The following is a 57,671-nucleotide window of genomic DNA, read 5'->3' as shown; positions in this document are numbered from 1 at the left end:
TGGCATGTTGCGCCACCATGCCGACCATATGCTGGCGAGGGCGGCGAGCCATGCAAACATTGGCTATATGCAAAGTACGGTATCCACGGCTGCGTTGGAAGATGTTCACCCGTCAGCCCCTGACAACCACTGGTTTCAGTTATATGTACTGAAAGACAGAGAAATCACACTGGATTTACTTAAACGTGCACAGCAGGCTGGTTGCAAAGCATTAGTTGTGTCTGTTGATGCCGTACACTTTGGCAACCGGGAGAGGGATAAACGCCACTATCGCCGCCCAATGAAGCTTTCCTGGCGGGCTTTGGCTGGGGTTGCCATGAAACCTGGCTGGGTGATACGTACACTGCTACCCGGTGGCGTACCCGGCTTTGGTAACCTGCAACCCTATTTACCGCCGGAGCTCCAGAAAGGCGCAGGTGGAGCCAGCTATTTTGCCAACCAAATGGATAAAACCCTCGACTGGGCAACACTGGAATGGTTAAGAGCCCGGTGGCAGGGGCCATTGTTTATCAAAGGAATAATGACTGCACAGGATGCCCGGCAGGCACAAAAAATCGGGGCCGACGGCATTGTGCTTTCCAATCACGGTGGCCGCCAGCTCGACAGTACGCTGAGCCCAATGGATGTTCTCAGTGAGGTGCGCAACCAGGTCGGCCCTGATTTTACCCTGCTCGCAGACAGTGGGTTTCGCCGCGGTACTGATGTGGTTAAAGCGCTGGCACTGGGTGCCAACGCCGTCCTGATTGGTCGCCCTTTGTTATACGCCGTGGCGGCAGGTGGCGAAGCGCTGGTCCAACAAACGCTCACCACCCTGATTCAGGAAATTGACCTGACGCTGGCGCAACTGGGCTGTACCCGCCTGGATGAACTGCACCCGGGCATGTTAAGGCTCAAATAGCGGCGAGGTAACCGCCGTCAATATACAGAACTTGCCCGGTGATATACCGGGCTGCCGGTGAGGCCAGAAACACCACGGCTCCCGCCAGGTCTTCCAGCTCGCCAAAGCGACCAAGAGGAATTTTGGCCTGCATTGCCGCACACCACGCCGGGTCCTGGTAAAACACCCCGGTGAGGTCTGTTTCAAAATACCCGGGACCAATACCATTAACCCGAATGCCGTTGCTGGCCCATTCAGCACTGAGTGCATGAGTTAAGCCAACCAGGCCAGACTTTGAGCTACCGTAAGCGGCGGCACCGGGTACACCAACGCAACTGGTCAGGGAACACAGGTTGATAATCGCCCCGCCCACCCCTGCTGACACCATGCTTTTTGCCGCCGCCTGCGCGCAAAAAAACGCGCCTTTCAGGTTGGTACTGACAATGGTGTCCCACAGTTTTTCGTCTACCTCAAGGGATGCACACACCTGCTCTGTGCCAGCATTGTTAACCAGAATATCCACTGGCCCAATGGCTGAAATCACCCCGGCTATTTGCCTGGTATCAGTGACATCAAGCACACAGCCGGTAATCCCGGCCCCCTCTTCTTCACGCAGTGCAGACACCGCAGCATCCAGGCGGTCTGCATCACGGCCAGTAATCACCACACTGGCACCCGCCTGCATCAGTGCTTTTGCCAGGGCAAAACCGATGCCACGCGTTCCCCCGGTTACCAGGGCGCGCTTACCGCTTAATGAAAACGCCGTCATCACATTCATGGCACAATCACCACTTTTAGCCAGGCATTGTTGCCGGCAATCAGTTGCTGGTAAGCCTCTGGCACAGCGTCCAGAGGCACCGGCGGGGCCATAATCGCCCGCAATTCACTGGCAAGTGATGCCATCAACGCCAGTGCCTGGCGCTGTTCATCCTGGAAGACACTGCAGCCAACCAGGGTTATTTCCCGCTCTACCAGGGCATTAACATCCAGTTGAGCGGTCTGATGAAAAATCCCCACCATAGCAATACGCCCGCCAGAAGTGATGTTATCCACCAGCGTGCTGAGCACGGTTTCTTTGCCGGTGGCTTCAACGGCGTAGGAATAAGGTTGTTGTTCATCAAACGGGATCAGGGAAGACAACAACTGATAACGCTGCGCATTCGGCTCCTGTAAACAGACCCTGCAGTGTTTCAGCCGGTGCAACAATAGTGCCGCCAGGCCGCCAATAGTACCGCCACCGGCGACACGCACATGAGCGCCTTCGGCTACACCAAGCTGGTTAACCACCCGCAGTGCCACACCCAGAGGTTCACTGAGCACTGCAATGTCGTCGGGAACGTCATCGGGTACTGGCAGTACATTTTTGAGCGGCAGAACAACATATTGTGCAAAGCCACCATCAAACACTTCGCCAACAAACCCCAGATGCTCACACAGGTTATACGCTTCACGCTGGCAAGCCGGGCACTCACCACACCACACGCGGGAATCGGCGACAACACGCTGGCCCGGCACTAACACAGAGCCCGGTTCCGGGTTTTCTTCAACTACGCCAAACAACTCATGCCCGGGTGTCACCGGTTCACCCGCGAACCAGCGCCCTTGCTGAAAGTTGTGCAGGTCAGACCCGCAAATACCGGCAGAGATAACCCGGATACGCACCCAGCCGCCAGGTGTGGCGGGCAATTCCGGTTGTTCAACGCGTAATGTGCCTATGCCATGTAACCGCACCGCTTTCATGTTATGCCTCCTGTAACAGACCATTCAGCCACTGGCTGAAAGCGTCATTTCCGCCACTTCCCAGCATGACCGCCACCGCTAACCCCAGAGCACTGCTCACCGGGTTATGCTGGCTGTTTTCGCCACCACGCAGGTTCATCACAAGCGTTGGGCAACAAAACAACCCCAGGCGCACAATGCGTTGCCAGTTGTCCGGCAAACTCCCCCGGGCGCGCAGTGCCGCCAGCAGTGGTTGCCAGTAGTGGTCGCCTTTGCTGGTAAGAAAAGCCGCACGCAGTGGTGTCAGGGACCAGTTGTGGTCAACCACCAGCGTATCGCCATCCACCCGCACTGCAACCTGGTAACGGCGAGCTGCTTCCTGCGGTTCATACAGCCAGCAAGGGTGAGCAAAAATGTTATGAAATGTCGCTTTAATTTCGGCAAGCAAAGCCGGGATGCTGGCCCCCGCAAAAGCCGGGTCGAAACTGACCAGACGGGGAGACAGGCCGGTTGTGTCATACCAGACGTTGGCGTTGTGGGCATCTCCGTGAGCCACCACCACACCATGGTGGGCGAGCGCCGCCGGAGCCAGTACCTGCCCTGCTTCCAAAAACAAGTCGCGCAGGCTGTGGGCATAGTTCACGCCGTTAATGCGCCAGTGCAGGTGGCAGAGCTGGTTCCAGGTTAAGCTCACTTCACCTAACTGGAATGTCTGGTCAACATAGAACTGTGCCACGCGCCCGCCAAGGCCAGTGGGTTTCCCCGGTGACACCAGGCGGTGCCAGAACAACTGATGGATAGCCTCGGCTTCTACATCAGCGGTGGTGCCACTTTGCAAAGTCGGTAAGGTGTGCGCCAGAATAGCGTTGTCGGCTTCCTGCTGCGCCGCCACCACTGCCGCCATCGTGTTATCGCCCCGCCCGGCTTCAATTTCATAACACACATCAGCCAGCCTGCGGTCATCACGCAGGCTGTATAACAGAATTTGCCGGCCAGGTTCACCGCAGGCATACAGTGGCACATCCACGCTAAAACCGTGGTTACGCAATAACGTTGCCCGGTAATATTCGGTGATAGTCTGGTCTTCACCTTCTTCGTGGTGATATTTAAAAAACAGTGACCGGCCATCTGCCAGAGCCACCCGGCCATTCAGGGAGTTCAGGCTGTACTGGTCCTGGTTAATCACGATATCCAGCGCCTGCACGCCGGTTACTTCACTGATTAACTGGCGCAGTTTTTCGCAGGCCGCCTGCCACTCTCCCGCCAGGGTCAGGCGCCTTGCCTCTGCGGCAAGCGGGGGCAGCGTGGCCTCAGCCATTGTTACCTCCCTTGAGTAACGGGCCACGCAATGCAGATACCGCCAGCGCATGGCCGGGGAAACCTTCATATTCGGCAAAACGTTTGGCTTTGGGCGCCAGCTCCTGGTAACCCTCGCTGGTGACATAAGCCACAGAAACCCGCTTCATATAATCTGAAACTGAGAGTGGCCCGGCTGTTTTGGCCGCACTGTTGGTTGGCAATACCGCATTGGGCCCAAGCACGAAGTTACCCAGCGTGATAGGAGAATATTCACCCAGTAAAATTTCACCGGCATTGCGAATTTTCATCATCACAGCCATTGGCTCAGCCGCCAGGATCTCCAGGTGCTCCGGGGCATACTGGTTAACAAAATCAATCGCTGTTGCGAAATCACGGGTAAGCACCACACCACCATGTTCGCCGCACAACACGGATTGCGAGAACCCGGCGCGTTTGTCGCCAATTTTTTCCCAGTAACCGGGTAATGCGGCGATAGCTTCTTCTGCCACGCGGCGGCTGGAGGTAACCAGGTAAGCAGAGGAATCTGGCCCGTGTTCAGACTCTATCAACAAATCCAGTGCTGCCAGCGCACCGTTTACTGTGTCGTCTGCCAGAATCAGGCTTTCGCTCGGGCCTGCCGGAACACCCGGGTCCAGCAGGTGCGTAAGCTGGCGTTTTGCTGCCACCACCCACGGGCTACCCGGCCCAACGATTTTCAGGCATTTCGGTACACTTTGCGTGCCATATGCCACTGCCGCCACACCCTGGGCACCACCGCATTTATACACAGATTTAATACCCACCAGGCGCGCGGCAACCAGCGTGGCATCATCCACGGTGCCATCCGGCCCGGGAGGTGTAATAACCACTGGCAGTGGAACCCCCGCCACTACAGCAGGCACGGCGGTCATGATCAACACACTGGGAAATGACCCCTTGCCACGCGGCACATAGCAGGCCACTGCATCAATAGGCACATGGCGATCACCGGCAAACGCACCCGGGCGCATCTCTTTCCACCACATCTCTTCCGGTTTTTGCGCTTCATGAAACGCGCGCACGTTTTCCACTGAGAAGCGAATAGACTCAATAACTTCCGGGTCTACACGCTCAAAGGCTGCATCAAACTCTTCTTCCTGAACCTGGATTGAGAATGTCTCAGGCTGGACGCCATCAAATTCACGGGCAAAGCGTATCAGCGCCTGGTCGCCTTCGGTGCGCACGGCTTCAATAATCGGCTTCACTTTATCAACGAAAAAAGAGAGGTCCGATTCGGTACGCTTAAACAGCGCTTCAGGCAGAGCATCCGCCCCGGTGAGATCATGAAATGATACAGGCATGGGTTATCAGTTCCTCAATGTTCAATTAGTTAATTGCATGCTGCTGAATACAGCTGAGCACTTCATGCTGAAGGTCGATAAAGCGGGCTGTGCGGTTCACCCCGTCATTGCGCGGGCGTGGCAGGTCAACCGGGAATGTGGTGTCAATGTTCCCCTGTCCCATGACCACAATACGGTCAGAAAGCCAGACTGCTTCTTCGATGTCATGGGTAACAAACATCACTGTCAGGCGGTGTTTTTCCCAGATTTCGATTAAAAGTTGCTGCATTTGGTGGCGTGTCATGGCATCCAGTGCGCCAAAGGGCTCATCCATCAGCAGGATTTTGGGCCGGTAAGACAGCGCCCGGGCAATCGCCACCCGCTGCTTCATGCCCCCGGACAGTTCACCCGGCCAGCGGTCGCCCGCGTGCCCCAGCTTGACCAGCTCCAGGTGCTGCTGCGCAATAGCCGGGCAATCTCGGGCTGGTACACCCGCCGCTTTAAGGGCAAATTCAATATTGCCCCGCGCAGTTAACCAGGGCAGTAATGTGTAAGACTGGAAAACCACTCCGCGGTCAAGCCCCGGCCCTTCAATAGGCTGGTCATCCACCAGCACATCACCGCTGTCGAAGGGTTCAAGACCTGCAGCAATAGAAAGCAAGGTGCTTTTGCCGCACCCGGAAGTGCCCACTACAGAGACAAACTCATTTTCATGCAGCGTCAGATCTATACCTTTCAGCACCCGGTGCCGGTTTTTGCCTGCCGGAAAGCTTTTCTCCAGATTATTCAGCTTGAGTGTCGCCATCAGGAACGCCTCCGGTTATAGCGGAACAGCACCCGTTCGGCTGAGCGCATAAGTTGGTCGGTTATCAGGCCAAGAAAGCCCAGTAGCAGGATGTAACCAATAATGGTGTCTGTCTGGAAATAGCGCTGTGAAACCACAATACGGTAGCCAAGCCCGGAGGTTGACGCCACCAGTTCTGCCAGTACCAGCCAGGTCCACGCCCAGCCAAGGCTAATACGCAATGCATCCCAAATAGCGGGAAAGGCCGAAGGAATAACAATGCGCAGTAATATTTTTCTGTCGGATAACCCCAGTGTTCTCCCCAGGCCGACAAAATCCGTTGGCACACGCTTCACCGCATCAATCATCATCAGCACTTGCTGGAAAAAAGTGCCAATCCAGATAACCAGAAATTTTTGGAAGTCATCAGTGCCGGTCCACAAAATGGTCAGTGGCACAAAAGCCACTACTGGCATATAGCGGATAAAATCGACCAGTGGCTCAACAATCGCCTTGAAAAGCCCATAACACCCGGCCAGCACACCAATCACAATGGACATCACAGACGAAATTGCGAAGGCGATTGCCATGCGGTACAAACTGCTGCCAATATCGCTTTGCAGTGTTCCGTTTTGCGCAAGGGTGACTAAGCGATGCCAGACACTGGGGATCCCCGGTAAAAAAATAGGTTTGATAGCTCCAGAAGCGGTTGCCAGCCACCAGGCCAGCAACAGCAGGATAAACACCAGTGCGGCGATACCCAGAAACTGCCCGCGCGATGGCTCTTTACCTATGGTTAATAACCTGCCGGGCTGGCGCCGTTTTTTCCCCCGCTGGCGGGTGCGTTGCAGTTCTATCGCACTCATGTTTCCTCCGGTCAGTGCAATTTATGCAGCGCCCGTGAATGGCTGTCACGGGCGCAACACAGGTTCCTGGCATCACTATTGTGCGTTAACAAAACTGGCATCAATGGTTTGCGCCGGAGTAACAGGCTGCGTCACAATCCCGGCGGATGTGGCGGCTTTTAAAATATGTGGGAAAGTTTTGGTGGTGAAGTCATGGGACAGATGCGCCTTGTTATCTGCCAGCGAGTAGTACTTAATCCCGTCAAACGCAGTTGCCAGGTCTTCTGGCGAGGCACCCACTGCTTTCGAGATAATCGCCCGCCCTTCGGTGGTGTGCGCATTGTAATAGTCCAGCGCGGCACCCCAGGTTTTGATAAGCGCACTCAACTCTTTCGGGTGCTGTTGAATGAAATCATCACGAACCACCAGCACGTCACTAATCAAACCCGGGTCAGATGCGCCACTGAACAGCACTTTCAGGCTCGGGTCGCCTTTTTTCGCAACCGTCAGGTACGGCTCGTAAGTAACGGCAACGGGTACACGCCCGGCAATAATCGCGCTTCCGGCAGAAGCGGCAGGCATCGGGACAGGTTTAATATCAGAATACGCAAGACCGGCAGAGGCCAGCGCGCTACGCAACAGGATATCGCTGGTTGTTCCTTCTTCGTATGCCACTTCTTTGCCTTTCAGGTCTTTAAGGCTTGTGACATCCTTGGTAGCCAGCATGGCATCAGCGGTATTACTTTGGTCGAGCATCAGCACGATTTTCACGGGTAAACCTGCAGAAATCATGCCCATGGCGGTGTGGGTGGCAATATTGGCAACATCTATCTGCCCACTGGCGAGTGCGGCATTAATATCTTTGTCTTCAGCAAAGTTAATCACATCCACTTTGCTGAGGCCTTCTTGTTTGAACAGGCCCTTGCTGGAAGCAATATGCCACTGCCCGTAGCCCAGCCAGGGTTCTATGCCCATCTTAACAGCGGCGGTATCGGCTGCATAAGCACCTTGTAAAGAGGCGGACATGCCACCGACAACACACAGCGTGATTAGCGTTTTTTTAACTGCATGGAGAAAAGGCATAGCGGTTTCCTTGGGTTAAACGAACAAGCCAATACCGGAAGTCTTCCGGCCATGTATATACAACCCTATGCAATGCCAGTGCCAGGATAAATTCCCAGGGAAAAACAAAGAGAAATATTCAGCCAGCCGCTTTTCGCGCAGTCCGTCTGGTGCGGGACCCCCGCAGCGCTGTGCGTAAAATTTTTATTCTGTAACTAACCACCAATGCGACCGGGCTACCCGCCACACAGCACCTGAGCGTAAAAATTGCACAACGGTGAAGCATTACCATAGTGCAGCGCACCACTGCCCGGCGCAGTGGTGCGCTGATTATTGAGTGCTTAGCCCCAACTGGCTGTAAAACAACGTTTTCAGGAAAAATCCAGGTGCTCAACACCCCATATTGCTAAAACAAATTCCGTTGCGGGCAGCTATGCTTATTAGTCGTAGAACAGCCATTGCTACCTGCATCACGCTGTCTTCAGGGTTTCCCCTATCTTTTCACTGTGCCGCAAGCAAAACCTGGCTCAGTGACCAAACAGGAATGCCTCCCTACTTACATCACTACATGGGATCAATAACGTTATGAAAACTGTCGGATATGCAGCCCATTCTGCGGACTCAGCGCTCAAGCCTTACCACTTCGAACGTCGTGAATTGCGCCAGAACGATGTCGCAATTGAGATTTTGTATTGCGGTGTGTGCCACTCCGATTTACATACCGTCAATGGCGACTGGGGCCCACAACCTTACCCTCTGGTACCAGGCCATGAAATTGTTGGTGTCGTGCGTTCTGTCGGCCCGGATGTGACCAAATATAAAGCCGGTGACCGCGTCGCCGTTGGTTGTATGGTGGACAGCTGCCAGCATTGCGACCAGTGTGAACACGGTGAAGAGCAATACTGCCGCCACGGCATGACGCCCACCTACGGCTCACCAGACCGCATCACTGGTGAAATTACCCAGGGCGGTTATTCGAAACATATCGTGGTGCGTGAAGAATTTGTACTGCGTATTCCTGAAAACATGGATCTCGCCAAAGCCGCGCCAATTCTGTGTGCCGGGATAACCACATTCTCACCTCTGCGTACCTGGAACGTGACCAAAGGCAGCCGCGTGGGTGTTATCGGGCTGGGTGGCTTAGGCCATATGGCAGTGAAACTGGCTCATGCCATGGGTGCAGAAGTCACTGCCATCAGCCGTTCCAAAGCCAAAGAAAAAGAAGCCATTGAACTGGGTGCCAAAGGCATTCTCGCTTCTTCGGATGCTGGGGCAATGGAAGCAGCCACCGCGTCATTTGATCTGATCATTGATACCGCACCAGTGAAGCATGATGTCAGCATTTATGCCCCACTGCTGGATATCGACGGAACGTTAGTGGTTGTTGGCCAGGTAGGCCCGCTCGAAGAGCTAATGACGGTGCCGCTGGTATTTGGCCGCCGCCGTATTGCGGGTTCACTGATTGGTGGTATCGCAGAAACCCAGGAAGTGCTGGATTTCTGTGCCGAGCATGATGTGTACCCGGAATGCGAAATGATCAACATCGACCAAATCAACGATGCATTTGCCCGCTTAGCCAAAGGCGACCTGGCGCACCGTTTTGTGATTGACATGGCGTCATTAACCGCCTGATTACCTGTTTTTTTTGAATCTGAAATAACCAACGGCGAATCCTCAGGGTTCGCCGTTTTTCATCAATGCCACTTACTCTTCGTGTTCAAACCAGTCCGGGTTTTGCTGGTCTACCGGCACCATAGTGTTTCTCAGCAATAGCAAATGAGAGCGGGTTGCGGCCTCTGCTTCATCGGGGTTACCGCTCGCCAGCGCGTCAAAAATACGGTAGTGCTGAATAATCAGCCCCGGAGGCGGTGATACCTCGCGCAACGTCAGAAAACGTACCCGGTCCATCGCTGCTTTAATATTTTCTATGGTTTCCCAGGCCATTGGGCAACCGGCAATTTCGGCGATTTTTTGGTGAAACTGGTCATCCAGCGCAAGAAACTCCACTGCATTTTGATTTTGTGCTGCCAGCTTTTGCTGGTTAAGCAGCTGTTCCAGCGCAGCGAGATCCTCTGGCGTGACATTTTCCGCCGCACGCCGCGCAATGGCGCATTCAATTGCACTGCGAATAAAGCGCCCGTCATTCACCTGACGCACGGAAATACGCCTGACCAGCGTACCGCGCTGAGGGCGAATCACCACCAAACCGCTTTCGGCCAGCTTAATAAATGCCTCGCGCACTGGCTGGCGCGACACCCCAAACCGGCTGGCAGTCTCTTTTTCTGATAACAATGAACCCGGCGGAATAACGCACTCGACGATTTCCTTGCGTAAATGGCGATACACCTGCTGATTTACTGGCAGGTTATTCAGCAAAACTGGTCGGGGTAATGACATGGCGTTCACAATGGACATGGGCATTCAGGCATCAGGGGCGAAGTCAGTAGAGTAACATACTTTATCACGGGCTTTCAGTGAGTAAACTCAGAGTGTTAACACCTGCAGTAATGTTCAATTTGCGCAGATCTGAAGTGTTTTTATGTCGTTTTCTGCTGAATATTTCACCAACCAGGAGACAGTTACGATGGGCTATTGCGCTATAAGGAGTCTGGCAGGATCCCTATTGTTCAGAAGATAAACACACCACCCGGCAAGAAGCCAATTTACCTGTTGATATTGCTGCTCGCCAGGTTGAACACCAGGCCACTGCCGGGAACAGCCTGCGTTCTTCGCAGGCTGTACTCAGCAACCCAGGCCCGCTGTTAGTGTTGTTTCTCTAATGCTTCCCACAAACCCAGCAGGTAAGTGACACCCAGCGCACGGTCATATAAGCCGTAGCCTGGCCGCCCGGTCTCACCCCAAATAAACCGGCCATGATCCGGGCGAATATAACCATCGAACCCGTTGTCATACAGGGCTTTCACCACCTGGAACATATCCAGTGAACCGTATTGCGACGGGTGGGCGGATTCATAAAAATCTTTCCCCTGGGTAATTTTGATATTACGCACATGGGCAAAGTGGATACGCTTACGGCGGGTGAATTCAGCCAGAATTGCGCACACATCATTTTCCGGGTCTTCGGCAATGGAACCGGTGCACAGCGTAATTCCGTTGGCCGGTGAATCCACCGCATTGCATAGCCAGTCCAGGTCGTCGCGGTTTTTAATAATGCGCGGCAGGCCAAAAATTGAGTACGGCGGATCATCAGGATGAATAGCCATTTTCACACCCACTTCCTCGCATACCGGAACCACGGCTTCCAGGAAGTAGACCAGGTTTTCACGCAGTTTGTTATCGTCAACATCCTGATAACGGGCGAACAGTGTTTGTACCTGCGCCAGGCGTTCTGGCTCCCAACCCGGCAGAGCAAAACCATTGGCGTTATCCAGCACTTCACGCACCACTTCTTCCAGCGTTTTATCAATCCCTTTTTTCTCAAACGCCATGGTCAGTGAGCCATCCGGCAACACATACTGCATGTCCGTTTTCATCCAGTCGAACACCGGCATAAAGTTATAGCAAATCACTTTAACGCCAAACTTCGCCAGGCTACGAATGGTTTGCTGATAATTGGCAATCCACTGGTCACGAGAGGAACAGCCAATCTTGATATCATCATGAATATTTACGCTTTCAATGACTTCCATTGAAAGCCCTGCGGCGTGAGCCTGCTCTACCAGAGCGCGAATCTTCTCTTCCGGCCAGACTTCCCCGACCGGTACGTCATACAACGCACCGACCACACCTTCCACTCCTGGCACCTGGCGGAAATACTCCAGCGGGATTTTGTCCTGGTCTGGTCCAAACCAGCGCATCGTCATTTGCATAATTAGCGTCACCTGTTGTCTCTGTTATTGCTATCTACCATACTAGTTAATCATTAAATGTAATCTCCAAATCCATCAAACATTGACAAGCATCACAAAATTAAATCTTCTCATTACCTTTTTACGTTAAATTAACAATCAGAAAAAATAATATAACCGCATGAATAATAGATATTAATTAAATAAATATTAGTTAAAAATCAGTAATCAACCACAGCATTCCCATTGCCAGTTAATTCAAAAATGTGAACCCGGTCAGCAAACAACCCTGATTAGACTTGTATGGTAGTAAGCACAAACCAATGAAACTAACCTGTATCAAAGGAAGCCGTACCATGAGAAGTGTTGTGATAGAAAGCCCTGACCGCCTGGTTATCGAACAACGCCCGTTACCGGAGCCTGCGGAAGGTGAAGTCCGGGTAAAAGTAGCGCTGGCCGGCATTTGTGGTTCTGATGTTCACATCTGGCACGGGCACAATCCGTTTGCAAAATACCCGCGGGTTATTGGGCACGAGTTTTTCGGGACTATTGATGCCACAGGCCCCGGCGTTGATCCGGCACGCCTGGGTGAGCGTGTTTCTGTCGACCCGGTAGTAAGCTGCGGCCATTGCTACCCGTGCTCTGTTGGGCGGCCTAACGTTTGCACGTCACTGCAAGTAATTGGTGTGCATTGTGATGGCGGGTTCAGTGATTATGCCTGCGTCCCCGCCAGGAACGCCTGGCACATCCCCGATGCCATCAGTGACCGCCACGCCACCATGGTGGAACCCTTTACTATTGCCGCCAATATTACGGCGCAACTCAAGCCCACACCGGACGACATCGCCCTGATTTACGGTGCCGGGCCTATGGGGTTAACAGTCATTCAGGCGCTGAAAGGCGTGTACGGCGTTAAACAGGTGATTGTGGCGGACCGCATTGCTGAGCGCCTGGTCATGGCAACCAACAATGGCGCAGACAAAGTGGTGGATAACAGCCACCAGTCACTGGAAGACATTCTGAATAAAGCGGGTATTCGCCCCACACTGATTGTGGATGCCGCCTGCCATCCGTCGATTCTGCAACAGGCTATCAACCTTGCGTCCCCCGCTGCGCGTATCGGCATTATGGGTTTTTCCGGCGAACCCTGCACCATTACCCAACAAAGCCTGACGAGCAAAGAGATTTCGCTGTTTTCGTCACGGCTGAACAGCAACCGCTTCCCCGACGTAATCTCCTGGATGGCACAAGGCAAAGTCGACCCGGAGAAACTGATCACCCACTGCCTGCCCCTGGAGGAGGTTCAGGCCGCATTAACACTTTTCGCCACCGATCAGCGCACCTGCTGCAAGGTGCTGTTGCAAATGCATAACTAATTATGGCTGACTGGTAGTGCAGCCGCACTGCCAGGCTTCTTCTAAAAACCAGGCTTACAGATGTGAGATTATCATGATTAAAAACCTCCGCTGGGTCATCGTATTGCTGCTTTTCCTGGTCTATATGATTAACTATCTTGACCGGGTTGCCTTATCGATTACTGTTCCCATGATAGAAAAAGACCTGATGCTCAATGCTGAGCAGTTTGGTCTGATATTCGGTAGCTTCTTCTTTGGTTACGCGTTGTTTAACTTCGTTGGCGGGCTGGCCGTCGATAAATTCGGCCCTACGCTGGTGATGGGCGGCGCAGTAATTATGTGGTCACTGTTTTGTGGCCTGACAGCGCTGGCAACCGGCTTCTATTCCTTGCTTATTCTGCGCGTACTGTTCGGCATGGCAGAAGGGCCAATCTGTGCTTCGGCCAATAAAATGATCAATGGCTGGTTTCCACAAAAACAAGCTGCCACCGCCGTTGGCTTATTAAGTGCCGGTTCACCGTTAGGAGGTGCCGTGGCCGGGCCTATTATTGGCTACCTGGCATTAGGGTTTGGCTGGCGTCCGGCTTTTGTGATTATTTTTACCATTGGCATTGTCTGGGCGCTGGGCTGGTTCCTGATTGCCGCAGACTCCCCACTGCGCAGCAAACGTGCCACTGAGCAGGAAAAACAGGAAATTGCCTTGTTAAAAAGCCAGGAAACCCACCTGACGCCTGTTGATGACAGCACTGCACCGCCGTTAAGCCATTACCTGAAACAACCCATTATTCTGGTCACGGCGTTTGCTTTCTTTTGCTACAACTACATTCTGTTTTTCTTCCTGAGCTGGTTCCCGGCCTACCTGGTCCAGGCGCATAACCTGGATATAAAATCCATGAGCCTGACCACGATGATCCCCTGGATTGTCGGTTTCATTGGCCTGGCGCTGGGCGGCTATATCTCAGATAAAATATTTAACATCACTGGCAGGCTGTTGCTGTCGCGCAAAATTGTGTTAGTCGTTTGCCTGTTGATGGCCGCTATCTGTGTGGCACTGGCCGGAACAGTGAGCAGTGTCGTGCCAGCTGTGGCGCTGATGTCGGTGTCGATATTCTTCCTCTATATTACCGGGGCAATTTACTGGGCAATTATTCAGGATGTAGTGCACCAGGCGCGCGTGGGTGGTGCCAGTGGGTTTATCCACCTGATCGGCAGTGTTTCTGGTATTGTCGGGCCCATAGTGACAGGCTATATCGTGCAAACCAGCGGCAAGTTTACCAGTGCATTTATTCTGGCAGGCACAGTAGCCGCGCTGGGCGCTTTGCTGGTGTTACTGGTTATCCGCCCGCCACGCCATGAAGCGGCATCGCCAGCACAGGCATAATAATTACCCGGGGGGATACCTCGCCCCCGGGCTTATTTATCCGGCAGCTTCACTCATTGTTGGCGGCCTGCGGGCCACCAACATCACGCTAACCCGCCAGTCAGTGTAACAACCCAGGCTGAATCAGCAGCGCCCTGAGTCAGTGCATTGCACCAGACCAGTTCACTTGCTGTGTGCCCCGGCGGTACATTTCTTCTGCGAGCCTCCCTCTTCCTCCGGGTAGCGAGACGGCCAAATATCCTGCGGCCGGACCCCAAGCGCATCCGCAATCAGGCGCTCACCCTTTGGCCAGCGCCGGATAACTGCGTTTGCCAGTGTCGACGATGACAACCCGGCGGCGCGCGAGACAGCCGCCATGGAGGTTCCTTTTTTACGTAAACCGGCAATAATATCTGCCGGATGCCAGTCTTGTTTGTCCATATCTGGAATTCCTTCTTAAACCTGTGTTTGTTAAGCGCTTCGCAAGCGGTAACGCCTGCCGCATATCACTTTCGGCTTCCCGAACACCACCCGCTCTCATCATTGCTGATTCAGGCAACCGGATATCACCAGCGTTCGCCGGGCCGACCAAAATACCGCACCAAAGAAAACACCTGGCCGATAGTTTTCAGCCCGGGTTGGTGCCAACCACCACCACGCCACCGCACAAGGGTATTCGTAAAACCTGCAAACTATTGACCTGTATTCACCCCTGGGGGTGGCTGCGTTGCTTCCTCCTTCGTTAGTGATGACCAGGGCATGCTTTTTGCATTATTTACCATGGATTAACATTGGAGTTACATACCATGGCAAACCCTGAACAATTTCTGCCGTTCCAGCCTGCGCTGCAAAATTCGCATCAGCTGAAGAATTACCAACAACAGATGCAGAACTGCCGGGGGATATCCCATTTTTATTCATTTACCACGGATGATAACCTGAATAATGCACTGGTCATTCCGGATAATTGTATTGATATTTTATTTGACTGCAATACACACCAACCAACAGCTCGTGTATATGGTACAGTTTCTCGTTACAAGCCCGTCGAACTTATTTCCGGCCACCGTTATTTCGGCATCCGGTTTATGCCGGGTATAATGCCAGACTATATTGACCTAATACCAGAAGATATGCCAGATCATGAATATAATTTTTTAGATATTATTCCTGGGGCCGCATCAGTAATTGAAGATATCGCGTTACGAGAAAACTTTACGCAACAAATTAAAGTGTTCAATGAAAGCATGGCAAATAAAGCACTACGCCAGTCATCGCAAATAACACAATACTTAATTACCGAAGTAATGCGTAATAATGGCAATATAAAAATTGGCGAACTGGAAAAAGATATTGGTTATTCAAGCCGTAACATCTACCGCATCTTCCTGAATGACACAGGTGTCAGCCTGAAATTATTCAGCCGTTTCCTGCGTATGCAAATCGCCATCAACATGATTCGCCACCCAGGCAAACCATCCCTGACCGATATCGCAACTGAATTAGGGTTCAGTGATCAGTCTCATTTCATAAAAGATTTCAAAACTCTGACAGGTGTCAGCCCGCGAAAAATGAAAGTCCAACTCAGCCAGCCTGCTGTGTGCCTGAGCCAGGCCTGATGCCAAAAACACTAAACCACGCAACGTTGCCCCTGCGTGGTTTAGTGTTATAGCGAATGAAGCCCCTATGGCATTCAGGCCCAGGCGCGTTTTTTGTGTTTTAACTTATGTTTAGACCACATATACCCCAGCGGGATAACCAGCGCTATCAGCACAGGGATGATATCCACAGCGCTGGAGTCACTGCCGGTCAGCACTGTCAGGTTATTCATCACCAACAACACCGTTGCTCCCATCGTCAGTAATGATGCCACAGGAATGTACAGTGTATTGAGGCGGCTTTCCTGGTGCTGTGGCTGGCGGCGGAAGTAGAGGATAACCGCCAGCGAAACCCCGGCCTGCAACAGCAAAATGCACAAGGTGGCAATGGCTGAACCGAATGAAAAGACAGCAAGAATAGGATCAAGCCCGGCGGCGCCAATACCAATAATCAGTAGCAACATAATCACACTGTGCGCATGGCAGGCATTGTGCGGGGTGCCATTTTGCTCATGGACTGCGCACAACTCCTGCCAAATCAGCCCGTCGCGCGCTACACTGAAAATGTAACGCGAAATATTGTTATGGAAGGCCAGCGCCGCGGCAAACAGGCTGGTAATTAACAGAACATTCATGACATCCACTGACCACTGGCCAAGATACTGCCGGGCAATAGTGAACACAAAATTGCCCGGGTCCTGGGCGGCAACAGCTTTAATCTCACTGGCCGGGTAAACCTGAGACAGGCACCATGCAGAGAAGCAGAAAAAGAGGGCGATTACCACCAGGGCAATCAGCGTCGCTCGCGGTATGGTTTTTCTTGGCTCCCGGCACTCTTCGCCATAAATCGCGGTGGATTCAAAGCCAATAAACGAGGCAATCGCGAACACAAATGCTATTCCCAGGTTGCCGTCAAGAAACACCGATGGGCTAAAGGCAGCAAAAGAGAGCGGCTGGCGGGTCTGAGCCAGTACCGCGCCGTCCAGCGCCAGTGTTATGGCAATTTCACACAACATCAGCACGCCCAGTAATTTTCCCCCGACTTCAATTTTACGCACACTCATTACCCATACCAGTAATAAGGAAAGCGCACTCAGGATCCACCAGGGAATATCAAGGTGAAAATGTGCCTGTACAAACAGGCTGAGAAAGAAACCCGCCATTGCCACTACCGCCAGTTGCACACAAATATAAGCAAACAAAGCAATAAATGAGGCTGACGAGCCAATATTCTCACCCATCCCTGCCGCAATATAGGCATAAAATGCACCGGTGTTATTCACGTAACGGCTCATCGTAATATACCCGACAGAAAACAGCCCAAGGATAATACTTGCCGCAATATACGTTGTTGCCATCCCTGCACCATTGCCGGATAAAATAGCAATCGGCAACCCGCCCACGATACCTGTTAATGGTGAGGCTGCCGCCACCACAAAAAACACCAGTGCAAACACACCCAGTGTATTTTTCCTCAACCCCTGAACTTCGGTTTCGTTATTCATAATTCACCTTACACGATGATGTAATAATGCAGGCATCCACTGAACTCCGGTTTCAGGCATCAATATGCTGATATCTTGTTACCGGTTGTCTTATATGGGACGATAATTTTAATTTTTCACACTCGCCAAAAAGAAAATAGAAAAATTCAGACAACCACACCGTGCAGCACCTGCGCAGCAGCGGTGCATATCTTTAACAAAATGCTGTAAAAATGTTATTCCAGCCTGTTATGCCCGTCAGTACGTCAGGCAGCAAAGCGGCTGAACTGATATGGCGCCGGGTCCACCACCGGTGTGGTATTGCTGATTAAATCTGCGGCCAGTTGCCCTGCTGCCGGAGAGGTGCCAAAACCATGCCCGGAAAACCCCGTTGCCACAGTCAGCCCCGGCAGTTGCGACACCGGGCCAATGACCGGGTTGGAATCGGGTGTGACATCAATCATCCCGGCCCACGACCAGGCAACCTGCACATGACGAAACGCCGGCCAGGCCGCACTCAGGTTAGCCAGCGCATCCTGGTTTAACTGGTGGTTTACCGGCGGGTCCATAGTGCGTATTTGCTCAAAAGGTGAAAGCTGGTTACTGCGCCAGCGCCGCTTCAGCGCCAGGTCATGGAAAAAATGCCGCCCCAGTGAAATGCGCAGGTTACCGCGGGCAGCACGTAATTGCGGTAAATAGCGGTGCCCGAGTAATAAGTGATCCAGGCTTAACGGTGCGTCCAGCGCTCCACGTTGGGTAATCACAAACCCACCATCCTGGTGGCGGCGGAATGAAAAATCTGGCGCGCCAACAGCGATATCCGTCGGGCCATCCATAGGTTTGGTGCGTAACACGGAACAAATTAATGGCAGGGTTGGTAAAGCGATGCCGTGATTTCCCAGGAAGCGGCGCGACCACAGCCCCCCGGCCAGTAGCACCTGGTCACACTGTACTTCACCTTGTTCCGTAACCACCCCGCTCACTTTGCCTGCTGATGTGGCAAGCGCACGCACGGCACAGTTTTCAACAATCACCACACCTTTCGCTATTGCGGCTTTTGCTATCGCGCTGGCGGCAAGTGTTGGTTCGGCCCGGCCATCAGACGGGGTATACACGCCACCGGCCCATTTCCCCACACCACCGGGCACATGGTCGCTAATTTGCCGGGCACTGAGTAACTGGCTGTCCAGCCCAAGGTGCGCAACAGATGCCAGCCACTGTTCATGCTGGGCCAGTTGTGCCTCATTGCGGGCAATAAACATGATTCCGGCCTGGCGGTATCCCACATCACTACCAACCCTTGCAGACATTTGCGCCCACAGCTTATCTGCTGCGCGGGCCAGAGGCACATCCTCAGCCAGGCGGCTGGTTTTACGTACCCACCCCAGGTTGCGTGAAGACTGCTCTGCTGCCAGCAGGCCTTTTTCAATCACCACCACCGGGATCTGGCGCTCTGCCAGCGTTAATGCGGCACACAGACCGACAATTCCGCCACCAATTACTACCACAGTGGTTTTTTCCGGCAAACGGGTTGCGGTTTGCACCGGCGTTACGGGTGGAACCATAATGTACCTCTTGTTTATCATTCAGGTTGCGCGGGTTAATCCGCTAAATGCAGCCGGTTCGGGCTGCGTTCCCGTAACAGTTTCAGCGTAAGGCCGGGGTTTCCCACAAGTTCAGGCTCACACCAATCCCTTTTTTTACTGCGTTGCGGTACACCACCGTGCCCCAGGCAACATCTTCAACCGGCATCCCGCCTACCGACATAATGATAATTTCCTCATCGTTCTGGCGACCAGGTGCATCACCAGCCACAATACGGCCAATATCTTCCAGTTGGTCTGCCGCCATTTGCCCCTGCGCCACCATATCCATAAAACGCACGCCAATAACCGGAATATAGTGATGGGCAGGTTTGGGGGCTTCTTCAAACCAGGCCTGGTACAAGCCGGTGTTATCCAGCACCTTGCGTACATCGACCTGTTCCATGCCTTCGTCAAGGCGGCAGGCTGCGGGCATGGCTAAAAACGCACCAGGTTTAACCCACTCCCGTTTCACCACCGGATAGGTTGCCGGGTCACCCACTTCGCAGGAACTGCAATAGGTGACAATATCCGCGCCCCGCACCACGTCCTCCAGGCTGTCGACCACCTCAATGGTGGTAATTTGCGGCCAGGTTTCCGTTACCCAGGTAATAAAGTTATCCAGGCTGTGGCGCCCACGGCCTTTCACTTTGATGGTATGAACACTCGGGCATACAGCAAGGAATGCGGCTACAGCAGTTTTTCCCATCACCCCCGGGCCAAGCAGCCCAATCACTTCGGCATCTTTGCGCGCCAGGTGGCGGGCTCCCACCCCAGGGACCGCCCCGGTGCGGTAAGCTGAAAGCAGGTTTGCCGACATATGCGCCAAAGGGGCACCCGTATCAGCGTCACTGAGGGTGAACATCAAAATAGACCGGGGCAGGCCTTTTTCCCGGTTAGCGATATTTGAGCCATACCATTTCACCCCGGCGGTACCAAACTGGCCGCCCAGATAAGCGGGCATCGCCATTAACCGGCGGTCTGCCGTAGGTTTTGGCATGGAAGGGAAAGGTGAATGTTCAGGGAATGTCACCATGGCACCATGCGAATCGTTATTGGCGCCTGCCATCCGGTAATCACCGTGGTACAACAGGCCAAACATGTCTTCCATGGTATCCACACAGGCAGCCATATCGGTAACCCCGGCGCGAATCATGTCCTGTTCACAAAGGTAGAGAAAATCAATGCGCGTATTTTCAGCCATAGTCCTGTTCCTTGTTTGCGATGGTTTGTTGTTATTCGCTGTTGCGATGTCTTACTGTTCCGCCAGCCATTTGCCAGGCAAAGCATTAGCGGTTTCAGGCATCATTCACGAGCAGTAAACAGAAAAATAGAAAAAATCGGACAACGAAAAACAGCGCGGACAGGCACCACGAAAATAGCTGTAAATTATTATTAGTGACACGAAGGCATCCAGGGGATAAGGAAAGTCCAATAAAAACATAATATAACGCACAGCAATAACATTATTCCTCTTGTGATTTGTCACCTTCCCTTTTGGGTACCACTTGAAGACGGGTTAACGCGAACTATGCTAAAAAACAGTTGGTTATTTTCCACATATGGGTAGCGGCAATTAAAATAACAACCCCACTCGTTTTATACGAAAACAGCCAGCCTGCGTAATCACCAATCGGTATTTCTTTGACTATTCACTCTGTGCAGCAAATACCGCGTGCCAGAGGTAAAAGGATCTTTTATGCCTCATGCCCGTTGCTGGTTATTTTTAATATTCGTGTTTGGCGTTTTTCACCCGGCATACAGCGCAGAGCCGCGCCAGTCGCCATTACCGGAAGAAAAAGCTCGCACGCTGATGGTGTTACACCAACCCGTTGTTATGCTCCAGGCCAAAATTGGTTATTCCACACCTGAAGAGCGGGTACGCCGGATACAGTCAGCATTACGCAATTTAAGTGATGAAGATGTTCGCCACCCCGTAGAAGTAAAGGCGATACGCCGGTATAACCAGGATTGCCGCCTGTTTACGATTAATGGTAAGCCTTTTATGTTACTGGCAGACCAGGACCTGGATGAAGGCGATGATTTGTCACTCGACCAGGCGGCGTTACTGGTGCAAAAACGCCTGAACAGCCTGCGCCTGGCGCTGATTCAGCAGTATTCCCCTCACTATTTGTTACTGTCCACCCTTAAAGGCATTGGTGGGCTGGCAATACTTATCTTATTAAACCGCCTGAGTTTTTCTGCCTGGCGCTGGACCAAACGCTATTTTGACAGCCGGATACTGCAACAAAAAGGCATTATCCCCCATGCATGGCGCGGCTTGCTGGGCAACATTGAAGCCCGGGTAGTGGGCACACTGCTCACATTGCTGGGCCTGGTGTTATTTTATATTTGGCTAAGCTGGTTGTTCCGCTTATTCCCCTATACCCGCCTGTGGGGGGAATCACTGGGTGCGTATTCAGTCAATGTGCTGGAGCAAATCGGCCTGGCCATTATCACTGCTATGCCCGGGCTGGTCATTGTTGCCATTATCGTATTAATCACTGTTTTTATTCTGAAACTGTTGCGCATTCTGCTCCACCAGGTGGAAACCGAAAAATTACACCTGCCGGGCATTCACCCTGAAACAGTCAGCGCCACCCGGAAACTCATCTCAGTGGCTATTTGGTTGTTTGCCCTGTCTGCCGCCTACCCGTTTTTACCCGGTGCGAATTCATTAGCGTTTAAAGGCGTGAGCGTGTTTTTTGGGTTACTCCTGACTCTGGGCTCTGCCGGTGTAATGAACCACGCAATGAGCGGGCTGGTGCTGATTTATTCCCGTGCATTACGCCGTGGCGATATGATTCGTATTGGTGAGAACGAAGGCACTGTCAGTGAAATTGGCATGCTGGCGACCAAAATTCTTACCCGGGAAAACCACATAGTGACTGTGCCCAATGCCGTGGCAGTAAGTGGTAAAATCACCAATTTAAGCGCGTTCCGCCGTGATGCCGGGATAACAATCACCACCTCAGTTACTATCGGTTACGACACGCCCTGGCGGCAAGTGCATGCTTTACTGGAGTTGGCCGCGAGCCAGACTCCGGGTATCAACCAGTCTGTTGCGCCTGTTGTACGCCAGTTGAGCCTGAAAGACTGGTATGTCGAGTACGAACTCCAGGTTGCGCTGGAAAAAGGTGCCGTTATGCCCGCGGTAAAAAGTGTTCTGCACGCCCAAATACAGGACGTATTCAACACATTTGGGGTACAAATTATGTCGCCCAACTTTATTGCTCAACCCGAAACACCGGTGGTGGTACTCCCCGAGCACTGGCATAACGCGCCAGCGCGCCCTGCGGATGCAAACAGCAGCCCGGTGAACCCGGAAATAACCTGAGCAGGTAATAGTTATTAGTAATTAATTGGTTATTAAGCCGTGGTAACGTATTAACCGGCATTAAGGAAATGGGCACTAAAATAGCGGAAGCATTCAAATGCGGGGATAAAATAAATAAGTAAACATTATCCCCCGATTTCCTTGAAATTTTTACTGCCTGAACTAACTTTACATTGCTTGGTACAGTAAAAACATCAAGTGGCTATTTTATAAATTCAACAAGTAAGGGAGTTTATGATGATGGGCATTACACAAAAAATTGTTATCGCTGCACTCGCTGCCTTTACGTTTAGCGCTTACTCTGCGGAAATGATGAAAAAAGTCGACTTTGAAAAAGTCGCAGACCAGTATACCAAAGTAGGGACTATCTCCAGTGCGGGTGAAACATCCCCAATGGACGCCAAAGAAGAGTTATCGAAAAAAGCCGATGATCTGGGCGGCTCCGTTTATGTTCTGACCTCCGGCCAGACAGAAAACAAAATCCACGTAACAGCCGATGTCTATAAGAAAAAATAAGCATCTGGCGGCTTAATATAATGGTATGAATACCGTCAAGAAAGAAGGGAAACCACTGTTTTCCTTCTTTCTGTTTTATCACCAAAGCTAACGGCTGCAGCGAACCACCACCCCTCCTCTCCTGGCACACCCTATCAACATTACGTAACGCCCGGTAACAACTGTGGATTAATCATGGAACTTGTCGTTGTCTGATTGAGTCTGGTGGTTCACGCCCATACTATGCCATTAAGGATATACCCGCTGTGTCCGTGTCTTGCCAGGTTTTGGCAAGGTGAACGACAGGGTATAGCGCACGGTGCCCGCAGCACAGGGCGCACCGTATTGACAAAGGCAGGTGTACATGAAAAAGATTTCTTTAATAATGCTGTTTACCGCAGCACTAAGCAGCCTGGCTCCGCTGGCTCAGGCTCACCCGGGTCCAGGCCCCGGCCCGGATTTTGGCCATGGCCCGGCACCGTTTTTTCACCCCGGGCACCGGGTGAATATCCTGCCGGATATTGCCACTGCACTCTTGATTGGCGGGCTGACTTACTATGTGGCTAACGGTATTTACTACCAACGCCAGAATGACCACTATGTTGTGGTAGAGCCACCGGCCACCACAGTAGTGGAAGCACCGTCATCAGGTGCACTCCACCCGCTTGATTTTAATGGCCGCCGTTATTATGTCAGTGACGGCCACTATTACGAGCGTGATGTGGATGGCCGTTATATAGAAGTACCTCGCCCGGCAGGCCTGTAACCGCCAGGCTCAGGTAAATTACCGGCTGCGCGCCAGCGCAGCCAGAATAGTGCGTTCAGAAATATTCAGGTAGGTTTCAAGGGTGGCCGCCGCGTTACCGTTCTCACCCGCTTTCAGCAACAAAATTATCCCCGCGTTTTTCTCCACATAGGGTGAATGCAGCATCTCTTTATCTGCCAGTTGACCAAAGGCCAGGCGTAATTCGGCAGAAATATGCTGGTACAGCCGCATCAGGCGCTCACTGTCTGAAAGTGCGACAATGGCCGCATGGAATTGCATATTCGCGGTACCCACTTCCCCCCAGTCTTCCTCCCGTAAAGCGCGACGCGCATCATCAACGGCACGCTCCATCATGGTAATCGCCGGGTGGTATGGGTAAGCATTACGCAATGCATCACATTCAATCAACCGCCGGATGCGGTAAATATCTATGATATCGGCATCTGTGGGTACCGCCACACACACGCCCCGGTTTGGCTGGTAACGCAACAGCCCTTCCTGAGTAAGCAAACGAAAAACTTCACGTAACGTGTTACGGGAAATATCCAACTGGCTGGTTAATTCCCTTTCCGAGAGGCGGGCACCAGGCAGTAACTCTCCGGCAATAATTTTCTGACGTAATGCCTGAGCAATCATTTCACTCAGTACAGGCTCTGCAGGTTCTCTCATCTGCCTCTCACCAACGGGGGACAAGCGGCAATATTCCCATAATCCAACAGGAGCAGCAACTTGCCCTCACCCCTTCCCGGCATTATTGCTGGCATAGCCGCGCACAACGCACCAGCCCGGTGCATGCCGTGCGTCATTGCTGTGCACCGCTGTTTTTGCGTGTTACCTCACTCTTTTAAAACTACGCATTAACAAATATTTTACATTCGTATTTTTTCCACTATGGTCAATATTGTTCAACAATTTATTTTTAATTGATGAACAATGAAATAATTTTAACCCAACAATGGAATGATTTTTGCTTAACAACATGACATCCCCCCGACTGGAGTGCATGCAATGGCAGTTGATAACATCAATCAGCATAAAAGCTTTGTTCAAAACCGGCGTTCATCTCTTCTCGCCGCCATATTTCTGATGGCGACCTCCGCCATTGGCCCGGGTTTTATTACCCAAACCGCCACCTTCACCGCCACCCTGGGTGCGGCATTCGCGTTCGGTATTCTGGCTTCTATCCTGATTGACTTTGTCGTACAGCAAAATATCTGGCGCGTGGTAACCCTGACACAAATGAACGCAGCAGAGGTAGCAAACCGGGCAATCCCGGGCAGTGGTTACCTGCTGGCTGTGTTGGTTATCTTTGGTGGGCTGGTGTTCAACATTGGCAACATCGCGGGTGCCGGTTTAGGGCTGAATGCCTTGTTTGGCCTGAGCCCTAAACTGGGTGGGCTTATCAGCGCAGGTATTGCGATTTATATTTTTGCTTCACGCCGTGCCGGTGTGGCGCTTGACCGCATGCTTATTGTGCTGGGGGTTGTCATGATAGTGCTGACACTCTATGTGGCACTGGTTTCACACCCGCCATTGGGCATGGCACTGCGTGAAACCGTGTTCCCCAGCAATATTAACTTTGCGGCAATCACCACTATTGTTGGCGGTACTGTTGGGGGTTACATCAGTTATGCGGGTGCTCACCGCCTGCTGGATAAGGGCATCAGCGGCAAAGAACACATCAAAGAAGTTTCTTCGGCGGCCAACCGCGGGATTATTGTGGTCGGCATCATGCGTTATGTGCTGTTTCTGGCTATTTTTGGCGTGGTTGCCAGTGGTATCACCATTGATCTCTCCAGCCACAATGCGAACCCGGCTTCTCAGGCATTCCTGGCCGCAGCCGGTAATGTGGGCCTGCGTATTTTCGGTATTGTATTGTGGGCCGCCGCACTTTCCAGCGTGGTAGGTGCCGCATGGACATCCGTTTCTTTTATTTCCGTTTTCCGCCCGGGGATTACTGAGCGCCAGCGCAATATCGCCACTCTGGTATTTATTGCATTCACTCTGGTTGTGTATCTGTGCCTGGGTACAGCCCCCGCAGCTCTGCTGGTGTTTGCCGGCGGGTTCAATGGCCTGGTACTTCCCCTGGGGTTAACTTTATTCCTGTGGGTTGGCTGGCACCGGGCAGACCTGATGGACGGTTACCGTTACCCACGCTGGTTGCTGTGGCTGGGGCTGATAACCTGCATCATGACCTGGTATATGGCCATCATGTCGGTTTCCACTATTTTTAATTTCCTGAAAATTGCATAAGGCTGCCTATGAACACCATTGATATTAACAGCGATCTTGGCGAAAGCTTTGGTCAGTGGCATATGGGTGATGACGCACGCATGCTGACTGTGGTGAGTAGCGCAAACATTGCCTGTGGGTTCCATGCCGGTGACCCGGCAGGGATGCGGGCCACACTCAAAGCCGCCGCAGCCAACCAGGTGTGTTGTGGCGCGCATGTGGGTTACCCGGATTTACAGGGCTTTGGCCGCCGGGAAATGAACATGGCAGATGACGACCTGACTGCCAGCGTAATTTACCAGATTGGCGCACTGGCGGGCCTCGCCAGTGCAGCAGGCACCAGAGTGAGTTATGTCAAACCCCACGGGGCGTTATACAACACAATTGCACACGACAGGCGCCAGGGCATGGCAGTCATTAATGCGATTAAAGACTATGACGCCCGTTTACCACTGGTGGTGCTTGCCGGTTCTCCCCTGGCACAGCTTGCTCGCGAGCAGGGGTTGCAGGTTGTGGCTGAAGCCTTTGCCGACCGGGCCTACCACCAGGACGGCACGCTGGTTTCACGCCGGGAAGCCGGTGCTGTGCTGCACGATACACAGGCCATTGCCAGCCGTATGGTGCAACTGGTGCGCGAAGGCGGTGTGGTGTCAGTTGAAGGTGTGTTCACGCCCATCTCTGCCCAAAGTATCTGCGTGCATGGCGACTCCCCCGGTGCCGTAGAAATGGCAATCAAAGTGCGGGCTGCACTGGAGCAGGAAGGTATCCAAATTGCGCCTTTTTGCCCGGGAGAGCAGCAATGAACATTAATTATCCTGCTACACCACAAGCACTGGAAGAAGCGGCACAGGCTCGCCTGCGAATTCGTAAGGGTTACGACAAACCCACCGCCGGAATGGCACCAGGCATGACCCAGGCGAATATGATAGCCCTGCCACGCGACTGGGCATTTGATTTTCTACTCTACGCGCAGCGCAACCCACAAAGTTGCCCGGTGCTTGATGTCCTCGAAGCCGGGCAATGCCACACCATGCTGGCAGCCGGAAGCCGTGTGGATACGGACATACCGCGTTACCGGGTATGGCGTAATGGTGAACTGGCAGAAGAAGTGACCGATGCCCGTGAAATCTGGCAAAGCCACCCGGATCTGGTCACTTTTTTGATTGGCTGCAGCTTCACATTCGAAACACCACTGATGCAGGCAGGCATTGATGTCCGCCATATCAGCGAAGGTTGCAATGTGCCGATGTACCGGACCAATCGCCCCTGCCGTGAAGCTGGCAGGCTGAAAGGCGAACTGGTGGTCTCCATGCGGCCGGTTCCGGCTCATCAGGTTGCTGATGCCGTCACTATTACTGCCCGTTACCCGGCCGTCCATGGCGCACCGGTACATATTGGTGAACCGCAGGCGCTGGGTATTCAGGACATCAGCAAACCAGACTTTGGCGACCCGGTGACACTGCGCCCGGGAGAAGTACCGGTGTTCTGGGCCTGTGGTGTTACCCCGCAGGCAGCAGTGATGGCATCGCAGGTGCCATTTGCTGTAAGCCATGCCCCTGGCCACATGTTTATCACCGATATTCCGGACGCCGCCTGGCAACAATAATAAGGATGTAACGTGCGATTTTTACCTTGCAGCCTGTCCAGTTTTTTAGTGGAGCTGGGCACTCTGGATGACACGCTGGCTTTGTTCGCCGCCTTGCAGGCTGCGCCATTACCAGGAGTGGAAGAGATCATTCCTGCAGCCCGTACCCTGCTTATCCATTTTGACCCAACGCTCACCCAGAGCCACCAGTTATCTGCTGCCATTCGCCAGCTCGACGGGCAGGCGCAAGCTCAGCGCGCAGGCAAAGTAGTCAACATCCCCGTTCAGTATACTGGTGATGATTTGGCCGGGATGGCGGAATACCTCGGGTTAAGTGTTGAGGCACTCATTCAGCGCCACACCGGCTCTTTGTGGCAGGTGGCGTTTTGTGGCTTTGCTCCAGGCTTTGCTTACCTTGTTTCTCGCGAAGCCGGTATCCAGGTTCCCCGCCGCGCCAGCCCCCGCACCCGTATTCCGGCGGGTTCTGTTGGGCTTGCCGGGGAATTCAGCGGTATTTACCCCCACGCAAGCCCCGGTGGCTGGCAATTAATTGGCCGCACCACAGAAACACTGTTTGCCCTGGACAGGCAGCCGCCCGCGTTATTGCAACCCGGCATGCAAGTACAATTTGTTGATGCCACGCGCGCCCCGGTCTGTGTGCCGGTGGTAAAACCACAGCCCCTGCAACAGTCAGCTTCCGGTAGCGCGGTGATGTCCGTGATATCACCAGGTTTACAAACCCTGTTTCAGGATGCCGGGCGCGCAGGCCAGGCAAGCATGGGGATATCCCCTTCGGGCGCACTTGACCAGGCCGCCTGGCGGCGCGCCAACTGGCTGGTTGGCAACCCAGGCCACCTGCCCGCACTGGAAATTACTGCCGGTGGGTTCAGCGCCCGTATTTGTGCCCCAATGGTCGTTGCGCTAACAGGCGCGCCCTGCCCGGTAATGGTCACCCGTGCAGACGGCGCACATTTTACCGCCAGCACAGAAGCGCCACTGGCACTCGAAGCAGGCGACCAGTTACGCCTGGGAGCGCCAGCACGCGGCGTGCGCAGTTACCTGGCACGCCGTGGCGGCTGGGACGTTACGCCACAACTGGGCAGTGCCTCGCGCGACACGCTGGCACAAGTTGGCCCGGAACCGTTACAGGCTGGGGTTAAATTGTATGCAGGCACCACGCCGCCACACAGTGCGGTACAGCCTGCTGTCATCGGCCTGCCTTCATTACCGGCACCCGGCGAGACCATCACGCTGGATATCATCCCCGGGCCACGCTGCGACTGGTTCAACGACGAAGCGCTGAACCGGCTCACCAGCCAGTGCTGGCAAGTCACGCCACAATCTAACCGCATTGGCCTGCGGTTACAGGGCGAGTTACCGCTTACCCGCAGTGACAACCGCGAATTGCCCAGTGAAGGCACTTGCATTGGTGCCATCCAGGTTCCGGCGAACGGGCAACCGGTTCTGTTTCTGGCCGACCACCCATTAACCGGTGGTTACCCGGTGATTGGTGCTGTCGCCCACTACCACCTTGATATTGCGGGCCAACTCCCGCCCAACTGCCAGATTCGCTTTCGGGCCATTCGCCCTTTTACTGTTTTTGAGGAGTATAAATAATGAGCGCTGTTGCTACCATTCCCCCACACAAAGTGCTCGTCGCGAACCGGGGCGAAATTGCGGTTCGCATTATCCGGGCCTGCCATGAATACGGTTTTGCCAGTGTCGCGGTCTATGCTGACCCGGACGCCGACAGCCTGCATTGCCGCCTGGCTGGTGAAGCCTGGGCATTACCCGGGTGCAGCCCGGCAGAAACTTACCTGAATATCGAACAATTGATCGACGTTGCCCGCCGCAGTGAAGCCACAATGGTGCACCCGGGTTACGGCTTTTTGTCTGAGCGGGCTGAATTCGCCCGTGCCGTGGAAGCCGCAGGGCTTATCTGGATTGGCCCACGCCCGGAAACCATCGAGCAATTGGGTGATAAAGTTCAGGCGCGGAAAATTGCCATGGCGGTTGGCGCACCGCTGGTTAAAGGTACGCCAGACCCGGTTTCTTGTGCGGAGGATGTTATCCGCTTTGCCGATGAACACGGTCTGCCCGTTGCCATCAAGGCCGCCTTTGGTGGTGGTGGGCGCGGGTTGAAAGTGGCCTGGCAGCGGGCGGAAATCGCCGCACTTTACCAGTCAGCCGTCAGTGAAGCGCTGACAGCCTTCGGGCGTGGTGAGTGTTATGTTGAACAGTATCTCGACCGACCGCGCCATATTGAAGCGCAGGTTATCGCCGACGAACAGGGCCACGTAGTCGTGGTGGGTACCCGCGACTGCTCTTTGCAACGCCGTAACCAAAAGCTGGTAGAAGAAGCCCCGGCGCCTTTTCTAAGCGCCGAAATCGAAGCACAAATTGCCAGTGCCGCACAGTCCATTTGCCAGCGTGCCGGTTACCGCAGCGCAGGCACGGTAGAGTTTTTGCTGGGTGCCAATGGTGTGTTGTCGTTTCTTGAAGTCAATACCCGTTTGCAGGTTGAACACCCGGTAACTGAAGAAACCAGCGGCCTGGATCTGGTCAAAGAACAGCTGCGTGTTGCCCAGGGGTTACCACTGAGTATCACCACGCCACCGGTACCGCGTGGCCACGCCATTGAACTGCGGATTAATGCAGAAGACCCGGCGAAAGGTTTTCTCCCGGTGCCGGGTACAATTACCCGCTTTGATCTGCCCGGAGGGCCTGGGGTACGCGTAGACAGTGGTGTCACCCAGGGAGACACTATTTCTGGCTTCTATGATTCACTGATGGCGAAACTGGTTATTTGGGCACCAGACCGCGACCAGGCGCTGGCGCGCGCACGCCAGGCCGTCAAAGCCTTTCGCATCGAAGGAGTGGCATCGGTGCTGCCTTTCCATGAAGCGGTACTTCATTCCCCGGATTTTACCGAAAGCTTTAGTGTCCATACGCGCTGGATTGAGACTGATTTTTCTGCTGAGCTTGCTGAACAGGTGCGCCCGTTACCCCCAGGCAACGCCCCGTTACAACGTTGCTGGATTGAAATTGACGGGCGCCGCCATCAACTGGCTCTCCCGGCCAGTTTCCAGGCTGCCCCCGGTAGTGCTGTTCCGGCAAGCCCGGCTGAAACACCCCAGGCATTACAGGTTGCCGGTGCAGTAACTGCGCCCATCTCCGGCATTGTGCAGCGCTGGCTTAAAACTTCCGGCGAAGCAGTCAGTGAAGGCGAGACTCTGGCAGTAATGGAAGCAATGAAGATGGAAGTCCCGGTACTTGCTGCCCGCAGCGGAGTGCTGTCAATCCAGATTGCCGCCGGAGAAAGCTGCCAGCAGGATAGCGTACTGGGTAAAGTTACGCCCTGACCCAGGCATTAACAGTTTATGGTTACAGCCACGCATTTGCGCCCTTCCCGGCAAAAGTGCGTGGTAGCACGCATTACTGGTACGTTGCCTGTCGTTGTAAACATGTGGTCGCTGTTTTCCCCCGGGCCATAGTGCTTATTAAGTTAATTACCTGAATTAACCACCGCAATAAATGTCTATTTTATTTCACGCACAGTTAATTCCTTCAGGGATTTAAATAACCCCGAAGTAGCACAAATAAATAAAAACTGCCGGGTGTTACACCGGCAGATAATCTGCGGACACAGAAAGAAAACCATGATTAGCCAACAATAAACCAGGCTAACAAAGGGTAATAATAACGGAACCAATAATACTCCCACACCATACGTAAATATTATCAATCTGTGCGTCAGCGCCCAATTTGAAATAGTTCCACATTATTTTTATCAATGTGTGCGAACATTCCAAATGATTGTTTACTTAACCTGACACAGAATGATAAATCTGTGTCTGCGAAATAATCGCTCTGCACAATTCGTGTTATTTTCTGATTCTTTTGTAATCAGCGGATATGTGCAACCCGGATATATATAACAGCAGAAAATACAGTCATGAATAGTGCTAACACCGCTATCCTTGCGCCTGCTTTTATCGAAACCGGGGAAAAATACATCAAATAAAACAGTGGCAATAATCAGAGGGTTAAATATGAAACGTAAGGTTCTGGGCGTACTGCTCACCAGCCTGATTGCAGCTCAAGCGGCACATGCAGCTGAAATTTATAATAAAGACGGCAACAAACTGGACCTGGATGGTTTCGTTGAAGGCATGCGTTATATCTCTAATGACGATTCGCAAAATGGCGACCAGAGCTATATGCGCCTTGGCATTAAAGGTGAAACCCAAATTAATGACCAACTAACTGGTTATGGCCGTTGGCAGATGCAGGCAAATGCCAATACTTCTGAAGACCAGCACGACCAGATGTTTACGCGTTTCGCATTCGCTGGTTTGAAATTTAGCGACTATGGTTCTCTGGATTACGGTCGTAGCGACGGCGTGATGTACGATACGCTGTCTTACACCGACATGCAGCCAGAGTTCGATGGCATGACCTATAACTCTGACCAGTTTATGTTCCACCGTGGAAATAGCCTGCTGACCTACCGCAATAACGACTTTTTCGGTCTGGTTGATGGCCTGAACTTTGCCCTGCAGTACCAGGGTAAAAATGGTGGCGCTGGCGAACCGGGTGAACGTAGCGTACTGCGCCAGAATGGTGACGGCTACGGTATGTCCCTGAGCTATGACATTGGCGCAGGTGTCAGCGTGGCGGGTTCATTCTTCTCTTCTGACCGTACTAACGACCAGAATAATGCAGCAGTAATGGGTAACGGCGACCGTGCAGAAGCCTATGCAGCAGCCCTGAAATATGAAGCCAATGGCGCTTACCTGGCCGTTATGTACACCCAGGCTTACAATGCATCCCGCTTCGGTTCTCTGCCTAGTGATACTAAACGTGACAGCGTGTACGGTTACGCAAATAAATCACAGATTTTTGAAGCCTACGCGGGTTACACCTTCGACTTCGGCTTAACCCCATTCGTTGCCTATAACCAGACTCGTGCCTCTAAACTGGGTGCATCTACCCAGACAAGTGGCGTTGCTTATGGCAAACAGGATCTAATCAAATATGTAGACCTGGGCGCAAGCTATGCTTTCAACAAAAACATGAATGCATTTGTTGACTACCAAATCAACTTAATCGACGATAGCGATTTCTCCCGTGCTGCCGGTGTCAGCACCAGCGATGTTGTTGCAATGGGCGTGGTTTACCAGTTCTAAGCAACATACCGCGTAACGTTATCTCCCTTAGTTGGGAAACTTTTGCCTCCTGCTCCAGGAGGCATTTTTTATGCCCGTGAATTAATGTATTCCGCTTAATTAATCATGCAATCTGGCCATTTTATTTCCATATTCAGTAAATAAAATTCTCACCACATGTTAAGCCGCGCTGTTTAACTTTTCTGCTCTGCCAGGAAAATACAGGTGCAGCGGTTTAACTGTTTTTGGCAATATTGCAGCTGTATCAGTGCTCATAATTTCAACCAGGCAAGCAGGCACCATGGGTCTTGTTCCCGGCCGTCCCCCCAGCAATTGTTGATTCCTGGCAAAACGTAAATACAGCAATACACAGTCAAAATAATAAATCACTCTTCGCAAAAAAACGTTGCCCCGCCGGATAACGGAACAACGTTTTCTGAAGGCACTGTTTTCAGGTAATCAGTTATGCCTGCCAGCAGAACGGCAGGCTCCAGGTCTTATATACCTTCATCCTCATCATCAACCGGGCGGGCACTATTAAACCGCCGGCGTACAATCACAAAGAAGACGGGCACAAAAAAGATAGCCAGCACCGTTGCGGTTATCATCCCGCCAATAACCCCGGTCCCTACGGCATTCTGTGCACCAGACCCGGCACCATTACTGATAGCAAGGGGAAGCACACCAAGAATAAAGGCCAGTGAGGTCATCAGGATTGGGCGTAAACGCATGCGTGATGCTTCGATGGTTGCCTCAAGTAACGACTTGCCTTCTTTTTCAATCAGGTCTTTGGCAAATTCCACAATCAGGATGGCGTTTTTCGCCGACAACCCAATAGTGGTTAACAAGCCCACCACAAAGTAGACGTCATTATTAAGCCCGCGCATTGTGGTTGCCAGCAACGCACCCACCACGCCAAGGGGAACCACCAGCATAACCGAGAACGGAATCGACCAGCTTTCATACAACGCTGCAAGGCACAGGAAAACCACAATCAGTGACAACGCATACAGTGCAGGTGCCTGGTCCCCGGTCATTTTTTCCTGGTAAGACATCCCGGTCCAGCGGTAGCCAATACCCTGTGGTAATTGTTGCGCCAGTTGTTCCATCATTGCCATCGCTTCACCAGAACTCCGCCCCGCAGCCGGTTGCCCCAGAATTTCCACTGAAGACAACCCGTTGTAACGCTCCAGGCGCGGCGAACCGTAAATCCATTTAGCCGAAGAGAAACTGGCAAAGGGCACCATTTCGCCATTGCTGGCGCGCACATACCAGTCATTCAGGTCATCCGGCATCATGCGGAAATGCGAGTCGCTCATGACGTAAACACGCTTAACCCTGCCGCCATCAACAAAATCGTTCACGTAACTGCCGCCCCAGGCGGTAGACAAGGTGGTATTGATGTCCGGGAGTGATAACCCCAACGCCCGGGCTTTTTCCTGGTCGATGGTCACTTTATATTGCGGTGTATCATTCAGGCCATTGGGCCGCACAGCACTTAATACATCCGGGTGTTGCGCCGCCATACTCAGGAGCTGGTCACGCGCCGCCATCAGCGCTTCGTGCCCTAACCCGGCCTGGTCTGTCAGCTCAAAGTCAAACCCGGTGGCATTCCCCAGCGCAATAATGGCTGGCAGGTTAAACGCCACCACATTGCCATCCAGAATTTTGGAGAACGCCGCATTAGCCCGTGCAACCATCGCCGCAACGTGGTTTTCTGTACCTTCACGCAGTGACCAGTCTTTCAGGCCGATAAACGCAATCCCAATGTTCTGACCACGGCCGGCAAAACCATAACCGCCAACAGTCAGTACAGTACGGACATTTTTACTCTCATCACTGAGGTAGTAATCCGTTACGTTTTCAAGCACCTTCTGGGTACGCTGCTGAGTGGCACCGGCAGGCAGAATCACCTGAGTCGCAATAACGCCCTGGTCTTCGTCGGGCAGGAATGCGGTAGGCAGGCGCATAAACAGGACGCACATTCCGCCAACAATAAACAGATAGACCACAATATAGCGCCCGGTGGCAGACAGCATGTTGCTGACAGTCACTGTATAGCGGTTAGCGCTGCGGTCGAACTGGTGGTTAAACCAGCCAAAAAAGCCTTTATGTTCAACATGCCCGCCTTGGGCAGGTTTTAGCAATGTTGCACACAATGCGGGCGTCAGAATCAGCGCCACCAGCACGGACAGCACCATGGCAGACACAATGGTAATGGAGAACTGCCGGTAGATAACCCCGGTCGAACCGCCAAAAAACGCCATCGGTACAAACACGGCAGATAACACCAGAGCCACACCCACCAGCGCACCCTGAATTTGCCCCATCGATTTACGCGTTGCGGCTCTGGGCGACAGGCCTTCTTCGGCCATTACGCGCTCGACGTTTTCCACCACCACAATGGCGTCATCCACCAGCAAACCTATTGCCAGTACCATCCCGAACATGGTCAGGGTGTTGATACTGAACCCACACGCCGCCAGCACACCAAATGTCCCCAGCAATACCACCGGTACGGCGATAGTAGGGATCAGTGTCGCTCGCAGGTTCTGCAGGAACAGGAACATCACCAGGAACACCAGCACAATGGCTTCAAACAGGGTTTTAACTACTTCGTGAATGGAGATCTGAATAAACGGCGTGGTATCCCACGGGTACACCACTTCCATGCCCGCCGGGAAATAAGGCTTCAGGGTATTCAGCTCATCACGCACGGCTTTTGCGGTATCCAGCGCATTTGCCCCGGTTGCCAGTTGGATCCCCAGGGCAGAAGCCGGTTTACCGTTAATCCGCACAATGTACTGGTAATCTTCCCCGCCACGCTCAATGCGCGCCACATCTTTCAGGCGTACCTGAGAACCGTCGCTGTTCACTTTCAGCAGGATATTGCCAAACTCCTCCGGTGAGGTCAGGCGGGTTTGCGCAATAATAGAAGCGTTAAGCTGCTGGTCTTTATCTGGCGGTGTACCACCTAACTGCCCGGCGGCAATTTGGGTATTCTGGGTTTCCAGTTCACTGACCACATCAACAGGCGTCAGTTGGAAGCTATTGAGCTTTTCCGGATTCAACCAGATACGCATCGCATATTGCGAACCAAACAGTGTGGTATCACCCACACCATCAATACGGCTTATCGGGTCTTTGATATGTGACCCCACATAGTCGGAAATATCCTGCTGGGTCATGTTGCCGTTGTTATTGGTAAAACCAACAACCATCATGAACGTACTGGAAGATTTGCGTACCGAAATCCCCTGTTGCTGAACTTCAGCAGGCAATAACGGCATAGCCAGTTGCAGTTTATTTTGTACCTGAACCTGTGCGATATCCGGATCGGTGCCGTTTTTGAACGACAGAGTCAGTTGCAACACCCCGGAAGAGTCACTGTTGGAGGACATATAAATCAGCCCATCCAGCCCGTTCATGTTCTGTTCGATAACCTGAGTAACAGAGTTCTGCAGTGTGGTGGCATCGGCTCCTGGGTAAGTCGCACGGATTTGTACTGCTGGCGGCGCTACATCCGGGTACTGCTCAACAGGCAGGCTCAGAATCGAGATCCCCCCTGCCAGCATAATAATGATAGCCAGCACCCAGGCAAAAATGGGGCGGTTAATAAAGAATTTAGACATGAGTGATTTCCCTGGTTACTCCTGGTTTGCCTGGCTGGCGGTATCAACAGGCTGAGGTTTCACCAGCACGCCCGGGCGAAGTTTTTGTACTCCCGAAACCACCACGGTTTCGCCCGCCTTCAGGCCACTTGATACCAGCCAGTTGTCTCCCAGCGCCTGCTCAACATCGACCTGGCGAGTTTCGGCTTTGTTCTGGTTATCCACTACCCAAACAGATGCATCGCCACGCGGTGTATGGGTGACCGCTTCTTGCGGCACCAGCAATGCATCCGGGCGAATACCTTCATCAACCCGGCCTTTAACAAACATGCCGGGCAACAGGCTGTGTTGCGGGTTCAAAATTGTGGCACGTAGCGTGATGGCTCCCGTGGTTTCATCCACCGTGACATCAGAGAAATCAAGCTGACCATGCAGGGATTGTGGGTGGCCATCCACCAGCACATCAACCTTGGCTTTACCCTGCCCGGGAACGACCTGCCCACTGGCATTTGCCTGGCGCAGCGCCAGGAACGCATTACTGGGTTGGGTCATATCCAGGTACACCCGGTCAATTTGCGAAATGGTCGCCAGTGCATCACTTTGCCCGTCCTGAACCAGCGTGCCTTCGGTAAACAGCGACCGGCCAATACGGCCAGAAACCGGGGCAGTAACTTTGGTTCGTTCGAGGTTAATTTGCGCACTCTTCACTGCAGCCTGAACCGCAACTACGCTGGCGTCATCTTGCTGCGCCGTGGCGCTTGCCTGGTCATATTCCTGGCGGCTGACATACCGGGCACCCAATAATTTCTGGTAGCGGCTGAGCGTAATGTGTGAAATCCGGGCCTGTGCGCGAGCCTGTGCAAGGCTCCCTTGCGCCTGTTTCAGCGCCGCTTCATAGGGCGCCGGGTCAATCTGGTACAACACATCTCCGGCGCTGACATCACTGCCCTGAGTGAAGAATCGTTTCAGCACAATGCCAGAAACCTGCGGGCGTACCTCTGCGGTGCGGTAAGCCACTATCCTGCCTGGTAATGTGGTAGTCACTGGCATGCTTGCAGCACTTAGCCGGGTTACCCCTACATCGACTGCCTGAGTCTGAGATTCTCCTGGTTGCTGACCGTCACAAGCCACCAGTAAGACAGTGGCCGTAAGTAAACTCAACGCAAGTGCAGGTCTGGGATAATTCACCCCATATTTCTTCATGGTCATCCTCAATGTGAATCTGTGCGATAATTATTCTTGTGAGTGATAATGGTATTTCTTCCGCCATGAACCCGGCGGCATATGGTATTTTCGAGAAAATGTGCGGGTAAAAGACTGTTGGGAATCAAATCCATAACGGAATGAAATCTCCAGAATAGACTGTTCCGGGTCTTTTAAGTCATTCGCCGCATATTCAAGTTTTCTGTCACGGATATAGCTGGCGAGTGTCTGGCGTGTTTCCTGATGAAACAGGCGCTGTAAATGCCAGCGAGAATAACCTGCTCGCCGGGCTACATCGTCAATCTTCAGCGGTTTGTCTATATTCTCATCAATCCACGACATAATCAGATGAATAACATCATGTTGTAGCGCCATCATATCCACCTTCTTTATTCATGAAGTTAAAATGAAGCGCGCAGCCTGAGTCCTTTCGCCTGATTAACAGCAAAATGTACCCTTCAGGCCTGCGCCAGTTTTACAGTCAGATAAGATTATTTGTAGAGTTCAGCAACACCATTTAAGGTATTTCTGCCACCAGCAGAAACAACGCGAAATGATGAGGCTCCCGCCGCCTGCGCTTTATGGCCTAACTCTGCTGTTAAGTCATCCAGCGTTAATGCACCTGAAGCACTGACACTGCCTATGGCAACCCGCCCTTCACTTGACTGAACTTCTTCAATGGCGAATGCCTGACCAATACTGGTGAATACCAGCATTGCTGCCAGTAATAATTTGATGGATTTCATTATTCACTCCCTAATCAAAAAAACTATAAAGCACAAAAAGTAAAAAGAAGTACCAGTTGAAATATCTTAACATAACAATAAAAGTGGATTACCCTCTGGTGACGCAATAATGTTATGCATAAAACTCATCAATACGTTTATTTATCACCCACCTCACATGCCACGAAAGTTGCTTCCCCATGACATAAGTCTGTGCACAACTGCAGATAGAGTGTGGAATATTCTTATCTACCACAATATGAAAATACAGGTTGGCAATCAGTGCGATTAAACATTAATTACCTGCAAATTTTATCATTTAATGCTTTATTGTGGAGAATCAGAAAACAGATATATATTAAACAAGCTGTGGATGGAATGTAATTGACAAAAAGTGGCGCGTATCAGCGTTACTCGAATTAATTCGAATTACTGGCAACAACGCAGCTGTAATTTAAGTAAGAAAAGTATAAACAGGCTGCCTGTAGCTGAACAACATCCAATTCTGCGAAAACCTTGCCTGATTCTGCAAAACTGCCAATACCCTTATGACAAATAAGGATGCCGAGAAATAAGGCCTGAGTAAGAGCGCTGAATAGCTTTTGTGGGTATTTACGGGTGAGAGGCAATGAAACTGGTTGCCAGGCAGAGGTAACCCCCTGCCTGTTACGGTTTCACAATGCTACGTAAGAACGCTACGTAAGACTACTACGCGTCAGAATGCCTCACTGGCTTCCATCGCCGTTTTATTTTCACGTAACAAAGACCAGAGGATCACAGCCCCAATCACGTCAAACACCGACAACACAGCAAACAGCGGGCTGAAACCGAGCGTATCGGCCAGCGCGCCAACCACCAGGGCAAATAAGGTACTGGCAGTCCATGCCGCCATGCCGGTAAAACCGTTAGCTGTCGCGACTTCGTTAGGGTCAAACATATCTGATGACAGAGTTATCAACGCACCAGATAAAGACTGGTGAGCAAAACCCCCGACACACAGTAACCCAATGGCCACCATCGGGTTGCCAAACAACCCCACCATACCCGGCAGAATCATCAAAACAGCACCGAGCGTAACCACCAGCTTGCGAGACACAATCAGGTTAACACCGAACACCCGCTGGAACATACCTGGCATATAGCCACCGAGAATACAGCCCATGTCGGCAAACAGCATCGGGATCCAGGCAAACATTGCGATGTCTTTTAAATCGAATCCATAATTGCGCACCATGAACAATGGGATCCACGCATTGAATGTCCCCCATGCTGGCTCAGCCAAAAAGCGGGGCAAGGCAATTGCCCAGAATTTACGCTGGCGCAGCAAGGTACCTACACGCACTTTATGTTTTGGGCGTGGGGCTGGCTGCCCGGCAGTAATATAGTCCAGTTCCGTTTTGCTTAGCCGTTTCGTTTTCCCCGGGCGGTTGTAGACAAAAAACCAGCCAATCGCCCACACCACGCTCATACAGCCCACCAGAATAAAAGCCAGACGCCAGCTATGAATAAAAATAGCCCAGGCGACCAGTGGGGGCGCAATTAATGCCCCCATAGACGAGCCGACGTTAAAGTACCCCACAGCCACAGAGCGTTCTTTTTCCGGGAACCATTCTGTCACCGCTTTCAGCCCTGCCGGGATCATGGCGCTTTCAGCAAAGCCCCCCATCCCACGGGCAAATGCCAGACCTTTCCAGCCTCCGGCAAAGGAAGCGCCAATGCAAAAAATGCCCCATAACAGGCCAAATACTGCATAGCCCGCTTTGGTGCCAAGGGTGTCCAGCACAAACCCGGATATCGGTTGTGCAATGGTGTAACAAGCGGAAAAGAAAGCAACAATATAGGAATACTGCTGGGTTGTGATATGCAACTGACTTTGCAACGTCGGTGCTGCAGAAGCAATCGTGTTGCGGGTGAGATAACAAAGGATAGTGCCTAACGTCACTAACCCCACCATGAACCAGCGCATACGGCCTGGATTGCGCATAAGAAATCCCCTGGATTAAAAGAATAAAACCTGCCTGTGGGTAAAGCAGCGCCAGACAGACTGATAACGCCAGAGGAAAAAGAAAACACAACCAAACAAAAGGGAGTTAAGAGAGGCTGTTTTATGGTTATCTGTAATTATAAAGTGAGATTTGTCTCACAAATTGAATGTAATAATGCGACAACATGAAACGTTGTTTTTGATTTATATCAACAGCGGTTCTGTATCGCTGTATGGCAAATTCTTTAATGTGATCATCATCACAAATAAAGCCAGATTCAGTGAAAAATTGTTTCAGCCAGCAAACAGACTGAATCACATGCAAACGACCAGCTTCATCAGGAATAAACATGAAAAAAAGCCCGTTTTGGTATAGCGCCCGGCCAGAGCTCGCTTTATGGTAAGAATGGTCTGACAACCAATAAAACAGGTAAAACGATGCGAATTCTTGTAGTAGGAGCAGGGGCTACTGGCGGGTATTTTGGCGCACGTATGGCGCTGGCAGGCCGGGATGTCACCTTTTTAGTGCGTGAAAAACGCTGTGCGCAATTACAGAAAACTGGCCTGATGCTGAAAAGCCCGTATGGCGATGTCACGCTGGAGCCGAAACTGGTCACCGCGCAACAACTGAGCGGTACCTGGGATGTGATTCTGCTTACAGTCAAAAGCTTCGGCCTTGAGCAGGCAATGGCAGATATCGCGCCAGCAGTGGGTAAAGACACGCTGATTATCCCCATTCTTAATGGCATGCGGCATATTGAGACCCTGCAGGAGCGCTTTGGCAAACACGCAGTCATTGGCGGCTTGTGTAAAATCCATGCCACGCTGGGCGAACAGGGGGAGATTATCCAGCTGTCGCGCCTGCATACCCTGTTTTATGGTGACCTGCAGGGCGATAACAGTGAACGCCTGCAACAGCTGGATGCCCAACTGCGTGACTGCGGGTTTGATACTGTTTTTTCTGAAGCCATTCAGAGCGATTTATGGGAAAAATGGCTGTTGCTCAGTACCCTGGGTTCCGTCACCTGCCTTGCCCGTGGCAACACACAACAAATTGTACATGCACCCGGCGGGCGCGAATTTATTGAGTCGGTATTTGCCGAAGTGTTGTCTGTGATTGATGCCTGTGGTTACCAGCACCGTGAGAAAGTCATTAACTCAACACGGGAGTTTCTCACTAACCCGGATAACCCGCTGACATCCTCAATGTACCGTGATTTAACCCACGGCTTCACTATTGAAGCCGAGCAAATTATTGGCGACCTGGTGCGCCGTGCAGCACAGCATGGTGTGGTAACACCGTTGCTTAATGCCGTGAATGTAAACCTGAATGTTTACCTGCAAAACCGCGCCTGATACACCACAAGGTAGCACCGTCTCCTCCTGACAAAATTGTCAGGTTAATGTCAGCGAGGTGACGGTAAAACCAGGTTACAATAACCTGTTTTTATTCCCCAGGTGAATGGCATGCGTCTGCTTCTTGTTGAAGATGAGGAAAAAACCTCGTCATATATAAGCCGGGCTCTGAGTGAGCTGAGTTTTTCTGTTGATGTCGCACATGACGGCGTTGAAGGGCTGTACCTGGCATTGCAGTACGACTACGACGTCATTGTGCTTGATGTCATGCTGCCAGGCCAGGACGGTTACTCCGTGCTGGAAGGGTTGCGTGCCAGCAAGCAAACGCCCGTATTGATGCTGTCTGCCCGCAGTTCCGTGGACGAGCGGGTGCGCGGCCTGCGTTGCGGCGCTGACGATTACCTGCCAAAACCCTTTTCCCTGATTGAACTGGTCGCCAGAATACAGGCGTTAATCCGCCGCCGTGGCAGTGACAGCAACGATCCTACCCATATCAGCATTGACGATCTGCATATCGATCTTATCTCACGTAAAGTGTCCCGCAGTAATGAACGTATTGACCTGACGGCAAAAGAGTTTGCTCTGTTAAGCCTGCTGGCACGCCATCAGGGCGAGATCCTGTCCAAACTGATGATTGCAGAACAGGTATGGGATATGAATTTCGACAGCGATGCCAATGTAGTGGAAGTCGCTATTAAGCGCCTGCGTAATAAAATTGATACCCCATACGCCGTGAAGCTGCTCCACACTGTACGTGGTATGGGTTATGTACTGGAAAACCGAACTGCGGCAAACGCATCATGACACTGAACCTGAAACAAAGCTCTATTTCCGGGCGGCTGACTCTGTTATTTGTGGTACTGATGGTGGCAATTCTCCTCGCTATCGCCCTGTTTTTGCGCACCACGCTGTTCTCTTCGCTTAAAAACCAGATGCATAACGAGCTGGCGTTTCGCAATTCACTGGTAGTGCCGTTTCTCGAACACGAAGGGACAGCACAGTTGTGGGAGCGCGTTGTGCACAAACTTACCACCCTGACAGAAAACGAAGGGGGTAAAGTACAATATCTGGTGCTGAGCGACGATCCGCAGTATGCATTTGGCGGTGAAATGGAAAAAACTGTTGCCGCGCACAACCCACCAGAGGGCTATTCAAGTATCTACCTGCATGAAAAGAGCTGCCCGTATTACCTGTTAGTCAAAACTATTCCTGCAAACAACGGGCGCCCACCCCTGAAATTCGTCGTTTCAATAGATTCAACGGCCTATTACAAGACTTATACCGAATTTACTGAAGCCCTTATTTTTATTTCCCTGGCCGGGCTAATCCTGGTCGCTGGCCTGAGTTACGCAGTTTCTCGTTACGGGCTGAAACCAGCACGGCAAATGAGTGATCAGGCAAACCAGCTTGCCCCGGGGAATGTCGGGCAACGGCTGAATACTGCCAGCCTGCCTGATGAGTTGCGCACACTGGCTCAGGCTTTTAATGGGGTGCTGGAACGCCAGGAAAAAGCCTGGCAACAACTGGACAGCTTTAATGCCGATGTTGCTCATGAGTTACGCACTCCCCTGACTAATTTAATCGGCCAGACACAACTGGGGCTGTCGCGCCAGCGCGATATCCATGAACTGGAAGATTTGCTGGAATCCAACCTGGAAGAGCTGGCGCGCATGACATCCATTATTAATGACATGCTGTTCCTTTCCCATGCGGAAGCCGGGCAACGGGCGATTGAGCTAACGGATATCTCCCTGCAGGAAGAAGCGGTCAAAACGGCAGAATATGTAGAGCCTTCACTGCTGGAACATGAACTGGTGGTCACCATTGGTGGCGATGTGCGCGCCTGCGTGGACCGCCGCCTGTTCCACCGTGCGCTGGCTAATTTACTGGAAAATGGTGCGCGCCACGCCAGCACCGGCAGCGCTATTGGTGTCAGCCTGTCCCGGGAAGGTGACTTCGCCAAAATTGCCGTGTCCAACCAGGGAGACCCCATTGCGCCACAGCATTTATCGCGGCTGTTTGAACGGTTCTACCGGGTGGATGCTGCGCGTAACGGCAGTAATATGCACCACGGGCTGGGTCTGGCAATTGTCAAAGCCGTTGCACTGATGCATGAAGGCAAAACCTTTGCCTACAGCTACCAGGGCGTGAACACCTTTGGGTTTACCTTGCGCCTGAATAACCCACGCCCCCAGCCCCAGGAAGGTCTGGTGCAAACCACTGTTGCCCCACTGGGCACTGATACCGCCACCACCTGAGCACGCTTAATAACGTCGTACTATTTCCGGGTAAACAAAATAAAAACCGGGTTAATGTGAATAACCATATGCACATTAACCCGGCCGTGATCATTGAGGCTGGTTCAGGTTTGCCTGCCAATATTTTCCTGCCAGTACTGTCTCTGCCAATCCTGATATCAGCAACAAACGCCTGGCAAATAAAAATCAGGCAATAAAAAACCGGCCAGTAATGACTTACTCTGGCCGGCCAAATAACAACACAACACAATCACCAATAAGGGGTATTAGCTACAGAATCTCAGAGCGGGCATTAAAGCAACACAAGAAAAGTCTTATTTATATAACTCAGCCACGCCGAAATACTGGTTATCGCCACCTGCGGAGATAATTTTAAAGCTGGACGCACCTGCTGCCTGCGCCTTTTCCTGCAGCGTTTGGGTAACATCCGCCAGTGTCTGCTGGCCGCTGGTGCTGACTACGCCATCAGCCGTGCGCCCCTGTCCAGAGGCCACTTCCTGAGCGGCAATTGAACTAAAACTGACAGCAGCCAGTGCCAAAATACCGGGTACCAGAATATGCTTTTTCATTGTTCCACCTTTTTTAACTGAAAGATAAAAAATAAGCTTAACGAAAAGAATTAACGCCTTTCGATAAGCTTATTTTACGGGGGAGTTGCTGACTATTGAGTGACAGGAAAATAACAATCCTGTCAGCTACAATGTTTTACATTCTTGCATTAGATTTACGAAATGCCCTGGGCGACTGATTAAATACACGCGAGAACACGCGGGTAAATGTTTGCTGGGAATCGAACCCATAGCGGTCTGAAATAAAGCATACTGAATAACGGGTATTCTTTAATTCTTCTGCTGCCAGCGCCAGCTTACGGTTACGGATATAGCTGCCTAATGTTTCGGTCGTGACATCCTGGAAAACCCGCTGCAGATGCCATTTGGAATACCCGGCTTTATGGGCAACATCTTCAATCTTAATCGGTTCGTGGACATGTGCTTCAATCCACTCTTTCAGTGCCTCTACAAGGGCAACATGTTTTTCCACAATTTTTTGCATAGTGAATGACCCCGTCTTGTCCGAAGGCTGCGCCTCCGTATCCTTTCTTTTGGTCTGGTGCCGCTCTGAAAGCCGCACGCCCGCGGATCAATAAAATCGACAGGGTTCACTATAAGAGGTACTCGCTGACCTCAACATGACGCCAAAATAACATTTTTGTCAGGAAACAGTTCTTTACACAGGAAATACCGAGTAATCCCTGGTAACCAGATACGGAATTGCCCGGTGAAAAACAGCAGAAAAATCAGGCAGGTTTACTGACAGAAATCATCAGCATCATGGGGCGGCGCAGTTCATCCTGCATACCCGGCACGGTCGCCAGTAAGTGTGCAGGCGGCTGCGGCTCACACAGCGCGTTAACATGTAGTTGCAGCGCCAGTAATGGCGCCAGCCAGTCTGTTAGTGTGCGGTGGTATTTCACAACAGATTCACCCAGAAAACAGGTTTCGCGGCGCCCTGTAGAAAAATAGTGGTCAACCGGCCAGTGCAGCGGCTTTCCTTCGTTGTCACAATGCCAGGCTTGCCCGCCCTCTGCTGTAAAAACAGGGTGCTCCACACTGAATACAAAGGTGCCGCCAGGCTTCAGCGCCTGAACAACCTTACGGCACAGTGCAGGCCAGTCCGCCACATAGTGAAACGCCAGTGAACTAAGAACCACATCAAATGCCTCAGGCTCGGGGTGATAATCCTCCATCGCCGCCTGTTGCCAGAAAATGCTGGCAGAGTCTGGAGCCTGCTGTGCCCGCGCCAGCATTTTTTCTGAAATATCCACGCCGGTTATTGCCGACGCCCCCTGAGCCTGAGCGTAAAAACAGTGCCAGCCATAACCACAGCCTAAATCCAGCACTTGCTTACCTGCCAGGGGTGGCAACATGGCCTTAAACGCTGGCCATTCCCCTGCTGCACTTAATCCTTCAACTGAGCGCGCCATCGCCGCATACTTGTCAAAAAACGCAGCATCATCGTACTTATTCTGTTTCATCGGCTTAACCTTCCCTGATGTTTGTCACTCTTAATATAAAGCGCAGTTTAGCGATATTCCGTGTGGCCGTCCTGGCGTTTTGGCGCACCTCTTCCCCGGACACCAGCAAATGGTGAGCCAGGGCGAATCATCAGCGCCAACAATCAGCTAATTTATTGAGTAAACCCGGGAATAAACCGGTTCACGTCCACTTCCAGGAACTGGCTGCGCTGGAAATTGGCTTTCAGTGCCCAGGGCACCGTGCAGTCAAAAATTGTTTTGCAGGCAATGCCGTGGTCACGGATTGACGGGCTGAATGCCGGGTCTGATGACGGGTCCAGAGGATGGCAGCGAACACCGGGAATAAATACCGTACTGATATCGCCCTGATAGCGGGTGGTCATCGCCCACATCACGTCATTCATGTCGAACAGTTCCACATCTTCATCTACCAGAATGACATGCTTGAGTTCGGAGAATGCGGAGAATGCCAGTAGAGCAGCCTGGCGCTGGCGGCCTTCATCCGCCGGAGTACGTTTTTTCACTTGCAGCACAGCAAGATATTTCCCGGTACCCGGAGACGGGCAATGCACATTCTGCACAAAGCCAGGCAGTGCACGCTCAACCATTTGTAAAATACTGGCTTCAGTTGGGATACCAGCCATATTGGTGTGCTCATCGCTCGGCCCAATGCAGGTTTGCAAAATGGGGTGTTTGCGGTGAGTAATTGCTTTAACTTTTATCACAGGTACTGCGGCTTTTGCTTCACCGGTATAACCCGGGAATTCAGGCATGGCTTTGCCAGTATCGGTGTTCTGGTCTTCGCGCACCCGGTAATTGGGCACCAGTTCCCCTTCTATCACCACCTCTGCATTGGCAATACCCCGGGCATTGACGCTGAGGCAGTCCACCAGTTCAACCGCTTTGTTACGCAGACCACCGGCAATGGACAACTCGTCAAAGCCCAGCGGCGTTGTTGGTGGCTCAAAGCAGGCACCGATTTCAATAGCCGGGTCCACCCCAATGCTGATAGATATCGGCAACGCTTTGCCGGCCGCTTCTGCTTTCATACGGAAGGTATCCAGGTGACGCCCCGGGACGAAATACATGGAAATTTCGTCTTTGCTCTGCACACATAAGCGGTGGATGGTGACATCATGTTCACCGGTTTCCGGGTCTGCGGCATAGCACATCCCCAGAGTAAAATACGGGCCGGCGTCTTCTGGAGTATTGGTGGGCGCGGGCAGGATTTTCAGAATATCGAAACCCGGGTCTGTCGCGAGATGCACGACTTCCTGGCAGGCTGCCTGTTCACGGGGAACCACAATTGGCGCAATGGGCTTGTCAACGGCATCTTTGAGCATAAATGCCAGTTGTTCTTCGCTGGTGCCAAACAGGCGGGCCACGCGTTTACGTGAAGACAGCACGCCAATCACCACGCGCATGTCATCGTAGCCTTTCACTTTATTGAACATCATGGCCGGGCCAACACGGGTTGGGCGCTGCACGGTGCCGTGGGCACCAACATAGCGGTAAACACCGGATAATTCAGCGATTGGGTCAACGGGCTCATTGGTTTCAATAAGTTCATCGCCATACTGCTCAAGTAACGCCAGAGCACTACGAAGATCCGTTACAGTACTTTGAGTTTCAGACATAAAAAACCTCACATAACAATTGCCATAACCTGGCAGGACAATGCTGGCTTACTGGAATTAATAACAATTATTTCAATATGTTAAATAAATCCGCACCAGACTTGCTTTTCAGTTTCAAGTGTTATGTGATAATTGTCCAATAACATATCCCCTCATTTTGATAAGGGATTTTTATTAGTTTCTTTGCGGAGCGCATTATGGAATATCGTCACCTGCAGGCTTTTGTGGTGCTGGCTGAAGAGCTTCATTTTGGCCGGGCAGCGCAAGTGCTGCACATTGCCCAACCGGCACTCAGCCAGTACATCAAAAGCCTTGAAAATAGCCTAGGAATGCTTTTATTTCAGCGTGATCGCCGTAATGTCGCGTTAACCTGGGAAGGTGGGCAACTTGTGGAACAGGCGCGTCTGGCGGTCAGCCACTACCAGCGTTTTCAGGAACATGCCGTCACACTGCGCAAAGGGTTTCGCGGCCTGATCAGGCTGGGTTATGTTGGTTCATCTATCCTGGAACCCGGGTTAATGGCCGTAATCAACCGTTACCGCCACCATAATCCTCATATTGAAATCGCAATTGAAGAGCACAACGTAGATGACCAGATTCGCCTGCTAATGGACGACCAGCTGGATATTGCACTGGTGAGGTTGCCCGTGCCGCAAAGTGAAGAGCTTGATTACCTTGATGTCGCCACACGGCCATTAGTGGCGGTTGTACCCTCCACGCACCCGGCACTGATCAACCGCCCATTATCTCTGCGTTCGCTGGAACAGGAGACATTCATGATCCAGCAAGACCCGCCCGGTGTAGGTCTTGGCTGGTCTGCCCTTGCCGCCTGCCATCGGGCTGGGTTTACACCGCAGAAAATTCAGCACACCCGGGATGTCTCTGTCGCCGTTGGTCTGGTGGCAATGGGAATGGGCGTGACGTTGGTGCCACAAACACAATGCTCTGTCATGACGCCAAACGTAGCCTATTGCCCACTAGAGGATACGCAGGCCACCACCACGCTTACTCTGTGTTGGCAGAAGCGGCGTTGCCAGAACACCCTGAAGCATTTTGTACAATCGGCACGAGAGCAGGTTCTGAAAGAAAAACAGGCAGAAAAAAGCTGCCCGTCCGGGCAGCAAGGGGAATAAGTGAACCTGAGTCAGTACGGCTCACTACAAACTACATCACATCAAACTGCTGTCAGGCCCGGCCCAGGGCCTTGTCAAATTCGGCCCAACAGGCGGTTAAATCCACAACACTGTGGGTTTTACGTGCTTCATCAATTTTGATGGCCGTTAACCCGGCTTCCAGTGCATCCACCACAGACACCTTAAGCGGCGTGCCTTGTTTCAGGTGGCGCACTACTTCTTCGGCCATTAAGGCATCGGCACCGTAGTGGCCGTCGTATGCGCTGCCATCGTAGGTTTTATCCGTCAGCGCAGCGCGGGTACGGGCGTTATGTACACGAAAATAGTTACGCACAAAATCCCCTTCCGCCTGCCCATCCGTTCCCATTACACAAAAACGGCGGAACTCATCCGGCACATTGAGGTTGGCGTGAAACGCCATCGTGGCACCACCTGCGTATTCCACAATTGCCGTCTGGTAATCAACAATGTCTGCGTCGCTGTCGAACACATGCTCAGTGCTGGACCAGCCACTGGGTTTTTCGTGGTACACAGCGGAATCCGCTGTTACCTCGCCTGTTGGCGTATGCTGCGGGGTAAAAGACTTGCGCCCGCCAAAGCTGGCAACCCGCACCGGGCGTTCGCCCACCAGGCCCTGGTAGAGGTCGATATCATGGCAGCATTTCTCAAGAATATATGGCCCGGCATAGCGCTCAAAGCGCCGCCAGTCGCGCATAAAGAACGCCCCATGGAAAGGCGGAATATGCTCAGTGGCTTCAATGGAGGTAATTTCCCCCAACTCGCCAGCCGCTTTGGCTGCCACCAGGTCCTGGTATAGCGGTGAGTAGCGCAGCACCAGGCCAACAATGACTTTATCTTCACCATAACGGGCAATCAGCTTCGCCAGCGCCATACTCTGTGCTTCGCTGGTCACTACCGGTTTTTCAGTAAACACGGTGTAACCCGCGGCCAGCCCGGCTTCAATATGCTCAAGGTGCATAAAGTTCGGCGAACCAACCATCAGCAGATCAAACCCGCCAGCCGCCAGCATCTCATCCAGCGATGCAAACGCCTTACCGGGAGAAATACCGAAGGTTTCCAGGTTCGGTAAACCGGCCGGAGCCGGGTCGACATACCCTGTTATGGTGAATTCCGGGTCGGCTTTCTTAAACTCTTTTGCCACATGCGACAGACGAAACCCTAACCCGACAATGCCTACTTTCATGTTCAACCCTGCCTGCTCAAGAAATATGTCTGATACTCAGAATCTGGTCATCTGGCGGTATTCTGCCAGCTAAAACAGCCAGAACCAGCTCACGGGATGACGCGCTGTGTTATGCTGCGCCGTTGTTTAATTTTACACCGCCAACTTATTACGCCAGAAAAACTAAAGTCAACAACCAAAAAACCATCAATTTTTAGTTATTTTTTATCTAATTGTTTTTAAACATAAAAAATAAAATCGATGTTACATATTTATTTGTTATTGCGATTTAAGTTTTTTTCTCCTATCTTTTCGCTCAGAATCAGGTCTGTTGTGGCGGTAAGCCGGCACTGATCAACAGGAGAATGGCATTGCAAACAGCGTATTTCATTGGCGTCGATGGTGGTGGCACACAGTGCCGAACCCGGTTAACCAACCAGAATGGTGATGTTCTGGCAGCCTGTAGCGGCGGCCCGGCCAATATCTGGAGCCAGTTCGATAGCGCCATGAAGCAAGTCTGCCAGTTGCTGGATGAAACCCTTCACGCCGCAGGGCTTGGCCCCCATGAAGCCGGGCAGACCCACGTAGTTCTGGGCCTTGCCGGAGGCAATATTTCTCGTGTACGCGCGCAGGCGCAAGCCTGGCCCCACGCGTATGCATCCTGGCAAGTATTTTCCGACGTCGAAATTGCCTGCCCTGGTGCGCACAATGGGCAACCGGGTGCCGTATTGATAACCGGAACCGGGAGCCAGGGCGCGGTCTGGGACGGCCAGCAATTTCGCTGTGTGGGTGGCTGGGGCATGTCTCTTTCAGACCAGGGCTCAGGTGCATGGCTGGGGCAACAGGCATTACGCCTGGCGCTCAAAGCCCATGAAAACCTGGTGGAGCACACCCCACTGACCCGGGCATTGATGGCTCATTTTGATAATCAGCCAGAAACCTTGCTGGCCTGGTCGGTGCAGGCAACACCGGCACAATGGGGCCAGTTTGCACCACAAATTTTCCAGGCAGCCCGTGAACAAGACAACCACGGTGTCGCCCTGCTGGCTTGCTGTGCCCGGGAAGTAAGCGCGCTGGTTAGCAACCTCAGCCAGAATGGGCGCTACCCGGTAGCCATGCTTGGCGGCCTTGCGCTGCCCATTTACCCCTGGCTCAGCGAGGGTATCCAGGCCATGCTGGTTCCCGCAGGGGGCGATGCCCTCAGTGGTGCACTACGCCTTGCCCACCTTTGTGCCTGAAGTGAAATTTTCAGGCCGGGTTAATTCAGGTGCCAATAACATGGCGTCCTGCTTACTGACTTCTGGTTAACTTAATGATGATGACTGCGCCTTCCATCACTACCCGCATTTTACGGCTGATTGTTGAGCTTTCCCCCGTCAGCCAGTCTGACCTGAAAGTCCGCAGTGGGCTGAGTATGTCCACCGTATCTCAGGCAACCAACCGCCTGCTTGACCGGGGCATTATTCAGGAGCTGGGGCTGCGCCGTGTTTCCATGGGGCGGCCGAAAACCTTGTTAGGGCTTAACCCGGATTACGCCAATGTAGTTGGTATCCAGCTTAATGCTGAGCGCAACCTGATTGTTATGACAGACCTCGCCGGTAACCTGGTGGGGGAACAGCAGATGCCATCAGGTGAACTGACGCCTCGCCAGTTAGGTGATGCGCTGGCAAAATTTCTCAAAACCACGGGTGACAGGCATGTTGGCGCCATTGGCCTGGCGCTTTCTGGCCTGGTGGATGCACAAAGTGGCTACTGTGTGCGTTCCACGGTACTGAACTGGGACAATGAACCGGTTGTGGAACAATTGCAGGCCCGCTTTCACCTGCCAGTGTTTATTGAAAACGATGCTAACGCCATGGCACTGGCGGCACAGGTTTTCGGCCAGTTAGGCCAGTCGCGCACTGCGATTGTCGCCACTTATGGCAAAGGCATTGGGGCGGGAATCATACTAGACCGCCAGTTATACCGTGGCCGCCATGGTACAGCCGGGGAAATTGGCAATGCTTTCTTAACCGATGGCAGTGGGCGAACGCTGGAAGATGCCGCTTCGTCAAAAGCGATTCTGCGGGCGCTGGCTGAAACCGGGGCAACACACCTGGCAGCCCTTGATGAACGCCCTTCCCCACAAACGCTGGAAGTATTGCGGGAAGCAGGCGAGCAGTTGGGCAGTGCACTGGCAAACCTGGCTGTGGCATTTGACCCGGATGTGGTTTACCTGGCAATGGAGCCGCAAATGGCCTCGCGAATTTTGCTCGACCAGGTGACCCAGAGTTTCCACACTTACCGGCTGAAACTCACCCCACAACTCACCCCGTTGCAATTTTTAACGGAGTCCAACCGGATGTGGGCACTGGGCGCCGCCGGGCTCGCCGTTGACCGGCTGATAGATGTGCTTTCTGTAGAAGCCGAAGCCGAGCGCAACGATAACTAACCCGCCAGAAGGCGGGGAGTCTGATGACAAACCTCATATCCGTACATAACGAGAGGATGTCACCCAATAAAAACCAGGAAAATCAATTCATTGATTTTCGGCTGCTAACTAAAAAGAAGGGAAAACCACGCTTTTCCCTTCTTTTTCATCAATCTCAACCCGCCAGAAGGCGGGTTATATTTACCAGGCCTGAAGCTACTCAACACTAACGTAACCGCAACCCGTTTTCACGGAACAGCAGCAGGCTGGGCTGTGACAACGCCAGGCTCATCTCCTGGCGCGTTTCAACATTGTCCCCGTCACGCAGCTCAACCACCAGCATCTCTTCCCGGCCAATATCCAGGTAGACATAATTGGTGTGCCCCAGTTTTTCCACCCAGGAAACCGGTGCGGTGAATTGCGCGGTTCCTTCACCCTTGCAGATGATGTGTTCCGGGCGCACGCCCAGCCACAGTGTCTCCCCTTCTTCCACCGCTTCAGCCACCGGGCACACCAGGTTCTCCAGCGCCAAATCTGCCACCCGCAGTTGCACTTCACCCGGTTTTGTCGCGGTAACCGTGGCAGGCAACACATTGATTTTAGGCGAGCCAATAAACCCGGCGACAAACAGGTTATCGGGGTTGTGGTAAATCTCCAGCGGTGCGCCAGTCTGTTCAATTTTCCCCTGGCGCAGAACCACAATGCGGTCTGCCAGGGTCATTGCTTCCAGCTGGTCGTGGGTGACATAAATCATGGTATTACCGAGCGCTTCATGCAGCCGGGCAATCTCAATGCGCATTTTCAGGCGCAACTCTGCATCCAGGTTGGAAAGCGGCTCATCAAACAAGAAGATAGATGGCTCGCGAATAATCGCCCGGCCAATGGCCACACGCTGGCGCTGGCCGCCAGACAGTGCGCGCGGCAGGCGCCCCAGGTATTCTGTCAGGTGCAGTTTTGCCGCCACCTCGTCCACTTTGCGGTTAATCTCCGCTTTCGGCCGTTTCGCCATTTCCAGTGGATAGGCCAGATTATCCCGCACCGACATATTGGGGTAGAGCGCATAAGACTGAAACACCATGGCGATGCCCCGCTCAGAGGCCGACTGGCGCGTCATATCTGCACCAGAAATCAGTAGTTGCCCTTCCGTTATTTCTTCCAGCCCGGCTATCATGCGCAGCAATGTGGACTTTCCGCACCCCGACGGGCCAACAAACACCACAAACTCACCACTGTTAATGGTGAGATCCAGCCCCGGGATAACAGTCACCTGATCCCAGCGTTTTGTCACATTCTTCAGTTCCAGACTGGCCATTTCCGCTCCCCTTACAACACCTGACCCATATAAATGGCATTGCGGCGGAAAATATGCCGGAAGCCCATTTTTTCATAAAACGCGCACACACCTTCGTTTTGCAGGCTGACGCCCAGGTGCACGCCGGGCACGCCCGCATCGCGCAGTGCAGCCAGTTGCCGGGTTACCAGCCGCCGCCCCCAGCCGCCCTGCTGTGCAACTGGCAGCAGGTTAATATGCAGGTGTGCAGGCCAGCGGCCTGTCAGCTCTTCACTGGCATTACCCGGAGCCCGGATCTGCCCCAGCACTTTCATATCCAGTGGTGCTTCACTGGTGCGCTGTGCATAGCGCTCCTGCAACACTGGCCACCAGCTCTGCGCCAGGCGGGCTTCAAACGCTGCGGTATCTGGTGTGGCAACCACGTACCCCACCACTTCACCAGACATCTCCAGAACAAACGCGAAATCAGGCTCAAATTCCGCATAAGGCAGGACATACAGCAAACCGGGGTAATCGCCATCGCTGTATAAATCAGTGGCATCTTTCCCGGCATTGGCTGTTTCAAGGCAAATACGGCTTAACGCTGCGCGGTCTTCGGCACGCGCCGGACGAATAACATCGGTGGATTCAGGCATCATGAAGCGCTCGCTGGTTATTGGCGGATTATGCCAGGGTAATTAAATCGTACTTTTTTTTCAAGATAGAATAATTACCTCCATGGTTATTTTAGCCCGTAGAACATATCGCCAGAATTGCCAGTAAGAGTTTCCCCTTATATTTAGCACTCAACAACCATGCAGGGAACATTGATTTTGCTCACATTATTTTCTACGCTCTAATTTTTCTGGCTTGTTTTGGCATAACTCATAGGAAATTATTATGTTATCTCATTGACTGTAAAGGATATTATTTTTCACAACAGAATCACCTTACAATACAAAAAATACCCAGCCATATTACTGGCGTTACTCTATTACAGCAGTTTTATATGCTAACCACCTGCTCCGGCATTAGTTTTTCTGTGACCAGGATAACGTTATTTTCCTGTTAAAAATGCCGTTTGACTTTATTTTTTATATAAAGTAAGTGTAGTACATGATGCAATTTACAGCATCGTGTCACGCTGCGCACGGGAAGTGCCAAAAGCAATAATGCACGGAGGCGGGCCTTGTTTGGTGTCCAGAAGAGGTTTGATTCATGCGTCATTCACATCAGGTTCGTTTTACCCGCAAGACACGTATCGCTTTACTCGCGGCACTCACCTGTAGCGTGTTAACCGCACCATTACATGCACAAACACTGACTATCAGTGCCTGGGATATCTATAATTACCCGGAACAAAGCGCGGTGATTAATAAAGCCATTAAAGATTTCACCGCCGCCAACCCGGGTATTCAAATCAACCGATCCATTCACGCCTTTGAAGACACCCGCATTCCACTCAAGCTGGCACTCTCTTCTGGCGATGGCCCCCAGGTGGCCCAGGTCAACCAGGGTGGCGGTGATATGGGCGCCCTGGTCAAAGAAAAATTACTGGTCCCTATGGACGGTTACGCCGCCACATACCAGTGGACCACCCGCTTTCCGGATTCCATCCTCAAACGCAACCGCTGGTCTGAAAAGCAGGACTTCGGCAGTGGTCATTTGTATGGCGTAGCAAGCCTGGGTGAAATGGTCGGCCTGTATTACAACAAAGCATTGCTGGATAAAGCCGGTATCCCGGTGCCGAAAACCATGGAAGAGTTCGAACAGGCACTGGCGAAGCTCAAGCAACAGGGCACTGCCGGGCTGATGCTGGGGTTGCTGGATGGTAACGCCGGGCAGCAAATGCTCAGTACGTTATGGGAAGACCAGATTGACAGCAGCGAGCGCAAAACCCTCGATAACCTGATTTATGATGTGGGAGGCAGCTTTAAAGACGCGAAACTGGAAAAAGCCGCGCAGTTAATGCAGAAGTGGAACCACGACGGTTATTTCTTCCCGGGTTTCCAGGGCATTGGTCACGATGATGCCGCAACCCTGTTCCAGAATGGCCAGTCTGCATTTTTTATCAGCGGCACCTGGTACATGGGCCAGTTTAAAGCCAATAAAGACATTCATTTTGCTGCACTGCCTGCATTCCCTGGTGTGAAAAAACCGCTGATGGTTGGCGGCACTGACCTGCCATTCTCCATTACCAGCACCGCGAAAACCAAAGCCCAGCAGGATGCCGCCGCAAAATATATTAACTACATTGTTTCCGACAAAGTGGCAAATGACTGGCTGCAGGCCGGGTTCCTGCCCGCGTCTTCTTCTGCTTCCGCCACGTTACCCAAAGACAACCCGTTGTTGAGCGATGTCTATAAAGTGTGGGTGACAGTGAACCAGAATGACGCGCTGGGCCACTACCTGGACTGGGCAACACCTACCATGCTCACCACCCTCAACCAGAATGTACAGCTACTGATGGCCGATAAAATCACGCCACAGCAACTGGCTGAAAATGCAGATAAGGATTACCAAAAATACCTGAGTTCCTTAAAACACTAACAGCACGAGGTGTGGAAACAGCATCATGCTCAATCGTTCACGTTTACGTAATGCACTGTATCTTTTGCCTGCGATGTTGGTGTACAGCATTTTCCTGCTGTTCCCGCTAATGGCTTCACTGGGTATAGCTTTCACCGAATGGGACGGCAGTACCCGCCCACTGTTTATTGGCCTTGGCAATTTTGTGCAGATCTTCCGCGACCACGAATTCTGGACTGCGGTAGGTAACAATGTGGTATTGATGCTGTTCTACACAGTTCTGCCAGTGGGCCTTGGGCTGGCACTGTGCAGTTTTTTGAGCGAACTGCGCCGCCCGCGCGAACTGACTGTGCTGCGTTGCCTGTTTTTCCTGCCGTACATTATGCCCATGGCCGTTCTGGGTGTGGTGTGGCGCTGGTTGTATAACCCGGCCTTCGGGCCGATTAACCAGTTTCTGCGTGCCATTGGCCTGCCAAACCTGGCGCTGGCCTGGCTGGGTGATTTCACCTGGGCACTGCCCGCTACCGGGATGGTCGCCGTATGGTACTTTTTCGGTTTTTGCCTGATCTTGTTTATGTCTGGTATTCAGCGCATGGACCCGTCGATTACCGAAGCCGCCGCACTGGATGGTTCGTCCCGCTGGCAAAAATTCCGCCGGATTACGCTGCCGGGGTTGCGCCCGGAAATTAAAATAGCGCTGATCCTCACTGTTATCGCCAGCCTGAAAGCCTTTGACCTGGTGTATGTAATGACCCAGGGCGGGCCGGGAACCTCGACACTGGTCACCAATATGTATATGTACCAGCAGGGGTTCGACCTGCGCCACTTTGGCTATGCCTCCGCCGTCGCCATTGTCAGCCTGTTTATTGTTTTTGCCATTAATGGCGCGTTGCACTTTGCCATACGGGAGCCAAAATCATGATAAACCGCACGCCCCTGCTCTCCCGGGCATTGTTGTGGTGCCTGGCGTTAATTACCATCGCCCCGTTTTTAATGGCGTTTCTCACTTCATTTAAAACCCAAATGGAACTGTTCCAGGGCGTATTTGCCCTGCCCCACACGTTCAGCCTGGCCAATTACCTGTCGGCCTGGGAAGACGGCCATTTCCGGGTCTATTTTATGAACTCAGTGCTGGTGGTGTTCCCGGTGGTGATACTCAGCATCCTGCTGGGGATTTTATCGGGATTTGGCTTTGCTTTTTTGCGGGTACCGGGCAAAACCCTGTTCGCCCTGTTGATGGCGCTGGGTATGGTATTGCCCTCTGAGTCATTTATTATTCCCCTGTACCATGAACTGCGCTGGATGGGGCTGACCAACACTTATCTTGCGCTGATCCTGCCGCAAGTGGCGTTGTCAATTCCGTTCACCACACTGATGGTCGCCACCGCTCTGCAACAAGTCCCGAAAGAGTTAATTGAAGCAGCGGTAATGGACAACACCCCGCGCTGGCGTTTGCTGTGGAAAATTCTGGTACCGGCCATTTGGCCCACCCTTTCTACGCTGGCACTGCTATTGTTTATCTGGACCTGGAACGAATTTTTAATTCCGCTCATTTTGGTTAATCAGGAAGATTTACGGACCCTGCCGATTGGGATGATGTTTTTCCAGAACAAGAACACCATTAACATTCCGGTACTGATGGCAGGTGCAATGATTGTTA

50 protein-coding genes (2 of these 50 cut by a window edge) are annotated in these 57,671 nt (G+C 52.4%); 23 read left to right on the top strand and 27 right to left on the bottom strand.

The window, feature by feature from the left end; all coding sequences use genetic code 11:
* Positions 1 to 898, top strand: partial view of an alpha-hydroxy acid oxidase gene (locus tag DES37_RS04665; protein WP_110025012.1) — the 3' portion only. Its footprint begins 239 nt before the window's first position; 898 of the gene's 1,137 nt are visible here — the last part of the coding sequence; its start codon lies beyond the left edge, outside the window; it ends in the stop codon at positions 896 to 898.
* Here the strand turns inward: DES37_RS04665 and DES37_RS04660 are convergent.
* From DES37_RS04660 to DES37_RS04630, 7 genes are all read right to left on the bottom strand, one after another.
* Positions 891 to 1,655, bottom strand: coding sequence for an SDR family NAD(P)-dependent oxidoreductase (locus tag DES37_RS04660; RefSeq protein WP_110025011.1), 765 nt, complete (start codon positions 1,653 to 1,655; stop codon positions 891 to 893). The genes DES37_RS04665 and DES37_RS04660 overlap by 8 nt on opposite strands.
* The gene (locus tag DES37_RS04655) at positions 1,652 to 2,617 is read right to left on the bottom strand and encodes a zinc-dependent alcohol dehydrogenase (RefSeq protein ID WP_110025010.1); all 966 of its coding nucleotides are present in this window, start codon (positions 2,615 to 2,617) and stop codon (positions 1,652 to 1,654) included. The genes DES37_RS04660 and DES37_RS04655 overlap by 4 nt, the downstream gene beginning before the upstream one ends.
* Position 2,618: 1 nt before the next feature.
* A complete protein-coding gene (locus tag DES37_RS04650; protein ID WP_110025009.1) occupies positions 2,619 to 3,914 on the bottom strand; it encodes a hypothetical protein in 1,296 nt (431 codons plus the stop codon).
* Entirely contained in the window at positions 3,907 to 5,235 is a 1,329-nt protein-coding gene (gene hisD, locus DES37_RS04645) for a histidinol dehydrogenase (RefSeq protein ID WP_110025008.1), read from the bottom strand. The genes DES37_RS04650 and hisD overlap by 8 nt, the downstream gene beginning before the upstream one ends.
* 25 nt (positions 5,236 to 5,260) lie before the next feature.
* A complete protein-coding gene (locus DES37_RS04640) occupies positions 5,261 to 6,019 on the bottom strand; it encodes an ABC transporter ATP-binding protein (RefSeq protein ID WP_036112156.1) in 759 nt (252 codons plus the stop codon).
* Positions 6,019 to 6,864 carry an ABC transporter permease gene (locus DES37_RS04635; protein WP_051691436.1) on the bottom strand — a complete coding sequence of 282 codons (846 nt, stop codon included), beginning with the start codon at positions 6,862 to 6,864 and terminating at the stop codon, positions 6,019 to 6,021. Before DES37_RS04635 ends, DES37_RS04640 begins: the two co-directional genes overlap by 1 nt.
* 75 nt (positions 6,865 to 6,939) lie before the next feature.
* A complete protein-coding gene (locus tag DES37_RS04630; RefSeq protein WP_036112158.1) occupies positions 6,940 to 7,926 on the bottom strand; it encodes an ABC transporter substrate-binding protein in 987 nt (328 codons plus the stop codon).
* A gap of 564 nt (positions 7,927 to 8,490) precedes the next feature.
* On the opposite strand from DES37_RS04630, the gene DES37_RS04625 reads away from it, so the two are divergent.
* Positions 8,491 to 9,537, top strand: coding sequence for an NAD(P)-dependent alcohol dehydrogenase (locus DES37_RS04625; RefSeq protein WP_110025007.1), 1,047 nt, complete (start codon positions 8,491 to 8,493; stop codon positions 9,535 to 9,537).
* Between the two features lie 72 nt (positions 9,538 to 9,609).
* Here DES37_RS04625 and DES37_RS04620 read toward each other — a convergent pair whose 3' ends face one another.
* Positions 9,610 to 10,320 (bottom strand): GntR family transcriptional regulator, encoded by a 711-nt coding sequence (locus tag DES37_RS04620; RefSeq protein WP_245929983.1) that lies wholly within the window; start codon positions 10,318 to 10,320, stop codon positions 9,610 to 9,612.
* 347 nt (positions 10,321 to 10,667) lie between these two features.
* Entirely contained in the window at positions 10,668 to 11,735 is a 1,068-nt protein-coding gene (uxuA, locus tag DES37_RS04615; protein WP_110025006.1) for a mannonate dehydratase, read from the bottom strand.
* Positions 11,736 to 12,070: 335 nt separating this feature from the next.
* On the opposite strand from uxuA, the gene DES37_RS04610 reads away from it, so the two are divergent.
* On the top strand, positions 12,071 to 13,090 hold the full coding sequence (locus DES37_RS04610; protein ID WP_036112215.1) for a Zn-dependent oxidoreductase: 1,020 nt from the start codon (positions 12,071 to 12,073) through the stop codon (positions 13,088 to 13,090).
* 73 nt (positions 13,091 to 13,163) lie between these two features.
* Positions 13,164 to 14,450 carry an MFS transporter gene (locus DES37_RS04605; protein WP_110025074.1) on the top strand — a complete coding sequence of 429 codons (1,287 nt, stop codon included), beginning with the start codon at positions 13,164 to 13,166 and terminating at the stop codon, positions 14,448 to 14,450.
* Positions 14,451 to 14,612: 162 nt separating this feature from the next.
* Here the strand turns inward: DES37_RS04605 and DES37_RS04600 are convergent, their stop codons facing one another.
* Entirely contained in the window at positions 14,613 to 14,870 is a 258-nt protein-coding gene (locus DES37_RS04600; RefSeq protein WP_110025005.1) for a helix-turn-helix domain-containing protein, read from the bottom strand.
* A gap of 365 nt (positions 14,871 to 15,235) precedes the next feature.
* Between DES37_RS04600 and DES37_RS04595 the strand changes: the two genes are divergently transcribed.
* Positions 15,236 to 16,048 (top strand): helix-turn-helix domain-containing protein, encoded by an 813-nt coding sequence (locus DES37_RS04595; RefSeq protein ID WP_110025004.1) that lies wholly within the window; start codon positions 15,236 to 15,238, stop codon positions 16,046 to 16,048.
* 74 nt (positions 16,049 to 16,122) lie between these two features.
* On the opposite strand, the gene DES37_RS04590 is transcribed toward DES37_RS04595, so the two are convergent.
* From DES37_RS04590 to DES37_RS04580, 3 genes are all read right to left on the bottom strand, one after another.
* Positions 16,123 to 17,532: an APC family permease gene (locus tag DES37_RS04590; RefSeq protein WP_110025003.1), complete on the bottom strand. Its 1,410-nt coding sequence runs from the start codon at positions 17,530 to 17,532 to the stop codon at positions 16,123 to 16,125.
* Positions 17,533 to 17,777: 245 nt separating this feature from the next.
* Positions 17,778 to 19,076: an NAD(P)/FAD-dependent oxidoreductase gene (locus DES37_RS04585; RefSeq protein WP_036112223.1), complete on the bottom strand. Its 1,299-nt coding sequence runs from the start codon at positions 19,074 to 19,076 to the stop codon at positions 17,778 to 17,780.
* Between the two features lie 82 nt (positions 19,077 to 19,158).
* A complete protein-coding gene (locus DES37_RS04580; RefSeq protein WP_110025002.1) occupies positions 19,159 to 20,298 on the bottom strand; it encodes an ornithine cyclodeaminase family protein in 1,140 nt (379 codons plus the stop codon).
* 495 nt (positions 20,299 to 20,793) lie between these two features.
* Between DES37_RS04580 and DES37_RS04575 the strand changes: the two genes are divergently transcribed.
* The 3 genes from DES37_RS04575 (at position 20,794) to DES37_RS04565 (ending at position 23,692) form a co-directional block, all read left to right on the top strand.
* Positions 20,794 to 22,431: a mechanosensitive ion channel family protein gene (locus tag DES37_RS04575; RefSeq protein WP_110025001.1), complete on the top strand. Its 1,638-nt coding sequence runs from the start codon at positions 20,794 to 20,796 to the stop codon at positions 22,429 to 22,431.
* Between the two features lie 240 nt (positions 22,432 to 22,671).
* Entirely contained in the window at positions 22,672 to 22,947 is a 276-nt protein-coding gene (yahO, locus tag DES37_RS04570; protein WP_036112570.1) for a DUF1471 family periplasmic protein YahO, read from the top strand.
* Positions 22,948 to 23,290: 343 nt separating this feature from the next.
* Positions 23,291 to 23,692 (top strand): DUF6515 family protein, encoded by a 402-nt coding sequence (locus tag DES37_RS04565; RefSeq protein WP_036112233.1) that lies wholly within the window; start codon positions 23,291 to 23,293, stop codon positions 23,690 to 23,692.
* Positions 23,693 to 23,710: 18 nt separating this feature from the next.
* Here DES37_RS04565 and DES37_RS04560 read toward each other — a convergent pair whose 3' ends face one another.
* Positions 23,711 to 24,361 carry a GntR family transcriptional regulator gene (locus DES37_RS04560; protein ID WP_036112236.1) on the bottom strand — a complete coding sequence of 217 codons (651 nt, stop codon included), beginning with the start codon at positions 24,359 to 24,361 and terminating at the stop codon, positions 23,711 to 23,713.
* 339 nt (positions 24,362 to 24,700) lie between these two features.
* On the opposite strand from DES37_RS04560, the gene DES37_RS04555 reads away from it, so the two are divergent.
* From DES37_RS04555 to ompC, 6 genes are all read left to right on the top strand, one after another.
* On the top strand, positions 24,701 to 25,945 hold the full coding sequence (locus tag DES37_RS04555) for an NRAMP family divalent metal transporter (protein WP_110025000.1): 1,245 nt from the start codon (positions 24,701 to 24,703) through the stop codon (positions 25,943 to 25,945).
* Between the two features lie 8 nt (positions 25,946 to 25,953).
* The gene (locus tag DES37_RS04550) at positions 25,954 to 26,727 is read left to right on the top strand and encodes a LamB/YcsF family protein (RefSeq protein WP_110024999.1); all 774 of its coding nucleotides are present in this window, start codon (positions 25,954 to 25,956) and stop codon (positions 26,725 to 26,727) included.
* Entirely contained in the window at positions 26,724 to 27,530 is an 807-nt protein-coding gene (locus tag DES37_RS04545) for a putative hydro-lyase (protein ID WP_110024998.1), read from the top strand. The genes DES37_RS04550 and DES37_RS04545 overlap by 4 nt, the downstream gene beginning before the upstream one ends.
* Before the next feature lie 12 nt (positions 27,531 to 27,542).
* Entirely contained in the window at positions 27,543 to 29,126 is a 1,584-nt protein-coding gene (locus tag DES37_RS04540) for a 5-oxoprolinase subunit B/C family protein (protein ID WP_110024997.1), read from the top strand.
* Complete coding sequence (locus DES37_RS04535) at positions 29,126 to 30,871, top strand: acetyl/propionyl/methylcrotonyl-CoA carboxylase subunit alpha (protein ID WP_110024996.1); 1,746 nt, start codon at positions 29,126 to 29,128, stop codon at positions 30,869 to 30,871. Before DES37_RS04540 ends, DES37_RS04535 begins: the two co-directional genes overlap by 1 nt.
* Positions 30,872 to 31,561: 690 nt before the next feature.
* Positions 31,562 to 32,698 (top strand): porin OmpC, encoded by a 1,137-nt coding sequence (gene ompC / locus DES37_RS04530; RefSeq protein ID WP_110024995.1) that lies wholly within the window; start codon positions 31,562 to 31,564, stop codon positions 32,696 to 32,698.
* A 476-nt stretch (positions 32,699 to 33,174) separates the two neighbouring features.
* Here ompC and DES37_RS04525 read toward each other — a convergent pair whose 3' ends face one another.
* The 6 genes from DES37_RS04525 to DES37_RS04500 all read right to left on the bottom strand — a co-directional run bounded on the left by DES37_RS04525 (position 33,175) and on the right by DES37_RS04500 (position 40,552).
* Positions 33,175 to 36,309 (bottom strand): efflux RND transporter permease subunit, encoded by a 3,135-nt coding sequence (locus DES37_RS04525; protein ID WP_110024994.1) that lies wholly within the window; start codon positions 36,307 to 36,309, stop codon positions 33,175 to 33,177.
* Between the two features lie 15 nt (positions 36,310 to 36,324).
* Positions 36,325 to 37,491, bottom strand: coding sequence for an efflux RND transporter periplasmic adaptor subunit (locus tag DES37_RS04520; protein ID WP_110024993.1), 1,167 nt, complete (start codon positions 37,489 to 37,491; stop codon positions 36,325 to 36,327).
* A gap of 30 nt (positions 37,492 to 37,521) precedes the next feature.
* Positions 37,522 to 37,866, bottom strand: coding sequence for a helix-turn-helix domain-containing protein (locus tag DES37_RS04515; RefSeq protein ID WP_110025073.1), 345 nt, complete (start codon positions 37,864 to 37,866; stop codon positions 37,522 to 37,524).
* Between the two features lie 116 nt (positions 37,867 to 37,982).
* Positions 37,983 to 38,237 (bottom strand): YdgH/BhsA/McbA-like domain containing protein, encoded by a 255-nt coding sequence (locus DES37_RS04510; RefSeq protein WP_036112266.1) that lies wholly within the window; start codon positions 38,235 to 38,237, stop codon positions 37,983 to 37,985.
* A 694-nt stretch (positions 38,238 to 38,931) separates the two neighbouring features.
* Entirely contained in the window at positions 38,932 to 40,200 is a 1,269-nt protein-coding gene (locus DES37_RS04505) for an MFS transporter (protein WP_036112271.1), read from the bottom strand.
* Positions 40,201 to 40,327: 127 nt separating this feature from the next.
* The gene (locus DES37_RS04500; RefSeq protein WP_110024992.1) at positions 40,328 to 40,552 is read right to left on the bottom strand and encodes a hypothetical protein; all 225 of its coding nucleotides are present in this window, start codon (positions 40,550 to 40,552) and stop codon (positions 40,328 to 40,330) included.
* A gap of 86 nt (positions 40,553 to 40,638) precedes the next feature.
* On the opposite strand from DES37_RS04500, the gene panE reads away from it, so the two are divergent.
* The 3 genes from panE to DES37_RS04485 all read left to right on the top strand — a co-directional run bounded on the left by panE (position 40,639) and on the right by DES37_RS04485 (position 43,814).
* On the top strand, positions 40,639 to 41,556 hold the full coding sequence (panE, locus tag DES37_RS04495; RefSeq protein WP_036112277.1) for a 2-dehydropantoate 2-reductase: 918 nt from the start codon (positions 40,639 to 40,641) through the stop codon (positions 41,554 to 41,556).
* Between the two features lie 111 nt (positions 41,557 to 41,667).
* Positions 41,668 to 42,360: a heavy metal response regulator transcription factor gene (locus DES37_RS04490; RefSeq protein ID WP_036112280.1), complete on the top strand. Its 693-nt coding sequence runs from the start codon at positions 41,668 to 41,670 to the stop codon at positions 42,358 to 42,360.
* An 8-nt stretch (positions 42,361 to 42,368) separates the two neighbouring features.
* Complete coding sequence (locus tag DES37_RS04485; RefSeq protein WP_110025072.1) at positions 42,369 to 43,814, top strand: heavy metal sensor histidine kinase; 1,446 nt, start codon at positions 42,369 to 42,371, stop codon at positions 43,812 to 43,814.
* A 314-nt stretch (positions 43,815 to 44,128) separates the two neighbouring features.
* Here DES37_RS04485 and DES37_RS04480 read toward each other — a convergent pair whose 3' ends face one another.
* The 4 genes from DES37_RS04480 to DES37_RS04465 form a co-directional block, all read right to left on the bottom strand.
* On the bottom strand, positions 44,129 to 44,383 hold the full coding sequence (locus tag DES37_RS04480; protein WP_036112283.1) for a YdgH/BhsA/McbA-like domain containing protein: 255 nt from the start codon (positions 44,381 to 44,383) through the stop codon (positions 44,129 to 44,131).
* Between the two features lie 136 nt (positions 44,384 to 44,519).
* Positions 44,520 to 44,867: a helix-turn-helix domain-containing protein gene (locus tag DES37_RS04475; RefSeq protein WP_036112286.1), complete on the bottom strand. Its 348-nt coding sequence runs from the start codon at positions 44,865 to 44,867 to the stop codon at positions 44,520 to 44,522.
* A gap of 244 nt (positions 44,868 to 45,111) precedes the next feature.
* Complete coding sequence (locus tag DES37_RS04470; RefSeq protein WP_110024991.1) at positions 45,112 to 45,849, bottom strand: class I SAM-dependent methyltransferase; 738 nt, start codon at positions 45,847 to 45,849, stop codon at positions 45,112 to 45,114.
* 152 nt (positions 45,850 to 46,001) lie between these two features.
* A complete protein-coding gene (locus DES37_RS04465) occupies positions 46,002 to 47,486 on the bottom strand; it encodes a UbiD family decarboxylase (protein WP_110024990.1) in 1,485 nt (494 codons plus the stop codon).
* 197 nt (positions 47,487 to 47,683) lie between these two features.
* Here DES37_RS04465 and DES37_RS04460 point away from each other — a divergent pair, with 197 nt between their 5' ends.
* Entirely contained in the window at positions 47,684 to 48,619 is a 936-nt protein-coding gene (locus tag DES37_RS04460) for a LysR family transcriptional regulator (RefSeq protein ID WP_110024989.1), read from the top strand.
* 52 nt (positions 48,620 to 48,671) lie between these two features.
* Here DES37_RS04460 and DES37_RS04455 read toward each other — a convergent pair whose 3' ends face one another.
* Positions 48,672 to 49,823: a Gfo/Idh/MocA family protein gene (locus tag DES37_RS04455; RefSeq protein ID WP_110024988.1), complete on the bottom strand. Its 1,152-nt coding sequence runs from the start codon at positions 49,821 to 49,823 to the stop codon at positions 48,672 to 48,674.
* Positions 49,824 to 50,173: 350 nt separating this feature from the next.
* On the opposite strand from DES37_RS04455, the gene DES37_RS04450 reads away from it, so the two are divergent.
* Together DES37_RS04450 and DES37_RS04445 are read left to right on the top strand one after the other, a co-directional pair.
* Positions 50,174 to 51,040 carry a glucosamine kinase nucleotide-binding domain-containing protein gene (locus DES37_RS04450; protein ID WP_110025071.1) on the top strand — a complete coding sequence of 289 codons (867 nt, stop codon included), beginning with the start codon at positions 50,174 to 50,176 and terminating at the stop codon, positions 51,038 to 51,040.
* Positions 51,041 to 51,120: 80 nt separating this feature from the next.
* A complete protein-coding gene (locus DES37_RS04445; protein WP_110025070.1) occupies positions 51,121 to 52,233 on the top strand; it encodes an ROK family transcriptional regulator in 1,113 nt (370 codons plus the stop codon).
* A 205-nt stretch (positions 52,234 to 52,438) separates the two neighbouring features.
* On the opposite strand, the gene DES37_RS04435 is transcribed toward DES37_RS04445, so the two are convergent.
* Together DES37_RS04435 and DES37_RS04430 are read right to left on the bottom strand one after the other, a co-directional pair.
* Entirely contained in the window at positions 52,439 to 53,524 is a 1,086-nt protein-coding gene (locus tag DES37_RS04435; protein WP_110024986.1) for an ABC transporter ATP-binding protein, read from the bottom strand.
* 11 nt (positions 53,525 to 53,535) lie between these two features.
* Positions 53,536 to 54,141 (bottom strand): GNAT family N-acetyltransferase, encoded by a 606-nt coding sequence (locus DES37_RS04430; protein ID WP_036112306.1) that lies wholly within the window; start codon positions 54,139 to 54,141, stop codon positions 53,536 to 53,538.
* 559 nt (positions 54,142 to 54,700) lie between these two features.
* On the opposite strand from DES37_RS04430, the gene DES37_RS04425 reads away from it, so the two are divergent.
* The 3 genes in view from DES37_RS04425 to DES37_RS04415 are tightly spaced (at most 25 nt apart) and all read left to right on the top strand, a layout consistent with a single transcriptional unit that may run on beyond the window.
* On the top strand, positions 54,701 to 56,032 hold the full coding sequence (locus tag DES37_RS04425; protein ID WP_110024985.1) for an extracellular solute-binding protein: 1,332 nt from the start codon (positions 54,701 to 54,703) through the stop codon (positions 56,030 to 56,032).
* A 25-nt stretch (positions 56,033 to 56,057) separates the two neighbouring features.
* Entirely contained in the window at positions 56,058 to 56,933 is an 876-nt protein-coding gene (locus DES37_RS04420) for a carbohydrate ABC transporter permease (RefSeq protein WP_036112309.1), read from the top strand.
* Positions 56,930 to 57,671 carry the 5' portion of a carbohydrate ABC transporter permease gene (locus DES37_RS04415; protein WP_036112312.1) on the top strand. The gene runs 77 nt beyond the window's last position, so 742 of the gene's 819 nt are visible here — the first part of the coding sequence; its start codon is at positions 56,930 to 56,932; its stop codon lies off the right edge, out of view. The genes DES37_RS04420 and DES37_RS04415 overlap by 4 nt, the downstream gene beginning before the upstream one ends.

The sequence above is a fragment of the Mangrovibacter plantisponsor genome, from assembly GCF_003182475.1.
GTDB classification, from domain to species: Bacteria; Pseudomonadota; Gammaproteobacteria; order Enterobacterales; family Enterobacteriaceae; genus Mangrovibacter; species Mangrovibacter plantisponsor.
Note: the sequence above shows the minus strand (reverse complement) of the source record. Positions and strands in the feature narration are given on the sequence as shown.

Coding starts and splice junctions, on each gene's coding strand:
- DES37_RS04660 (WP_110025011.1), bottom strand. CDS start 1,655: ATGAATGTGATGACGGCGTTTTCATTAAGCGGTAAGCGCGCCCTGGTA.
- DES37_RS04655 (WP_110025010.1), bottom strand. CDS start 2,617: ATGAAAGCGGTGCGGTTACATGGCATAGGCACATTACGCGTTGAACAA.
- DES37_RS04650 (WP_110025009.1), bottom strand. CDS start 3,914: ATGGCTGAGGCCACGCTGCCCCCGCTTGCCGCAGAGGCAAGGCGCCTG.
- hisD (WP_110025008.1), bottom strand. CDS start 5,235: ATGCCTGTATCATTTCATGATCTCACCGGGGCGGATGCTCTGCCTGAA.
- DES37_RS04640 (WP_036112156.1), bottom strand. CDS start 6,019: ATGGCGACACTCAAGCTGAATAATCTGGAGAAAAGCTTTCCGGCAGGC.
- DES37_RS04635 (WP_051691436.1), bottom strand. CDS start 6,864: ATGAGTGCGATAGAACTGCAACGCACCCGCCAGCGGGGGAAAAAACGG.
- DES37_RS04630 (WP_036112158.1), bottom strand. CDS start 7,926: ATGCCTTTTCTCCATGCAGTTAAAAAAACGCTAATCACGCTGTGTGTT.
- DES37_RS04625 (WP_110025007.1), top strand. CDS start 8,491: ATGAAAACTGTCGGATATGCAGCCCATTCTGCGGACTCAGCGCTCAAG.
- DES37_RS04620 (WP_245929983.1), bottom strand. CDS start 10,320: ATGTCCATTGTGAACGCCATGTCATTACCCCGACCAGTTTTGCTGAAT.
- uxuA (WP_110025006.1), bottom strand. CDS start 11,735: ATGCAAATGACGATGCGCTGGTTTGGACCAGACCAGGACAAAATCCCG.
- DES37_RS04610 (WP_036112215.1), top strand. CDS start 12,071: ATGAGAAGTGTTGTGATAGAAAGCCCTGACCGCCTGGTTATCGAACAA.
- DES37_RS04605 (WP_110025074.1), top strand. CDS start 13,164: ATGATTAAAAACCTCCGCTGGGTCATCGTATTGCTGCTTTTCCTGGTC.
- DES37_RS04600 (WP_110025005.1), bottom strand. CDS start 14,870: ATGGACAAACAAGACTGGCATCCGGCAGATATTATTGCCGGTTTACGT.
- DES37_RS04595 (WP_110025004.1), top strand. CDS start 15,236: ATGGCAAACCCTGAACAATTTCTGCCGTTCCAGCCTGCGCTGCAAAAT.
- DES37_RS04590 (WP_110025003.1), bottom strand. CDS start 17,532: ATGAATAACGAAACCGAAGTTCAGGGGTTGAGGAAAAATACACTGGGT.
- DES37_RS04585 (WP_036112223.1), bottom strand. CDS start 19,076: ATGGTTCCACCCGTAACGCCGGTGCAAACCGCAACCCGTTTGCCGGAA.
- DES37_RS04580 (WP_110025002.1), bottom strand. CDS start 20,298: ATGGCTGAAAATACGCGCATTGATTTTCTCTACCTTTGTGAACAGGAC.
- DES37_RS04575 (WP_110025001.1), top strand. CDS start 20,794: ATGCCTCATGCCCGTTGCTGGTTATTTTTAATATTCGTGTTTGGCGTT.
- yahO (WP_036112570.1), top strand. CDS start 22,672: ATGGGCATTACACAAAAAATTGTTATCGCTGCACTCGCTGCCTTTACG.
- DES37_RS04565 (WP_036112233.1), top strand. CDS start 23,291: ATGAAAAAGATTTCTTTAATAATGCTGTTTACCGCAGCACTAAGCAGC.
- DES37_RS04560 (WP_036112236.1), bottom strand. CDS start 24,361: ATGAGAGAACCTGCAGAGCCTGTACTGAGTGAAATGATTGCTCAGGCA.
- DES37_RS04555 (WP_110025000.1), top strand. CDS start 24,701: ATGGCAGTTGATAACATCAATCAGCATAAAAGCTTTGTTCAAAACCGG.
- DES37_RS04550 (WP_110024999.1), top strand. CDS start 25,954: ATGAACACCATTGATATTAACAGCGATCTTGGCGAAAGCTTTGGTCAG.
- DES37_RS04545 (WP_110024998.1), top strand. CDS start 26,724: ATGAACATTAATTATCCTGCTACACCACAAGCACTGGAAGAAGCGGCA.
- DES37_RS04535 (WP_110024996.1), top strand. CDS start 29,126: ATGAGCGCTGTTGCTACCATTCCCCCACACAAAGTGCTCGTCGCGAAC.
- ompC (WP_110024995.1), top strand. CDS start 31,562: ATGAAACGTAAGGTTCTGGGCGTACTGCTCACCAGCCTGATTGCAGCT.
- DES37_RS04525 (WP_110024994.1), bottom strand. CDS start 36,309: ATGTCTAAATTCTTTATTAACCGCCCCATTTTTGCCTGGGTGCTGGCT.
- DES37_RS04520 (WP_110024993.1), bottom strand. CDS start 37,491: ATGAAGAAATATGGGGTGAATTATCCCAGACCTGCACTTGCGTTGAGT.
- DES37_RS04515 (WP_110025073.1), bottom strand. CDS start 37,866: ATGGCGCTACAACATGATGTTATTCATCTGATTATGTCGTGGATTGAT.
- DES37_RS04510 (WP_036112266.1), bottom strand. CDS start 38,237: ATGAAATCCATCAAATTATTACTGGCAGCAATGCTGGTATTCACCAGT.
- DES37_RS04505 (WP_036112271.1), bottom strand. CDS start 40,200: ATGCGCAATCCAGGCCGTATGCGCTGGTTCATGGTGGGGTTAGTGACG.
- DES37_RS04500 (WP_110024992.1), bottom strand. CDS start 40,552: ATGTTTATTCCTGATGAAGCTGGTCGTTTGCATGTGATTCAGTCTGTT.
- panE (WP_036112277.1), top strand. CDS start 40,639: ATGCGAATTCTTGTAGTAGGAGCAGGGGCTACTGGCGGGTATTTTGGC.
- DES37_RS04490 (WP_036112280.1), top strand. CDS start 41,668: ATGCGTCTGCTTCTTGTTGAAGATGAGGAAAAAACCTCGTCATATATA.
- DES37_RS04480 (WP_036112283.1), bottom strand. CDS start 44,383: ATGAAAAAGCATATTCTGGTACCCGGTATTTTGGCACTGGCTGCTGTC.
- DES37_RS04475 (WP_036112286.1), bottom strand. CDS start 44,867: ATGCAAAAAATTGTGGAAAAACATGTTGCCCTTGTAGAGGCACTGAAA.
- DES37_RS04470 (WP_110024991.1), bottom strand. CDS start 45,849: ATGAAACAGAATAAGTACGATGATGCTGCGTTTTTTGACAAGTATGCG.
- DES37_RS04465 (WP_110024990.1), bottom strand. CDS start 47,486: ATGTCTGAAACTCAAAGTACTGTAACGGATCTTCGTAGTGCTCTGGCG.
- DES37_RS04460 (WP_110024989.1), top strand. CDS start 47,684: ATGGAATATCGTCACCTGCAGGCTTTTGTGGTGCTGGCTGAAGAGCTT.
- DES37_RS04455 (WP_110024988.1), bottom strand. CDS start 49,823: ATGAAAGTAGGCATTGTCGGGTTAGGGTTTCGTCTGTCGCATGTGGCA.
- DES37_RS04445 (WP_110025070.1), top strand. CDS start 51,121: ATGACTGCGCCTTCCATCACTACCCGCATTTTACGGCTGATTGTTGAG.
- DES37_RS04435 (WP_110024986.1), bottom strand. CDS start 53,524: ATGGCCAGTCTGGAACTGAAGAATGTGACAAAACGCTGGGATCAGGTG.
- DES37_RS04430 (WP_036112306.1), bottom strand. CDS start 54,141: ATGATGCCTGAATCCACCGATGTTATTCGTCCGGCGCGTGCCGAAGAC.
- DES37_RS04425 (WP_110024985.1), top strand. CDS start 54,701: ATGCGTCATTCACATCAGGTTCGTTTTACCCGCAAGACACGTATCGCT.
- DES37_RS04420 (WP_036112309.1), top strand. CDS start 56,058: ATGCTCAATCGTTCACGTTTACGTAATGCACTGTATCTTTTGCCTGCG.